The following is a 57,671-nucleotide window of genomic DNA, read 5'->3' as shown; positions in this document are numbered from 1 at the left end:
CCTTCCAAAAGTTCCAACCTGGTCCAAAGTCGAACCAAAGGCAACAACTCCATATCTTGATATTCTTCCATAAGTAGGTTTAAGTCCAACTACACCGCAGAAAGATGCTGGTTCTCTTACAGATCCTCCTGTTTCAGTTCCCAATGCTACTGGAGCTTCACAGCTTGCAACTGCAACTGCAGCTCCGCCAGAGGAACCTCCTGGAACTTTAGTTGTATCCCATGGATTTTTGGCAACCTTATAAGCACTGTTTTCATTAGAGGATCCCATAGCAAATTCATCCATGTTTGATTTTCCAATTATAATTCCATTATTTTGTTTAAGTCTTTCAACTACAGTAGCATCATAAGGTGATATATATTTTTCAAGTATTTTTGATGCACATGTATTTTGCATATTTTTTACACTTATATTATCCTTTACAGCAACAGGAATACCTGATAATCCTTGAAGCTTTTCCCCTTTTTCAATTTTTTGATCCATTAGTTTTGCGTCTTTAAGTGCTTCTTCCTTAGCTACATACAAAAAAGCCCCTAGTTTTTCATCAGCCTTATCAATTCTATTTAAAAAAGCATTTGTCACTTCCTCAACTTTAACTTCCTTATTATCTATCATATCTTTAAGCTCATGCGCTTTAAGCTTATGCAATTCCATAAAAATACCTCCTTATAGCTACTCAATTATTTTAGGAACAATTATGTATTCCTCTAAATTCTTAGGTGAATTTTTAATTACATCTTTTAAATCCATAGAAGGTTCAACAACATCTTCTCTAAATTTATTTTCTATGTAATAAGGGTTTACTATTATATCAACATTGTCAGTATCAAGTTCATTAAGCTTGTCAATATACCCCAACACACTATTTAAATCGTGAGCTAAACTTTCCTTTTCCTCTTCAGTAAAACTAAGTCTTGCTAGTTCAGCAACATATTCAACATCTTTTTTTGAAACAGCCATATTTTCTCGCTGCATAAATTTAGAATTATGCAGCTCCTCCCTTCTTTGTATTTTATAATGTATATTTTTCAATAAATGCAGCTTAATTTTAAGTACATATTTAACATTATAAATCATACCAAATTAAATTATACAATTATTATTAAATAATCTCAATTTTTTTGATTAATTTATTGCTTTCATCATTTAAGAAAGTAACAAATAAGCTTAAACTTGAATTACAGTATCATTTTCCGTAGGTACAGAGGAAAATATCCCTTAATCTCAACTTTATATGAAACAAGAGTGTTTTCAAACCATTTAAATAACGTTAATAAATCTTAGAGGAATATTCCTCTTAGATTTATTAACGTTATTTAATGTTGCAAAACACTCTTGTTTCACAATTTTTTTAAAATACTCCCATATACATGAAGAACATAGTACCAAGCGCTATAAATGCACATCCTCCAGAATAAAAAAGGTTTCTAGACTTGTCACTATTATCAAAAAAGTTAACTGCCCAAACAATCATAGTAAAAATCATAAATATATCAAACATTTTGTAGTTACTGAAGTATTGTATTGGAATAAGTTGATATGTAGTAAGCAAAGTAAATATAAGACACACTGTGGTAATAACTACTAAAGTCCAGCTTAAAAAACCTACTGTCTTTTTTAACATAATACTTCCTCCCTCAAAAATCCTACTAAATATAATATATTATTTTGCAACCTTTGTAAATAACACATTAGACTTTATCTTTGTAAATCTTTTACTATTTGTTCAAATTCGTCTTCGTTTATTATTCTTACACCTAATTTTAATGCCTTATCATATTTGGAGCCAGCATTTTCACCTGCAATAACGCAATCAGTTTTTTTGCTAACGCTTCCTGCAACATTTGCTCCTAATTTCTCAAGTTTTTTCTTTATATCAGTTCTCGAATAATTTTTAAGTGTTCCAGTTGCAACTACAGTTTTATTTGTAAAAGGATTATCCACAATTTCGCTTTCCTCATAAGTAGGGCATACTCCTAATTCAAAAAGCTCTTTTATACTTTTTATTATTTTGTCCTGCTTAAAAAATTCTGCTATACTTTTTGCAACAATATCACCTATATCTTGAACTGAAATTAAGTCTTCATACGATGCATTTCGTATACTATCAAAATTTTTAAATTTTTTAACAAGATCATTTGCAGTTTTTTTGCCTACATTAGGTATTCCAAGAGAATAAATAAAAGATGGCAAATCACAGTTTTTACTTTTTTCAATAGCCTCAATGAGATTTGCAGCCTTCTTTTCAGCGAACTTATCTAGTTTAAGTAGATCTTCCTTTTTTATTCTAAACAAATCAGAAATACTCTTAATGTCAAGCTTTTCAAATAATTGCTCAGCTGTTTTTTCACTAAAACCTTCAATATTCATAGCCTCTCTACTACCAAAATGAACTATGCTTTTTACCATTTGAGGCTTGCAAGATAACGTATTTTCGCAGAAAAAGTGAACACCTTCTCTTACCAATTCACTTCCACAAGAAGGGCATGTCATTGGCGGTTCTATTTCTATGCTTTTAACATTTTCATCATCCGAAACGCCCATTATTTCCGGTATAACATCATTAGATCTTCGTATAAAAACTCTGGATCCTATTTTAACTCCTTTTCTTTTTATGTCATCCATATTATTTAATGTAGCCCTTTTTACAACTACTCCAGCAATGTCAACTGGCTCCAATAAAGCAGTTGGAGTAACTCTCCCACTTCTTCCAACATTCCACTCTACATCTATAAGCCTTGTTGTAGCTTCCTCCGCTTCAAATTTATATGCGATTGCCCATTTGGGGAATTTTATTGTATATCCAAGGTAATCTCTTGTCTTAAAATCATTAATTACTATTACAACTCCATCAATATCATAATTCAACGTTTTTCTTATATTTCCTATATATTCTATCTCTCTTTTTATTTCATCAATGGTTGTACAATCTTTTATATATTCATCAACTGGAAAACCCTTTTCTCTTATAAAATTCATCATTTCAATATAAGTCTTAAATGGAGTTCCTTCATTGTATCCAACATCATAAAAAAATGCCGATAAATTTCTTTTTGCAGTTTCTTTAACATTTAAATTCCTAAGAGCTCCTGCTGCACCATTTCTAAGATTTTTAAGTGGAACCACTGACTTGCTATTGTAAGCTTCAAAAGCCTCTTTAGTCATTATTGCTTCACCATGTACTTCTATTAAAGCATCATTTTTTATTCTTAGTGGGATTGATTTTATTGTCTTTGCCTGAGCTGTTATATCCTCTCCTGTAACTCCAGTACCTCTAGTTGCTGCCTTTATAAGTATTCCGTTTTCATCATATGTACAGTTTATTGTAAGTCCATCAAACTTTTTTGTAAGCACATACTTAAGTGGAGGAAGTTTATCCTCATGGCTTGAATTGTACTCATTTACAGCCTTTTCATTTCTATTATGCCATTCAACAAGTTCTTCAAGACTTTGAGCTTTATCAAGGCTAAAAAGTTTTGCTCTATGTGTATACTTTTCAAATTGAGGAAGAACCACATCTCCAACCCTCATTGTTGGAGAATATGGATACACAATTCCTGTTTCCTTCTCTAATTTTCTAAGTTCATCATATTTTACATCATATTCCTTATCCGAAACCACAGGGTCATCAAGTACATAATAGCTGTAGGAATATTTATTTAGCTCCTCTATAAGCTTTTCCATTTTCACAATTTTATCTTCTTTTTCGTCCATAACTACACCTCATTTTATAAAAGTTCAAGTGGTGCCATATCCAGTCTTAAATTCTTAATCCCCATATTTTCAAAGGCAATTGTCAAATTAACATGACCATCTATTTTATTTATAGTTATTATAGTACCTTTTCCAAACTTAGAATGTTTTACTTTAGTTCCCTTTGATATATCTTTCTCAAGCAAAATTGCAGGTTCATTATCCTTTATATTCTCTAATCTGTTTTCACTTCTCAAGCTGCCAAATTGAATATTTTTAGGTGGAACTTCTTTTGGAACAGAATTTAAATTCCAGCTGGCGCTTTTAGTAAAACTTTGACTTGCACCTCTGCTAAAATCGGACTTTAAGTTAAAGGTTTCTTTTAAATCATCACCAATTTCATTTAAAAAGTCTGATTCTGTAAATGCCTCTGTTCTTCCAAATACTTTTCTTATTCTTGCAGAAGTCATATAAAGTTTTTCCTTCGCTCTCGTAACTCCAACGTAAGCAAGTCTTCTTGATTCCTCCATTTCGTAAGAATTAGTAAAAGCAACCCCTCCTGGAAATATTCCATTCTCCATTCCAACCATAAATACAACAGGGAATTCAAGTCCCTTTGCACTATGAACTGTCATTAAAACAACTGTATCGGCGTCCTCATCATAATTGTCTACATCTGCTACCAAAGAAGTCTTTTCAAGGAATGCTGAAAGAGTTTTATCATCTGATGTATTTTCAAAATCCACTGCCGCATTAACCAGCTCTTGAAGATTTTCTATTCTAGCTCGGTCTTGAACATCATCTGACTTTTTAAGTTCATCCATATATCCAGTTTGTTCAAGTATTTCCTTTATCAAAATTGATATTGAAATTTCATCTTTTCTCCTTACGAAGCTATTTAATATGCTTACAAATTTGTTTATTGAAGTGGCTGTTCTCGGGGACAATCCGGGAATATTGTTCACATCTAAAATAGCATTATATAAACATTCTTCAATCTCATTGGCAAAGTTCTCAATTTTTGATACTGTTGTTGCTCCTATACTTCTCTTTGGAACATTTATTATTCTCTTAAGGCTTACATTATCAAGAGGATTATTTATCAGCTTAAGATATGCCATTATATCTCTTATTTCTTTTCTATCATAAAATTTAAGTCCACCGATGATTCTATAAGGTATATTTCTTTTTATGAATACATCTTCAAATATACGCGATTGAGCATTTGTTCTATACAAAATTGCAAAATCTTTAAATTTCCTTTTTTCCTCATCTTTAGTTTTCATTATTTCACTAGCTACAAACTCTGCCTCAGCAACGTCTGAATCTGCTCTTAAAACCTTTATTTTTCCTCCATCATCACTTCTTGTCCTAAGCTTTTTCATATGTTCATGTGGATTATTTTTAATTATTTCATTTGCTGCCTTTAATATATTTCCTTTTGACCTATAATTTTCTTCAAGCTTTACAACTTTTGCATTTTTATACTCTCTTTCAAAATCCAGTATATTCCTTATGTCTGCTCCTCTCCATCCATATATGCACTGGTCATCATCGCCAACCACACATATATTTTTACTTTCAGAAGCAAGAAGTCTTGCAAATTCATACTGGCATTTATTCGTATCTTGATACTCATCTATCATTATATACTTGAATTTTCTTTGATAGAACTTAAGAACTTCTGGTTCCCTTTTAAATAGTTCTACAGTTTTAAAAATAAGATCATCAAAATCAAGCGCATTATTCTCTTTTAGCTTTTTCTGATACAAAAGGTATACATCAGCTATTTTATTAAGCTTATAATTGCTGCTATTTTCATTTTTATATTGCTGCGGAGTTACAAGTTTATCTTTAGCTGAACTTATTTTAGATATTACTTCTTTATCTGTTATATCTTTTTCATTTATACCAATTTCCTTTATACACTGTTTTATAAGCACCTTTTGATCATCACTATCATATATTGTAAAATTTCTACTGTACCCTATTTTATCTATTTCTCTTCTCAAAATTCTTACGCAGCATGAATGAAATGTTGCTATCCACATACTACTTACCTTTTCACTTCCAATTAAAGCTTTTACTCTCTCTTTCATTTCTGCTGCTGCCTTGTTAGTAAAAGTTATAGCAAGAATTTGTGAAGAATAAATACCAAGTTCATCAAGCATATAAGCTATCCTATATGTAAGTACTCTAGTTTTTCCACTTCCTGCTCCTGCAAGTATTAAAAGAGGTCCATCTATCGTAGTAGCTGCTTCATATTGTTCATTATTAAGCAATTTTTTTAAATCCATAAAATTTCACTCCTTGAGTTTTTAAGACTTAACAGCTCAGCTTAATATATAGAAACTGCATTAAACGCTTAAATTAATCAAAATATAGTAATATTAATTTAAAGTTTCCATATAATTTCATCATATAAACTATTAAATATTATAACATTTTATCAGTAATTTTAATCATTTGAAAATAAAAAATCAGCATAAGTTTTATTTCTTATACTGACATTTTTTACTTAAACTATTATAAACTATAAGAGATAATTTTACAAAACATTTAATTTGATAATTCACCCCTTATTAAGTCTATCTAAAATTATATTATATCCATCAGCTCCATAATTAATGCATCTGTTTACTCTACTTATAGTTGCAGTACTTGCCCCTGTAATTGCAGCAATGTCCGTATAAGTTTTTTTGTCTTTAAGCATTTTTGCAACTTGAAGCCTTTGTTCAATTGTCTTTATTTCATTTATTGTAAAAATATCTTCAAAAAACCTGTAACATTCATCTCTATTTTGAAGAATTAGTATTGCATCACATAAAAAATCCATAGATTCACTTTTCAACCTTGAATTATAATCAGACATCAAAAACCACCTCTTTCAACCTGTAATTTATATTTTACCATTTTATAAGGCATATTTCCACAAAATATTTATTCACAATCATGAAATAAATATTGCACTTTTATTTTATAATAATTTTTTATATTCATCACAAATTTCACGTTCATCTTATGTAAATCTTTTCATATTTTCATAAACAAAAAATAAAAACAGCCCTTGGGGCGGGGCTGTTCATAATAAATAAAAAGGGGGCTATTCATTCCTTGTTATTTATCTTTCGTCTAATATTATAATAAACATATAAACAAAAAGCAATAGGAACGTGAAAATTTTATTGTAAACATTTTATTAATATGAAGGTAATTCCTTCATAAACCATTAACATATTTTGCAAATTATTCTTAGTTTTTCAAGTTCAGAAACTGTAAGCTCCCTATATTCGCCCTCATCAAGCCTCTCATCTAAATTAAGTCCACCGAAGCTTAGCCTTTTAAGATAAATTACCTTTTTGTCAAGACTTTGAAACATTCTTTTAACCTGATGATATTTTCCCTCCTGCACAGTAACTTTAACTTCCGATTCATTTTCATCAGCTTTCAATATTTCTAATTTTGCAGGCATACATTTATAACCATCATCAAGGATAATTCCTTTTTTAAATTCTTCAATATCATTTTTATTTAATTCAGAATCTATCTTCGCATAATAAACCTTATCAACATGCCATTTAGGTGATATCAGCCTATGATTTAATTCTCCATCATTTGTAAGCAGGAGCAAACCTACAGTATCCTTATCAAGCCTTCCAACTGGAAATGGATCAAATACCTTGTGCTGCTCTTCAAGAAGATCTATAACGGTCCTATCATAATCATCAAAGGTTGCCGATATTACACCATCAGGCTTATTCATCATCAAATATATATTTTTTTTATATGTAACTTCTTCTCCATTAACTTTTATTGTACTTTTAATGGGGTCCAGCTGATAATTGTTATCCTTTATAACCTCTCCATCAATTTTAACTTCTCCACTTTTTATAATTTTCTTAACATCTTTTCTTGAGCCATATCCTAAATTAGCTAAAACTTTATCTAATCTTTCCATATTCTATTTCCTTTCAACATAAAAACATCCTGTAAAATACACATTATTTATATTTTACAGGATATTCAAAATTATTATACTTAAAACTAATATTTTATCATCTCAATCTTAACAATTTAAAGATAATGCGAAACAATTCAAGTGAAGGGTTTAACTTCCTTTCACTATATTATGTATTATAATAACCAAGAACCTTAGTCACATAATTTTGAGTTTCACCTGAAAGAGCACTTATGTTTCCTGCAGTATTTTTAACTGCATTTGGACCAGCATTATATGCTGCGACAGCAAGTTTGGCGTTACCAAACATATCAAGAAGTTCTTTTAAATACCTTGTACCTCCATCTACGTTTTGTTCAACATCATATGCATTAGTTACTCCAAGTTCGCTGGCAGTAGATGGCATAAGCTGCATAAGACCTTCTGCTCCGACGCTCGAAGTTGAATTTGGATTAAAATCTGATTCTTGCTTTATAACAGCCAGTATAAGTTTTTTATCAACGCCATATTTTTTTGATGCATCTTCTACTGCTTTATCTATAGAAGTGTTGCCAGATTTAATTTCATTTTGTATATAATCCAAAGTATTATTCATAAGTAGGCCTTTCCCATAACCAAGATTGCTTAAGTCGCCACTACCCAAAATACTGCTTAAATCGAAAGAACCATTGCCTTCCGCTGATGCATTAAGTAAACTTTCTAGAGCCATTTGAAATCCCTGTGATGAAGAATCATCATCAGACATTCCAGCTTTAAGCATTTGCTGCATCATATTAAGTTGAAGATAATTTTGCACGCTATTTACGCTAGAACTATCGCTTACAGCCACATTATTCACCTACCTCACATTATTCCAATAAATAAACTATAGCTTTATTTTCGTAAACAGTCAAACAAAACTTTATACATTCATCTCAAAAATTGAATAATCTTCATATTCTTTTTCACAATTAAATTGATTTTTACATAAAATAAGAATCCTATAGTTTCCCTTTTCTGTTGGTATAAATGAATAAAAACTTTTTTTGCTGTATCTTTGAACTATCTTCCATTCCCCATCTTTCATAATATAAAATTGATATACTATTTCCCTTCCATTTTTACAAGATACATTTAGTGTAACAGCCTCGTTTAATATAGGAAATTCTCTATCACATTTTATTGTAAGCTCACTCACTGGCTCTACATCCCTTACAATAAAATTAATAGCTTTATATGAGTCAAATTTCTTTGAGCTATTCTTATTTACAGCGTATATTTCAACTTTATAAGTACCTTCACACTTAGGAATTACTTCATATTTTTTAGAAAATTCAAAATTTGTTTCTTCTAATTGACTACTATTTTTGCTAATTATAAATTTAACTAAATTTTCTTTTGTATTTAAAGTTACTGCCTCCAATTGAATCTTTTCTCCAACAACATAATAGTCTTTAACAGGTGGAAGTACGCATTCTATTTTAGCTGGAATGTAATCCATGGCTTGTACCACTACTTCTGAACAGCACTGAAAATCCTTATCACAATATTTGTCTTTAACTTTAATTTCGATTGTATATTTTCCTGAATCTGAAGGTGTAAAATTGACCCAATTACATGCCCCATAATCTATTTTTTCTATTATTTGATTTTCTTTTTTAACGGTAAAACTATATCTTAAGTCTATTCCTCCTTTTGCTTCTACTTTAACATTTACAGTTTCCCCCTTCAGTATGGTACCTTCCTTACTTTTATATATCCTTACTATCTTAACCGGTTTATTCTTAATCTCTTCTATTGCAAATTTAAACTCTTTTAAAGCCTCAAAAGCCTCTTTACAGCTTTCATCTTTAACCATTAGCTTTACATTGTATATACCTGCTCTTTTAGGTCTCCACACATAGTTTTTATCCCTCTTGTATCCACTATCCTCACTTAAATTCCCATCAATCACATATCTGTATAGTATGTTTTTTCCCCCAGTAACTACTGATTTTAAATTAATAGTACTTCCTAGAAGCTGCGGCGAAGTTACATCAGCAGTAAAATCGATTATTTTTATATCTCTATATTTTTTCACCCTATATAAAATAACAGCTCTATCATCAAATTCTTTTTTAGAATACATATCTTTAACCATACATAAAAGCTTGAAGTCTCCATATCCTTTTTCTGTATAACTTACAATTCTTTTACCTGAATAATCCTGTATACACTCACTTTTTCCTAGGGCATATATTTTCACAAATTTATATAATGTCATCTTATTGTCACTATTAATTGCATCTACTTTAAAAATAATCTCATTACCTGTATAAAGTTCAGTAGTAAGACATCTAAAATTTTTGATTTCCACCTTATCACTTTCAGAATTTCTTATTATATAATCTGTTTTATTTACATAACTAAATGGTTTTGCATCATCTTTTTCCAAAGCCTGAATCATTATAGTATAAATTCCCTCTTTTTTTGGAGACCATACTGCAAATAGTTCATTGGAAAAATCCTTAAGTATATTCCACTTTCCATTATGCCCAACTAAGAACTTATATAACAAATTCTTATTTATACAATTTTTTATACTTATATTTATTTTTTCATTTTTTCGCTGCGGACTCTCCTTATCAAATGCTATTTGAAATTCTTCCATATTCTTTCATCTCCCAAAGAAATTGTTAACTTTATTATACTATATTACCATATTTTGTAACAAGAGTGATGTTTACATTTTTTTTGATTTTTTATATTATATAGATAAACTTACTCCTGTATAAAGATAAACCATCTTGAAACTTGAAATTTATTTGTACCAAAATGCCGTCTTCTAGGCATTATGGTGCACATGAATTTCAATAGTTAAAGCGTTTTATCTATATATAGTGAAACTACTGGGAAACTTAAACTATTCATGTACCAAAATGCCATTCTCTAAGAGATTATGGTAAACATATAGTTTGCAGTTAAGCTAGTTTCACTATATAACTAATTTATAAAAATTATAAATTCATTTAGCTTAGGAGGCAAACAATGAAAATCTTTAATGCATTAGTTACAAATTTCAATAGAATCGAATTCAAAATAGATAATCCAAGCGAATTAAATTTTTACATGTTGAATATAGTTAATGGCAGAAATTACATGAAAATAATTGAGCACTCAATATCAGATAATACAGTTTTTCTAAACTTAGAAAATGAAATAGACATAAAAATGGATTGTTTACTTATCTACGGCGACATAATAAACATAAAGTGTTGTTACTTTAAATTATTTTCATCTAAAGAATTTAATGATAGATACTATTATGATGGTAAACTTGGAGTTGAGTACACCCCCCAAAAATCAATTTTTAAATTGTGGGCTCCAAGTGCTTTAAATGTAAAGCTTCTTTTATATAAAAACGGAGATGCAGCCTTAAATGATAATCCAGTTCATTCTATATACCTAAATGAAGAAAATGGCTTATGGAGCACTCCTATAGAAGGTGATTTGAAGAATTATTATTACACTTATCAAGTTGTCTTATATAATGAAGTAAATGAAGTTACTGATCCATATGTAAAAGCAACAGGAATAAACGGAAATAGAGGCGCTATAATAGATATTTCTGAAACAAACCCTGAAAATTGGGATAAAGATGTTTCTCCAAGTACAATAAATAATTTTACAGATGCCGTAATTTATGAAATTAGCATAAGAGATATTTCTTCAAATCCAAACAGCAATATAAAAAATACTGGAAAGTATTTAGGATTAGCTGAAGAAAATACAAAAACAAAAAACAATCTTTCTACAGGACTTGATTACATAAAAGAGTTGGGAATAACTCATGTTCAGATAATGCCTATATTTGACTTTTCCTATAAAAGTATTGATGAAAAAATGCCTTCAGAATATAATTGGGGTTATGATCCTCAAAATTATAATGTTCCGGAAGGTACGTATTCTACAGATCCATATGACTCTAAATGCAGAATAAGGGAACTAAAGACATTAATTAGTGCTTTACACAAAAATAATATTTCAGTTAATGTGGATGTGGTTTTCAATCATCTCTGGAATGAAAAAGAAAATAGTTTTGAAAAGACATTCCCTGGGTATTATTTAAGAAGAAACCAGGATGGTACATTTTCAAACGGAACCGGATGCGGTAACGATACAGCTTCAGAAAATCTAATGATGAAAAAATTTATAATTGACTCTGTAGTTTATCTATCACAAGAATATCATATAGATGGTTTTAGATTTGATTTAATGGGAATTCATGATATAGATGCAATGAATCAAATACGTGAAGCTGTTGACAGGCTTGGAAGACCAATAATGCTTTACGGCGAAGGCTGGAACTTAAATACAAATTTGCTATATGAGAAGAAAGCCATTATTCAAAATTCCTTTAAAACTCCACGCATTGGATATTTTAATGAAATCATAAGAGATTCTATTAGAGGTTCACTTTTTGATGCAAATTCAAAAGGTTTTGCCTCTGGCGGTGAAAATTTTGAAAATTCCATAAAATTATCATCTATAGGATGTATAAATTATTCTGAATGGCTTAAAGGCCCATTTAATTCTCCAGAGCAATCTATAAATTATGTTTCTTGCCATGATAACGCAGCACTATATGACAAACTGAAAGCTTTAAATCCAGATGACAGTGATGGAACTTTAATGGAAAGAGTAAAATTATCCTTAGGCATAATATTAACTTCTCAAGGAACAGCATTTTTAGAGTGTGGTTCAGAATTTGGCAGAACAAAAAATGGCATAGACAACACTTATAAATCGCCAGACTATATAAATTGGATAGATTGGACATTAAGAGATAAACGTATAAACTGCGTTTATTATATTAAAAATCTTATTAATTTAAGAAAAAATCATTCTGCATTTAGATTTATAAACTCGGATGATTTAAAAAATCACCTTGAATTTATTAACAATTCACCAAAAAATTCTGTTGGCTTCATACTTAAAAATAAACCTAATGGTGATAGTTGGAACAACTTGCTTATAATATACAATGCAAATAATCATGCACTTAACTTTCCTATACCATGGGGAAACTGGAATGTGTACGTGAATAAGAATTCTGTTGGAGAATCTAATATAAGAGATGTAAAAAATAATTATATAGTCGAAGGATTAAGTGTAAATGTACTATATAATTAAATAGTTATATTTTAAAATAAAAAAACAGCAGGTAATTTATGTAAAGATAAATCACCTGCTATCTTTCACTTTTTTAGTCTTCTAATTTTTTCTTTAATTCTTCTGCCATATCTTCATATCCTGGTTTTCCAAGAAGTGCAAACATGTTTTTCTTGTAAGCTTCAACTCCTGGTTGATTAAATGGATTAACACCTAATAGATATCCACTTATAGCACATGCCTTTTCAAAGAAATATACCATATATCCAAAATGATAAGCAGTAAGTTCTGGAACATTTACAATCATAACAGGAACTCCTCCGTCGTTATGTGCAAGAACGGTTCCTCTAAATGCTTGCTTATTAACAAAATCAATAGTCTTTCCAGCTACAAAGTTAAGGCCATCAAGATTTTCTTTATCTTCACCTATAGTTAACTCTTTTCTAGGACTTTCAACATTTATAAATGTTTCTATAAGATCTCTTCTTCCTTGTTGTATGTATTGACCCATAGAATGTAAATCAGTAGAAAAATCTCCTGCTGCTGGGAATAGTCCTTTGTTATCTTTTCCTTCGCTTTCTCCAAATAATTGTTTCCACCATTCTCCAAAGTAATGAAGTGAAGGTTCAAAATTAGTTATCATTTCAATTGATTTTCCTTGCTTATATAGTGCATTTCTAGCTGCAGCATATTTATAAGCATCATTTTTATCAAGATCTTCATCTTTATATGCTTCTCTTGCATCTGCTGCACCTTTCATCATTTCATCTATATCTATTCCAGCTGCTGCTATAGGAAGTAATCCAACTGCTGTTAAAACAGAATATCTTCCTCCAACATCATCAGGAACTACAAAGGATTCATAGCCTTCAGCATCAGCTAAAGTTTTAAGTGCTCCTTTTTTAGCATCTGTTGTTGCATATATTCTCTTTCTAGCTTCTTCAACACCATATTTCTTTTCAAGAAGTTCTCTAAAAATTCTAAAAGCAATAGCAGGTTCTGTTGTAGTACCTGACTTTGATATTACATTAACAGACAAATCTTTTCCTTCTATAGCTTCAAGTAAGTCTGCAAGATAAGTAGAACTTATATTATTTCCACAGAAAAATATTTGAGGTGCTTTTCTAGTTTCTTTTGAAATATTCGCGCTAAATGTATGAGAAAGCATTTCTATAGCAGCTCTTGCTCCAAGATATGATCCTCCAATTCCTATAACTATAAGAACATCAGAGTCGTTTTTTATCTTTTCTGCTGCTTTTTTTATTCTTCCAAATTCTTCTTTACAATAATTAACGGGAAGATCCACCCATCCTAAAAAGTCGTTTCCTGCTCCTGTTTTATTATTAAGCACTTCATGAGCAGCTTTTACCATTGGCTTTAAATTTGTTAATTCTTCATCATTAAGATATGGTTTAGTATTTTTTAAATCAAGACTTAAGTTTTTAGCCATTACAAAGTCCCCTCCATATTTTTTATTTTTTTACCTATAGCAATTTTAGTCTATTATTTTAAATAAATCAAGATTTTAATTGTTAAAAGTTTGACAATTAAATTAAACTGTTATATAATAGTATCATAGAAAATATAATTTTTAGGGGGATTTTCATTATGGAGAAAACAATTAATATTAAAAGTCTTATAGGAAGTAAATTTCAGTGTCAGGATGCAATACTGCTAAAATCAGAACTCCTAGCCAATTTAAATGATAATGTGATTTTGGATTTTTCTGGAATAGATTATGTTCCTACGACCTTCTTTTATAATTTATTCTCCGAGCTGTTATATATCAATGATAGAAAAGACATATTAAATCATATTAAAGTAAAAAATTTATCAAATATTGATGATTACAATAAAGTAGTTTATGGAACAGCAAGTTTAGTTTCATAACCAAAATTAAAATAGCATCTAACCCACTTCAATTTAGATGCATTTCTATCAAACTCACCTTAACAACCTTAAAAACTGCCTTAATGAACCTTATTAAGGCAGTTTTTAGTTTTAATCTTTTTAATAAATGTTGCTTTTTACACTCATTAAAAAAGCTTCCTTTAGTACGTTTAACTATGTTTAAATGAAAATTTTACTACACATATTTTAACATTATAAAGCTAATTATATTACCGTAACAATTTTAAAATATAATTTTAGGAGGTAAGACTATGGTTGCTACTGGTAATATGCAAATAGAAGCAAATAATCTCAAAGTTATTAAGGATCAACTTGGATATGAATCTTTATTAAATAAAAAATTTAGCCAATACAGTCAAATGTGTACTGACGGTCAGCTTAAGAATCTTTGTAATGAAGCGTGCCAAATCCACAAAGAAAACTTTAATTCCTTAAAAACTTATCTTGATTCGCATCAATAATTAATTTTTAGGAGGGATTTTTATATGAATAATGTAATGACTATGTCTGAAAAAGACATGATGCAAGATTTACTTGCAACCGAAAAACAGGCAATTTCATCTTACAGTACAGGAATCACTGAAACTTCTTGTGAAAATTTAAGAAAAACACTTTTAAATAATTTTAGAACTTGTGAAGAAACTCAGTATAAAATTTTTGATTCAATGAAACAAAAAGGCTGGTATTCTACAAAAGACGCTCCCGATGCTGATGTACAGCAAGTAAAAGATTCTGCAACTACAATGTCACAGGAATTACGCTAAATTAATATTTATTAGAGTATCACAAGTCCTCCTAGATTTAGATACCTTCTAACAATATAAGAAAAGCGTCACAAAACATATTATAATAAATATTTTGTGGCGTTTTTCATTTCGCTATATTTTAATATCTTATAAATATTGATTATTATGTCCATTTTACAAGCTAAAGTTATATAATAGTCTTATAGGCAATATTTATTGGAGGTATGTACTATGAACTCTTGGATTAAAGAATCTATTTTTTATCATATTTATCCTCTAGGTTTTTGCGGTGCTCCGCAGAATAATGATTTAGCATCTAAACCAATACCTCGTCTAGATAAAATACAAAAGTGGATACCACATCTAAAAGCTCTTGGAATAAATGCGTTATACCTAGGACCTGTTTTTGAATCAACTTCTCACGGATATGATACTATAGATTATTTTAAAGTCGATAGAAGACTTGGTACTAATGATTTACTTAAGGATATTTCAGATACGCTTCACAAAAATGGAATAAAATTAATTTTGGACGGAGTATTTAACCATGTTGGAAGAGATTTTCCTAAATTTAATGATTTAGTTTTAAATAAACAAAATTCAAATTATTCATCCTGGTTTTCTGGAGTAAATTTTAATGGTAATACTGTATATAATGATGGCTTTTCATATGATTGCTGGAATGGATATTATAACCTTGTCAAATTAAATACCTATAATAGTGAGGTTAAAAATTATATATTTAAAATAATTAAATTTTGGATTGAGGAATTTGATATAGATGGTATAAGATTGGATGCAGCAGACTGCTTGGAACTAAATTTTTTAAAAGAACTTTCTCAATATTGTAAAAGACTAAAACCAGATATGCTTCTACTTGGAGAAATTATACACGGTGATTACAGTAGATGGGCAAACAGCGAGTGCCTAGATACAGTGACTAATTATGAATGTTATAAAGGTCTTTATTCAAGCCACAATACCATTAATTATTTTGAAATTGCCTATTCATTAAATAGGCAATTTGGAAATGATGGTATATATAAAAACATTCCATTGTATAATTTCGTTGATAATCATGATGTCAATAGAATTGCCAGTACTTTGACTGATTTAGACAATATCTATCCATTATATGCCTTGCTTTTCACCATGCCCGGAATTCCATCAATATACTATGGAAGTGAATTTGGAATAAAGGGCACAAAGAAAAATGGCTCCGATTCTGAACTGCGTCCTGAAATTAATTTAAATGATTTTGATAACTTAAAAGATAGCCAAAAGCTTTTAAAATTTATACAGCTTGTTTCTAGAATAAGGACAACTTCTAAGGCTTTAAAGAAAGGTTCCTACAATCAATTATTTATTTCAAATAAGCAGTATGCATTTTTAAGAAGCTTTGAAGATGAAAATATAATAACCGCTACCAATTGTTCTAAAGAAGATTCAAAAATAAAATTTAATATTAAAGGTAAATGTCTTTTAGATTTAATAACCAAAGAAACCTTTGATATAGAAAATCAAACTGTAATTTTACCTGTTTCTAAAAATAAAGCAAGAATATTAAAATTAGAAAAATAATAGTTTATTTATATGCATTTTTGATTATAATTAAATATGTAATTTTAATTTAAAGGAGCAATTTTATATGAACCCACAACCAATTGATATACTAAAAAAGTACTTTGGTTATTCTTCATTTAGAAAAGGTCAAGAAAAGATAATACAAAGTATAATAAATAAAAAAGATACTTTTGCCATAATGCCGACGGGCGGCGGAAAGTCCATATGCTATCAAATTCCTGCTCTTACAATGGAAGGAATAACTATTGTAATTTCTCCTCTAATCTCTCTTATGAAAGATCAGGTAGATACCCTCAGGGAAAATGGAGTAAACGCATCCTTTATAAACAGTTCTCTTTCCTCTAAAGAGGTGAACGAAGTTATTTTAGGCGCTATTTCCGGCCATTGCAAAATTTTATACGTTGCTCCCGAAAGATTAGAACAGGATTATTTCAAAAATACAGTGAAAAGTTTAAATATATCTATGGTAGCTGTCGATGAGGCGCACTGCGTATCTCAATGGGGCCATGATTTTAGAGTAAGTTACAAAAGAATAGCCCCTTTTATTGAAAGTCTCAGTAAAAGACCAGTCGTATCTGCCTTTACTGCAACTGCAACTCCTAAGGTAAAAAACGATATTATAGAACTCTTAAATCTTAAAAGTCCTGAATGTTTTACAACAGGCTTCGATAGAGAAAATTTATTTTTTTCCGTAATTAAAAATGAAAATAAACTTGACTTTATACTTAAATATATTGCTAAGAACAAAAATAACTCTGGAATTATTTATGCAGCTACAAGAAAAGAAGTAGACAATTTATATGAAAAATTGCTGAGAAAGGGATATTCTGTTGGAAGATACCATGCTGGATTATCTGATGATGAAAGGACTAAAAATCAAGAAGCTTTTGTCTACGATGATATAAAAATAATAATAGCTACCAATGCTTTCGGAATGGGAATAGATAAGTCAAATGTAAGGTTTGTTATTCATCACAATATGCCTAAAAATATGGAATCTTATTATCAAGAAGCTGGTCGTGCTGGTAGAGATGGTGAAAACAGCGAGTGCATATTACTTTTCGGAGGACAAGATATTCACATTCAAAAGTTTCTTATTCAGCAAAGTATTCCATCATTTGAAAGACAAAGAATTGAATTGCAAAAATTAAGTTCGATGGTTGATTACTGCAGAACCACTTCATGCCTTAGGAAATACATATTGAATTATTTTGGCGAAGAATACGAAACTGAAAATTGCGGCAATTGCAGCAACTGTACAAATGATTCTGAACTCGTAGACATAACCGTAGAATCCCAAAAAATATTATCCTGTGTATATAGGATGAATCAAAATTATGGAATAACTTTAATTTCTGAAGTTTTAAAAGGATCTAAAAATCAAAGAATATTAAGTTTTAGATTTAACAACTTATCTACTTATGGACTAATGAGTGAATATAAGCTTAAGGATATTGTTGATTTAATAAATGCTCTTATTGCAGACCAATATTTAACTCTTACTGAAACAGAATACCCTGTGGTAAAGCTAACCGAAAAAAGTTATCCTGTTTTAAAGGGAGAAAAGAAAGTAATGCGAAAAATAATTATTGTAAAAGAACAATCCATAACCGAAGACAAGACATTATTTGAGCAGCTAAAAGCACTCAGGAAAGAACTTGCTTACAATGAAAATGTTCCTCCATATATAATATTCTCTGACGCAGTACTTACTGAAATGTGCAAATACTATCCTACAAACAAAGAGGTTATGCTAAACTTAAAGGGTATAGGAGAAAAGAAATACGAAAAATATGGAGATAAATTTGAAACTTTAATAAAGGCTTATGTTAGAGAAAACAACATAGTTGCTAACACTATACCGCTTACAACCTCGCATGAAGCATCACCTAAATCAAAAACTCATATAGTTACTTTTGAGCTTTACAAGAATGGTCTATCTGTTAGTAAAATTGCAGAAAATCGAAATCTATCCCCTAAAACCATTCAAGATCATTTACTAAAATGTGCCGAAGAAGGTTTAGGTATAGACTTAGATTCATTTATCCCGCAAGAATATTCTGAGCTTATATATGAAAAAATCAAAACTTTAGGTACTGCTAAATTAAGGCCTATAAAAGAGGCTCTCCCTGAAGATGTTGACTATATGGCAATAAAAGCAGCAATTTGCAAGTACCAACGTAATAAACATGTAAGTTAAAAATATTGCGAAGTAACAGTATCTTGGAATATTAAATAAAATTTTATAAATCTTAGAGTCTAAATCGTAAAAGGCTTAGAACTTTCAATCTGTCTGAGCCAAAGGCGAGTTATTGAAAGTTCTTAGAATTTTAGGATTTAGACTCTTAGATTTATTAATTTTATTTAAACTATTCCTTCAATACTGTTACTTCGCTAAACCGGAAATGCAAGGTAAATTTTTCTACGGTTCCCTACGAAAAATACTCTATAATTACTGTTAGTCAATAAATGTGTGAACAAGTTCACACCCAAAATTCCGTAGGTACGGAGGAATTTTTTCCTTGAACTACCGTAAAAGCGAAGTAGCAGTGATGATGTAACAATTTAAAAAGAATCCAATAAATCTTGGTGAAAAAATCATAAAATACTTAGATATTTCAATCTGTCTGAGCGCCCAGCGAGTTATTGAAATATCTTAGGATTTTACGATTTTTCCACCTTAGATTTATGGATTCTTTTTAATGTTACAAGTCACTGTTACTTCGCAATCTTTTTATTTTGTAACTATTCCATGAATTAGTTTAGGAATTTCTGCTTTATCTGATATAGTAATACTGTTATAAATTTTTGAAGTAACTTCTTCTACATCTTTCTTATTAGAATAAAGGGTTGCAATGGGTTCCCCCTTTTCAACTTTGTCTCCAACCTTTTTACGAAGCATAATTCCAACTGCTAAATCAATGGTGTCTTCCTTTGTTGCACGTCCTGCACCAAGAAGCATAGCAGCTGTTCCTACTTCATCTGCAACAATTTCAGATACAAATCCATCTTTTTTAGCTGAAATATCTATTTTATAAGCAGCTTGTGGAAGCTTATCTGTATTATCAACTACAGATGCATCTCCTCCTTGATTTGTAATAAACAGCTTAAATTTCTCGATTGCCTTTCCATTTTTTATGACTTCAATGAGTTTTTTACGTGCTTCCTCTTCTGATTTTGCTTTTTTCGCAAGACAAACCATGTGACTTCCCAAAGTGAGAACAAGTTCCGTTAAATCTTTTGGTCCAACTCCTTTAAGCGTATCAATGGCTTCCTTTACTTCAATTGCATTTCCAACAGCAAAACCAAGAGGCTGACTCATGTCGGAAATAATTGCAACAGTCTTTCGTCCAACACTATTTCCTATACTAACCATTGTGTGTGCGAGCTTATATGCATCTTCTTCCGTTTTCATAAAAGCACCGGAGCCTGTTTTTACATCTAGAACAATAGCATCAGACCCTGCTGCTATCTTCTTGCTCATTATAGAACTAGCAATTAAAGGAATAGAATTTACTGTTCCTGTAACATCTCTTAAAGCATATAACTTTTTATCTGCTGGAGTTAAATTACCTGTCTGCCCAATAACAGCAATTTTATCTCGATTTACAAGATCAATAAACTCATCTTTTGTAACTTCTACATGAAACCCCTTTATAGACTCTAATTTATCTATTGTACCTCCTGTATGCCCAAGCCCTCTTCCTGACATCTTTGCCACAGGGATATCCAAAGCTGCAACTAATGGAGCTAATACAAGTGTAGTAGTATCACCAACTCCACCAGTTGAGTGTTTATCAACTTTTATTCCTTCGATAGCAGATAAATCAATAGTTTCTCCTGATTCAACCATAGCCATTGTCATATCAGCACGCTCACTAGCAGTCATATCCTTAAAAAACACTGCCATGGCAAATGCACTCATCTGATAATCTGGAATCGTTCCTTTTGTATAACCTTGAATTATAAAATCAATTTCCGGTTTCGATAACTCTCCGCCATCACGTTTTTTTTCAATCAAATCAACCATTCTCATTTTTCTAACCCTCACTGTGCATTATTTATTTCTCGTTTATGTAGTCCTCCATAATTTTAACGCCAGCGCTAGCACCAATCCTACTCGCACCTGCTTTAATCATGCTGTCCATATCAGTTTTAGAATGAATTCCTCCAGATGCTTTAACCCCAATGTTCTCACCTACAGTTTTGCGCATAAGTTCAACATCCTTTTCTGTTGCTCCTTCTGTTGAAAAACCTGTAGAAGTCTTAACAAAATCTGCACCAGCCTTTACTGCAAGCTTGCATGCGCGCACTTTTTCTTCATCACTAAGAAGACATGTTTCAATGATTACCTTTACCATTGCTTTGCCATTAGCCGCTTTTACCACTTCATTTATTTCCCTTTCTACAAAATCATCTTTTCGATCCTTTAAGGCTCCAATGTTGATAACCATGTCTATTTCATCTGCACCATTTTCAATTGCATCCCTTGCTTCAAAAACTTTTGCATTTGTGGTCCCTGCTCCTAAAGGAAAACCTATGACAGTACAAACCGCAACTTCTGAATCTTTTAATTTATCTGCTGCAAATTTAACCCAAGTTGGATTTATGCATACAGATGCGAACTCATATTTTAGAGCTTCTTCGATTATTTGATTTACTTGCTTCTCCCTTGCATCAGGCTTTAAAAGTGTATGATCTATCATTTTTGAATACTTCATAAATTTTCCCTCCATTTTCAATTACTATCTTATTCGTATTATAATTATATCATCATATCCAGTATTTATAAAATCATAATTAAAATATTATTCATAAACTAGCTGTATAAAAAATAGAAAGAGATTTTCCTCTTTCTACTTTCAAATAACAATTGCAAACTTTATTCTTCAGTGAATTTCATCAATTCTTCATTAAATTTATCTTTTTCATCATAAAATAGACCATGACCGCTATATTGAAACGGTACAAGTTTGGCATTTCTTATGCCTTTCTTTTGGGCTTCACCCAATTGAAAAAGGCAAACCTGATCATGTATACCATGAAGAATTAAAGTTGGAACAGTTATCCTTTTTAAATCAGAGAACAACTTTTCCTCATCCAGCCAAGTGTTTGCAACAGCTGCAGTTGCCCAGCTTGCTGCCCGCAATCCTAAGCTAAAAAACCAATCTGAAAAAGGCTCAGATATATGCTGAAAGAAAAACATATCACCAAATTGTCTTAGCATTTTAGGACGATCATTATAAGTGCCTTTAATAATATCTTCCACAGCTTCTCTTGTTATTCCATATGGAAAATATGAACGTTTAATTAAACTAGGAGCTGCTGCTGCAAAAAGAGCTAGTTTAGAAACTCCATATCCATTATGTCTTGCCATATATCTGATGGCTATTGCTCCACCTGTAGAGTGCCCTGCCAATGTGAAATTCTTCAATTTAAGTGCTTCAACCACACCAAAAACGTCATCAGATAATGTATCATAATCATATCCCAAAAATGGCTTGTCAGACTCACCAAATCCTCTTTGATCTACTCCAATACATCTGTAGCCTTCTTTAGGTAAGACATTAAATTGATATTCAAACAAATTATGATCTCCAGGCCAACCATGCAAAAACAAAATAGTTTTCTTTCCTTGTGGATTAATGTCCTCTACGTAAATTTTCACACCAGATTGTAATTTAACATAACATCCCATTTAAACCTCTCTACTTATAAAATTTCTTTACTAGTTATTATATTTTACCAAAATCAACTATATGAAAATTATCGTAAGACATAATATGGCTGTCGCACTAAAAAGGCATATTATTTTTCTTTTTTAAGTGAATTTTTCATCATTATTGATATCACAACACACATAAGCGATATAGCTATAAGTACTAAAAATAAGCTGTGAACACCAAAATTAATTGATGCTTCTACCTTATCTATATCAATACCAGTATTTACACTTTTAGAGCCATACAGGTTACTTACATTTACTCCTTTAATTCCAAGCTTAAATAAATATTTTGATATATTCAAATTAAATATGACTCCAAAAATGGCCACCCCAATAGTTTGCCCCATCGTTCTTAAAAGTGAATTTGCCCCTGTTGCTGCTCCCCTTTTATCATGAGAAACTGCTTCCTGAATTACTATTGTAAGTGTAGTTAATGTTCCGCCATAGCCAAATCCAATTATAAAAGCATATATAACAACTAAAATAAGTGGAGAATTAGTGTTTAAAGTATAAAATAATACAGTACTTATTAAAATAATAGATGTAGATGTAAATACTACAATTCTTTCTCCATATTTTTGCATGGTTTTGGAAAGTACAAAAGATGATAAAATCCACGATATAGACATAGATGCCAAAGAAAGCCCAGATATAGTTGCATTAAGACCTAAAACATTTTGTATATAGACAGGCAAGTAAACATCCGTTCCTATTAAAATACCAGACACAAGAAAACTTATTATGTTCACAATATTTATTTGTCTTGAAAATATATCAAAAGGTATTAACGGTTCCTTAACTTTATTTTCTATGAAGTAAAATAAAGCTGCTAAAATAACCGTAATTATTATAGGAATTAGTATCTTAAAGGAGTAAATTTTAGTATTTTCATTTATACCTAAAATAGTAAACAAGAATATAATTATAGTTATAGTAAGTATTATTACCCCTAAGTAATCCATAGGATTCTCTTTCTTTTGAACCTTTTCATCCAAATTTTTTTCAAGGAGTACAAGTGAAAATATACCAAAGGGAATGTTTATATAGAAAATCCAATGCCACGATAGCTTATCAATGAAAAACCCTCCTATAAATGGTCCAAGTAAGCTGGCTATTCCCCATACAGAGCTTATCCACCCCTGAACCTTTCCTCTTTCTTCTATAGAAAATACATCTCCAACTATAGTATATGCTACAGTAAAAATAGCTCCTGCACCAATACCTTGAAGTGCTCTAAATGAAATAAGTTCATACATATTTGTAGAAATACCGCATAAAGCACTTCCTATTAAAAATATTATAATTCCTGTAGATAAAGCCCTCTTTCTTCCATACAAATCAGCAAGCTTCCCATAGATGGGAGTAGAAATGGCTGATGTAAGTAGATATATGGAAAAAACCAAGCTAATTTTATCAAATCCATTTAAATCTTTAACAATAGTTGGCATTGCTGTAGTAACAACTGTTCCTTCGACAGCGCCTAAAAACATGGCAACCATTATTGAAATAATTATGCCCTTCTTTCTAGCATTCATATTACTCAACCTTCCTCTCAATAATTATTCTCTTTATATAGTAACATATTGAATGGCACTGGTATATAAAAAATAGCCAAAATAAAAACCACCTTAAAACATATAAAATTTAATATTATTTATTTAATTAATGCATAGTTAAAGAGTATTTTGTTAACAATAAATAAGTAAGGAGGCGATATTTATGTCAAATAATAACAACAACCAACAAAACAATAATAACAACAAAAACAACAATAATAACAAAAATAATAATAACAACAACAAAAACAACAATAATAACAATAAGAATAACAATAAATAGTTTGTTGCAAAAGTACCTTACAGCGGTAGAAAAAAACTTACTTCTATCAATAAAAAAAATAGCGGCAATATCAGTATCAAACTGGATTTGCCGCTATTTTTATATTAAAATAAAACATACTAATTAAAAAAGTAAAAAACAGGTTACTTACGCCTGTTTTAAAATATATAATGTTATATATCCTTTGCCTTATAAACTACTTTACCATCTATTATAGTATACATAGTTTTTGTAAATACCTCCATTGGATTACCGTTAAAAATTGCAATATCTGCATCTTTTCCTACTTCAATACTCCCAACTTTACTAGATACATTACATATTTCTGCTGCATTTATTGTAATTGCTTTTAATCCTTCTTCTATACCTAAGCCTTCTCTTGCCGCAAACCCTGCGCAAATAGGCAAATCTTGTATTCTTGTAACAGGATGATCTGTTGTGATAGCCACTTTTACCCCTGCCTTATGAAGTATTCCTGGTGTTTTAAAATCCGCATATTGTGTTTCTATTTTATTTCTTGAAGATAAAGTTGGTCCAATGATTGCAGGAAATCCAGATTCTTTTATTTCATCTGCAATAAAATGTCCCTCGGTACAGTGATCCAGTGTTAATTTCAAGTTGAATTCTTTAGCTATACGAATTGCGGTTAATATATCATCTGCTCTATGTACATGAGCTTTTAAAGGAATCTCTCTATTAATTACTGGCAACCAACATTCCTTTCTAAAATCTTTTTCAAAGCTGTCACCAGACTTTTCGGCACTTTTCTTTTTTTCATTATACTGCTGTGCCGCAAATAACTGTTCACGTAAAAATGCTGCAATTGACATACGGGTTGATGGCACCATGTTTTTCTGATTATAATTTGTCTTTATGTTTTCTCCAAAAGCAACCTTCATTGCAGCTGGCTCAAGAACCACCATTTTATCTATTACTCTTCCGTAAGGTTTAATAAAAGCAAATTGACCTCCAACTACATTTGAACTTCCTGGGCCAACCATTACCCCGGTAATACCAGCACTTAATGCATTATGAAAGGCTGAATCCATAGGATTAATCCCGTCTAAAGCTCTAAGATAAGGTGTTACCGGATCATTTAGTTCATTGCAATCATCACCTTCAAATCCCTTTCTTTCCTCTTTAATTCCAATATGACAATGTGCTTCTATAATCCCTGGCATAACCAAACAGTTAGCTGCATCAATGACCTCAGAAACATCACTATCGCTTATGTTAATATTTTCCCCTACCTTTACTATTTTATTGCCTTCTATTAAAATGCTTCCATTATCATACTTTGCTCCAGACATAGTTAGTATTTTCCCATTTTTAATTAATAGCATGTTCTTCTTTCTCCCTTCAACAAACTTCAGTACAAGCTAAATATAAAAAAATAGCAGCTATACTCTATATATGCTACTCTATGAGAATATAAAAATGGCTCCACGAAGAGGATTTGAACCTCCAATCTATCGGTTAACAGCCGAGTGCTTAACCGTTAAGCTATCGCGGAACATCTTACGTAGTCTATTATGTGCAGCTTTAAGTTTTATATGCACATATTTTTATATCAGGCTATATTTTAAGTATAAATGTGAATTGATTTCTTATAAGACATATTAAAATAAAAAAAGATCCTTAGGCCTATTTTAAGTTAATTAATTTTTTATACACCTCTAATAAATTGTAAGGCCTCCCCTCCCTATACAAATAATAGGTAAGCACATCATCAAACCATATTACAAGTGGAGTAACTATCAAATACCATAGAACACAGTTTTTTAATTCAATTTGTCCCATAAAATTAAATGCATCTTTACTATAATTCCATATATTTAAATGTAATATTAGATTCAGTGCTATTCCTGAAAACAGTTCAGACAAGGTTATAACTGTGCCTCCTATAAGAAGCTGCTGCCATACTTTTTTATCATAAAAACGTGGGTGATCATTTAAATTTCCTATTAAAACTCCACACATACCACCAACTAAAAACATCCATAAACTTGTGTAACCCATGAGCGATAAAAATTTCATACCCTTATACCCTACAAGCTCACCTCCTGTAGCTCTCATAATAATTTCTACATTCATATAAAGACTGCCAAAAACTAAGAAATGAATTATTTTATTTTTACCATACTTCAAAATTTATTCCCCCTTACTTAATATTTAGGTATTACATCTATATAATTAGTCTATTCGCTCATAAACAATAAATTCCTTTAGTTTATTGGCAGTAAAAAAGAGCCCTTATTTAGACTCCTTCTTATTTTGAACTTTCTTTTTAATTTTATCTTTTACTTCTGGATTACTGTAAAGCTCTGCTCCTGCTTCCATCATATGATTTGCTATAGCAGCCATTTTCAATTTAGTTATACTTAGCTTTTTACTCATTCTAATACTCTCCTTTTTATATTATATTCTTCAGTAGAAAGTATTTTATACATATTTCTTTATTTTATATAAAAGCAGCATTAATTATATATGTTAAAAAAAGCACCTAGTTTTACCTAAATGCTTTTCCTTCTACTATATTATTCACTTTCATTAACGTACAAATGTCCTGGATATTTTTCTTTTTTAATTTCCTTTTCAGTACCCAATTTACACGCTAACTTATAATAATCAACCTTATAATTAATATGCTCCATATATTTATTTAGTTTGTTTATTTGCTTTTGAACATTTTCCCTATGCTTTAAAATCATTTCTAATCTTTGATGTAATGTCTTATCTCCTTCACTATGTAGATTAACAAATATTTTTATCTGATCAATCGGCATATTAGTACTTTTTAAGCAGTTAATTACTGCAATCCATTCTAAATTAGATTCATCATAGTACCGATGACCATTTTTAGCTCTCTGAATATTCGGCAGCAAACCTTCAGACTCATAATATCTTAAAGTAGATTCTGTTAATCCTGTTATTTCTGCCACCTGCTTTATGGAATATTTCATAGTTCATTTCCTCTCTTTTATCAGTAATTCCTAATATCCATTATACTTAAAAATCAATAATTTTAAATATAGAAAAAAGTATTAATGTTGGAAATCCATTTTTTATCCAAGACTTATCTCATCAATGGTTTTCAATTCTTCTTCTGAGAATTCAACTTTATGAATTATTCCTACATTTTCAATAATTTGTGTTGCTTTTGATGCTCCAATCAATACACTTGTCACATCCCCATCTTTTAATACCCAGCTAAGTGCCATTTGTGCAAGAGTCTGTCCTCTATTTATTGCAATATCATTTAACTTTCGAATCTGCTTAAGCTTCTTTTCTGTTAAAACATCCGCTTTTAAGAATCTTCCATCTAATTTAATACGACTATCTTCAGGAATACCCTTTAAATATCTATCTGTTAATATACCTTGTGCCAACGGACTAAATGCAATAATTCCTTTTCCGTTTTCTTTTGCTGCTTTTTTAAGTCCATTATTTTCTATAGTTCTATCAAAAATAGAATATCTATTTTGGTTTATTATAAATGGACATTTTAATTCTTTCAAAATTGCTGCTGCTTTTTTCATAGTTTCTCCATCATAATTGGAAATACCAGCATAAAGTGCCTTTCCGCTTTTTACAGCAGTATCCAGCGCCATCATAGTTTCTTCTAATGGAGTATTAGGATCCATTCGATGATGATAAAATATATCGACATATTCAAGTCTCATACGTTTTAAACTCTGATCTAAGCTTGATAATAAATACTTGCGGCTTCCCCAATCTCCATAAGGTCCATCCCACATTTTGTAACCCGCTTTTGTGCTAACCAGCAATTCATCACGATATACTCCTAAATCATCCTTCAAGATACGTCCAAAATTTTCTTCTGCACTTCCTTCCACTGGTCCATAGTTATTTGCTAAGTCAAAATGTGTTATTCCATTGTCAAAGGCAGTAAAGCATAATTCTTTCATATTATCATAACTTGCATTACTTCCAAAGTTATGCCAAAGTCCTAATGATACCCTTGGAAGCTTTAAACCACTTTCACCACATTTACTATACTTCATTTCTTTATATCTATTTTTTGCTGCTTGATATCCCATAATTTCAACTCCTTTGCTTTTTATGAATTTACTATATCACTTAAAGCTAACTTTAAGTCAAGAATATTATAAATTTTATATTATTCTATATAGTAGCATTACTTACTACATCCTGTACAATTATTAGTTTCTTTTGTAATATTAGTTACACCTTTACTAATTTTAAATATATACTTATTAATTTCAAATGATGCTTCATCAGAATCATTAAACCTTACTTTTCCATCATAAAATTCAATATTAAAAGGTACAATATCCATCACATTTTCATTAAATATGCTGGGTTTTAACTTAGGCTGAAAAGCAGCAACACAACCACTTTCATTATATACTTCTATCATATCGGTAGAGGTGTATAATGATTTTACTCTCCCATTTTCATAAAAGTTCAAAGAATTTTTATCGCCGTTAATCCCAAGTGCATTAATATCATATGCCGTAATACTTCCAATAGGAGTATCCACATTTACTTGACTAGCAGGTTCACAGGTCTTAAGTTTCCCATCCTCATACGTAGATATCCCTATCCTCACCTGCATTTTTCCGTTAGGTGTATCAATTGTAACTGTGTCTTTAGACCAAAAAGTTAAGCTTTTCACTTGTCCTGAATCATAAAAATTTATACAAATAACTTTATTTTTTAAACGACCAAATTGAAAATTAAATTTTAATTCCTCTGCTAACTCATATTCATTTTTTTCAGTCCAATAAGCTGTAATTTTCCCGTTCAAAGGAAAAAGCCTTTTAAGGTTTCCATTCTCATAAAATGTTATCAATTCAGCTTTTATTTCACCAATTGGTGTAGGCACAATAGTTCTCTCGTTCAAAGAAATACTTCTTATATTGCCACTTTTATAAAAAGATATAGACTTTGTGTTCTTACTTCTAATACCGTCCTCTTTATACCTTGGAATTAAAACGCCTAAATTAGTTTTCAATTCACAATATTTATTAACAGTACATTCATTTATCTCACCTGTTGGATAATAGTAAGCAGTACTCACTCCTCTTACTTTTCCATACTTTGTACTGAAATCTTTCATAAATTATCATCCCCCAATTTGTATAATATAGGCTATTTACTGATTATCAGCTCATGTTTTTTATATCCGTTTTCATCTAAAAAAGTTGTCTCTAATTCAAATTCTTACTTAGTAAAAGGATATTCTTATTTGTATTGTTGTTCTGTATAAAATTATTAATATCCTTTTACATAATCTACCTTGTTTATCAATTCTTCACCATTCTTATATCTTATCAGATTTTCAAACACAATTTCAAATACCCGTTGATTACCAATATCAGACCTATAGGAAACATGTGGTGTGATAATTAGATTATTTAATAACCATAGAGGATCATTGGGAGGTAATGGCTCCAATTCAAATACATCTAATGCAGCACCTAATAAATGACCTGATTTTAAATATTTTATTAGAGCCTTTTCATCTAATATTTTACCTCTTGAAACATTCACAAAAATACTTTTAGCTTTCATATTAGCGAAGAAAGCATCATTTATTAAATTTATTGTTTTTACTGTTAAAGGGAGTGTATTTATCACTATATCACTTACATTTAGAACATTATTTATATTTTGCATCGCAAAGCATTTTTTAAAAAATTTTATTTTCATACCTGTACTATTAATTCCCGTTATTTCAACTCCAAAAGATTTAAGTCTTTTGGCAATTTCAACCCCTATACTTCCTGTTCCAAGAATAGAAGCTTTTTTATTGTTCAGTTCATACATATATTCATACTTTTCCCATTTCCTATTATCTTGTAACTTATAAAATTTTTTACTGCTTTTATAAATCTCTAATATCTTTGTAATAACCCATTCTGCAATTGGTATACTATAAGCCCCTTTACAATTTGTTAAAATAACGCCAGCACGCTTTAGACGTTGTATTGGAACTGCATCAACACCAGAACTTACTAATTGAACCCACTTTAAATTACCAAATTTAGAAATATCAAAATACTTAAAAAAGTTATTACAAACAATAACCTCAAAATCATTGCAGTTACAAATTTCACCTATTTTTTTCCCATCTATCAAAGTGACCTCAATACCTAACCTTTTGATACAATCCATTTTCTCTTTACCAAAGTCAAAAGTAGACAATAAATTCAAAATGAAACACCTCTTCTTAAATTCATTTAACGAGAAGTTTAAATTAAAGACTTATAGTCTGTTTTATTGCTTTGTTCTATTTTCCATTAAACGAATCTGTTTCAAAAGCTCAACATGCTTAGAATTTAAAAAATCTCTTGAAACATTAGCATACTTTCTAGCAAACTCTCTTAATAATAAGGTTTCTCTTTTAAGAGACAGCTCTACATTTTCTTTATCTAATGCATCTCTAAAACTTCTTCCTAACCATCCTATAGAAGTCCTTAACATTATTTGCTCATATAATATTAACTTAGGATCTATTGGGAGATTTGTATCCGATAACTTACCTATTCCACCAAACCCCCATGGAATTTTTTTCTTATTAACAATATTAGCATACTCTTCCAACGTTCCATTCAATACAGGTTCAAAAATAGTCTTATACCCACAGCTAATTCTGAGATCATTCAATCCAAAATGAATTTCGTTTACTCCTATTAAATCAACTATTTTAGGAAGAAGTTCTGCTGCTTCCCTTGTCTCAACTAGCAAGCTAGTCCTAACGGAGCCATTTGTTAATTTTAGAAAAGTTTTAACTTCATTCATAGTATGAAAATAAGGAAGCATTATTATATCGGCTCCCATTTTAATTACAGTATCTATTTCTTGTTTTGAATCGTTATCAATTGGATTTATCCTAACAAAAATAGCATTTTTCTTGCAAACTTTTCTTATAACTAAAATATCATTAATTGTATGATTAGATATAAAAAGACCTTTACCTTGTTGACGAGAGCTTTTACCTTTCACTTCTAAATCAATCATGATTCGATCTATTCCTGCTGATTGTGCATACATAGCCATAATTGGGCAATTTGTAATTAATGATAAAATCATATCTTATTACACTCCTTTTCATAAACTATAGTCGTCTATGACAATAATATCTATTTACCCTACACAACTTTTGCAGCTTCATTTTTTAGTTTTAGAAATTTCTCTCGTCTAGCTTGTTCACTCATAAAATATTGATATCCATATCCATGAGCAAAATCTGTTTCTCTTATCCTAGTTTTTAGTTCCAAATGACGTTTGTTCACATAATCAAGTCCCAAATACTTATAGTGTAAAAGTAAAACTTCTCTACTTTCAGGCATTCTAACATTACCTATCGGATAAGCATAATGTCTGCCAGGTATAAAATTTATCTCTTGAATCTCGGTTGGATTAAATATCTCTGGTTTATCCATTTTTTTTTCTCTTGCACCATGCCTTATAGTTTCGCATAAAAGTTTATCATTGCTTGGAAAGACTTCCGAAATCATTTCATATGCAATAGGCATTATTAAGGTAATATCATTGGCAGTACATTCTTCAAGATAATTTCTAAAGTCAGGATGATAAAAGTGTTCATCCACATTACAAACTATAACCCAGTCAGCTATTCCTCTACTTTGTTTCCATATCAAATTATATTGATCTTTGGCAGCTTCTACCATTGAATCTCCTCTCAAATCAATTTTATTTGTGATAACATTAGGATGTGATTTTAGAATTGTATAAGAATTATCCGTCGAATTATTATCAAAAATATAATATTTATCAACTATTTTATCATAGTGCTTAAAAAAATACGGCAACATTCTTTCTTCATTCCAACATAACGCATAAAGATGAATTATCATGTTAACTCCCCTTTTCAAATAATTTATCATTAGTTATATTTGAATTTTTAACTCTTAACAATAATTTAAAATATCAATTATTGTTTGTGTAATATAGTATATGAAGTCACCAGTTATAAAGTTCATATGACTAAAATTTATGAGATTCATTTATTGATACTCCCACAGCTAAAGAAGACACTTAAAAAATTTCAGAAGTGTATTAGTGGTATAAGTAATCTTTCTTATTTCCGGAGAGAACGTGAAAAAAGTTGATAGTTGGCTTCATAATAAATATTTCTTCTAAATTTTTATAACATATTATTCTAAAACCACCAACCTATTATGCAAAAAAACAGTAGATAGTTTTGTTTTTACACAAAACTATCTACTATCCCAACTATTTTCCTTACAATAACATCCAGTAGTGCATTTCTGCTAACTGTAGTCTTCCAAAGGTCAGGGTATGCCATACCCTTCCTAAGACAGTACATATAGTATTTTAGACTGATAGACTTTTACCATATACCACAGTTGCTTTTATTATGTTTATAGCTCTTATTCCCACTCAATTGTAGCTGGTGGTTTTGAAGTTATATCATAAACAATTCTATTTACGCCTTTAACTTCATTAACTATTCTTCTAGATACTTTATCTAAAACTTCATATGGTATTCTTGCCCAATCAGAAGTCATAGCATCTGAGGATGTAACGGCTCTTAAAGCTATGGTTTCACAGTAGGTTCTTCCATCACCCATAACTCCAACGGAATGGATGTTTGGAAGGCAAGCAAAGTACTGCCAAATTTTTTCTTCAAGACCTGCATTTGCAATTTCTTCTCTGAAAATTGCATCTGCTTCTCTAACTATTTCAAGTTTTTCTTCTGTAACTTCTCCAAGCACTCTTATTCCAAGTCCTGGTCCCGGAAACGGCTGTCTCCACACAAGTTTATGAGGAATTCCAAGTTCTTCTCCAACAGCTCTTACTTCGTCCTTAAATAGTTCTCTTAATGGTTCTATAAGTTCAAATTGCATATCTTCTGGAAGTCCACCAACATTGTGATGACTCTTTATAGTTGCTGAAGTAGTTGTTCCACTTTCAACAACATCTGGATAAATTGTTCCTTGAACTAGAAAACCTATTTCTCCAAGTTTATTTGCTTCTTCTTCAAATACTCTTATGAATTCTTCTCCTATTATCTTTCTTTTTCTTTCAGGATCAGAAACCCCTTTTAGTTTTCCAAGAAATCTATCTTTAGCATTAACTCTTATGAGGTTCATATCAAATTGTTTTCTAAAAATACTTTCAACTTGATCTCCTTCATCTTTTCTAAGAAGTCCGTGATCAACAAATACACAAGTTAACTGTTTGCCTACAGCTTTGTGTACAAGAACTGCTGCAACAGATGAATCAACTCCACCTGAAAGTGCACATAAAACTTTTTTATCTCCAACAATATCTTTTATAAGTTTAACTTTTTCTTCTACGAAAGAAGACATTGACCAGTCAGCTTTAAGTTTGCATACTTTAAATAAGAAGTTTGAGAAAAACTCTTTTCCAAAAGGTGTATGTAAAACTTCTGGGTGAAATTGAACTCCGTATATATTTTTTTCTTCATTAATCATAGCTGCGACAGGACATACCTTTGTGTGTGCCACAATTTTAAAACCTTCTGGAACCTTTGCAACTGTATCCGTATGACTCATCCAGCAAGTGTTATCTACATCTATTCCTTCAAAAAGCTTACAAGTATTATCAAGTGTTACACCAGCTTTTCCGTATTCTCTAATCTCAGAGCTTTTAACTTCTCCCCCAAGGGTATAAGTTACGAGCTGATGTCCATAGCAGATTCCAAGTACTGGGACTCCTAGATTAAATATTTCCTTGTCAACTCCAGGTGCATCTTCACCATAAACACTGTTTTGTCCGCCTGTAAAAATTATTGCACTTGGATTCTTTGCTTTTATTTTATCAATAGTATAAGTAAATGGAACTATCTCACAGTAAACATTGTGTTCTCTAACTCTTCTTGCTATAAGCTGATTATATTGACCTCCAAAATCAATAACCAGTACCATCTGTCTTTCCACAGTCTTACCTCCTACATTTTAAATAATTTATTATTGGTTAACGCTGTAATTTGGTGCTTCTTTAGTTATAGAAATATCATGTGGATGACTTTCTCTAAGTCCTGCTGATGTTTGAACTACGAAAGTAGCTTTCTCAGCTAATTCTGGTAATGTTTTTGATCCAAGATATCCCATTCCAGATCTTATTCCTCCTAAGAGCTGGAATACTGTATCAATTACTGATCCTTTGAATGGAATTCTTCCCTCTACGCCTTCTGGAACAAGCTTTTTATTTCCTTCTTGGAAGTATCTGTCCTTGCTTCCACATTTCATAGCTGCAAGGGAACCCATTCCTCTATATACTTTGTAGCTTCTTCCTTGATATATTTCAATTTCTCCTGGAGCTTCTTCGCAGCCTGCAAACATTGAACCCATCATTGTAACCTTTGCACCTGCTGCAAGAGCCTTTACAATATCTCCAGAGTATTTTAATCCACCATCTGCAATTATAGGAACTCCATACTTATCAGCTACTTCAACACAATCCATAACTGCTGTAAGCTGAGGTACACCAACTCCTGCTACAATTCTAGTAGTACATATCGATCCAGGTCCAATTCCAACCTTAACGCAATCTGCACCTGCTTCTATAAGATCTTTTGTAGCTTCTCCTGTTGCAACATTTCCTGCAATAACCTGCAAATCAGGATATACAGACTTTATTTTCTTAACAGCTTCTAAAACACCTTGTGAATGACCATGCGCTGTATCAAGTACTATAACATCAACACTTACATCAACTAAAGCTTTAACTCTATCCATCATGTCTTTTGTTACTCCAACACCTGCACCACATAAAAGTCTACCATGTTCATCTTTTCCTGCATTAGGGAATATTCTAACTTTTTCAATATCTTTTATTGTTATAAGTCCTTTTAATTTAAATTCATCATCTACTAAAGGAAGTTTTTCTATTTTATGTTCTTTTAAAAGATTTTTTGCTTCTTCAAGTGTTGTTCCTTCTTTAGCTGTAATTAAATTTTCGCTTGTCATAAGCTCACTTATTTTTCTAGTAAAATCTTCTTCAAATACTATATCTCTGTTTGTTATTATTCCAACAAGTTTTCCTGTCTTATCAGTTATAGGAACACCTGATATTCTATATTTACTCATTACATCAAGTGCATCTTGAATGGAATTATCTGCTGCTAATGAAAAAGGATTCGTTATAACTCCATTTTCTTGTCTTTTTACTCTATCAACTTCACTTGCCTGTTCTTCAATGGACATATTTTTATGGATTATTCCTATTCCACCTTCTCTTGCCATTGCTATAGCCATTTTAGATTCTGTAACAGTATCCATTCCAGCACTCATTAGGGGGATATTAAGTTTTATCTTTTTAGTTAAATTAGTTCTTAAATCAACTTCCCTAGGTAAAACTTCAGACTTGTTTGGCACGAGTAACACATCATCAAAAGTATAAGCTTGTTTTAAAATTCTTCCCATTTATATATAACTTCCTTTCAAAAATAAATTTTTTAAGTTAAACTAGTTTGTCTTTATCCATATAGAATATAAGCATACTAATTTTCTTTGAGAGTGAAAATTAGCATGCTTTAATATACATCAAACACGCCTCAATCACTCATAGTCAGAAATTAACGGTTTCTGGTAGATACTTCCTGCCATATTCAGGATATATATGAGTTTTATCAATTATTTTTATAACATATTTTATTCTCTATTTTATTCATAAATTTGCATTTTGTCAATCATTATCGACACAATATTGATTAAAAAATTTCTTTTCACAAATATTCTTCCTCTAAACTTTATATCAAAAAATAAATTTTCTCTGCTTCTATATAAATATACTTGGTTATATTGACCAAAAGTATACATATTTTAATCTACAAAAAAATAAAAAATTCAAGAGAACTTTTTATTCTCTTGAATTTTTTTATTTCTTTTATTTTAGTACATTCCGTCCATTCCCATTCCTGGTGCTCCTGGAACTCCTGGTGCTGCTTTTTCCTTTTCAGGTATATCAGCTACTGCACATTCAGTTGTAAGGAATGTAGAAGCAACTGAAGCCGCATTTTGAAGTGCTGATCTTGTAACCTTTGTAGGATCAACAATTCCAACATTTATCATATCAACATATTTTTCATGTAAAGCATCGAACCCAATGCCTTTTTCGCTGTTTACAATCTTTTCGATTATAACGGAACCTTCAAGACCTGCATTTTCAGCTATTTGTCTTACTGGTTCTTCAAGAGCTCTAACTACTATGTTTATACCAACTTGAGCATCTTGTTCTTCATCAGTTAACTTGCTTACTTCTGGAAGTACATCTATATAAGCAGTACCACCACCTGCAACTATACCTTCTTCAACGGCTGCCTTTGTAGCTGCAAGAGCATCTTCTATTCTAAGTTTTCTTTCTTTAAGTTCAGTTTCTGAAGCTGCTCCAACTTTGATAACTGCAACTCCACCAGCAAGCTTTGCTAATCTTTCTTGAAGCTTTTCTCTATCAAAATCTGAAGTTGTTTCTTCTATTTGAGCTCTTATTTGAGCAACTCTATCATGGATTTCAGTCTTGTCACCTTTTCCATTTACAACTGTAGTGTTTTCTTTTGATATCTTAACACTTTCAGCTCTACCAAGCATATCAACAGTAACGTCTTTCAAGTCTTTTCCAAGCTCTTCTGATATTACTTCTCCACCTGTAAGTATAGCTATGTCTCTCAACATTTCTTTTCTTCTATCACCGAATCCTGGTGCTTTTACAGCAACGCATGTAAAGGTTCCCTTTAATTTATTGATAACTAATGTTGCTAAAGCTTCTCCTTCAACATCATCAGCAATTATTAAAAGTTTCTTTCCTTGTTGAACTATTTGTTCAAGTACTGGAAGAATTTCTTGTATATTTGATATTTTCTTATCTGTTATAAGTATATATGGATCATCAAGTGATGCTTCCATCTTTTCACTATCTGTTACCATATATGGGCTTAAATATCCTCTGTCAAACTGCATTCCTTCAACAACATCAAGTTCAGTTCCCATTGTTTTTGATTCTTCAACAGTTATAACGCCTTCATTGCCTACTTTTTCCATTGCATCTGCAATTAATTTTCCTATTTCAGGGTCAGCAGCTGATATTGAAGCAACTCTTGCTATATCTTCTTTACCATCTATAGGTTTTGATATTTTCTTCAATTCTGCAACTGTTAAGTCAACAGCTTTTCTAATTCCGTTTCTTATAAGCATTGGATTAGCTCCAGCTGTAACATTCTTTAATCCTTCTCTTATTATTGCCTGTGCAAGAAGTGTTGCTGTAGTAGTACCATCTCCTGCTACATCATTTGTTTTAGTAGCAACTTCTTTTACAAGTTGTGCTCCCATATTTTCATATGGATCTTCAAGTTCTATCTCTCTTGCAATACTTACACCATCATTTGTTATAAGTGGTGCTCCAAATTTTTTATCTAAAACAACATTTCTTCCTTTTGGTCCAAGAGTAACTTTTACTGTGTTAGCAAGTTTATCTACACCTTTTTGCATAGATCTTCTTGCATCTTCTCCGTATAATATTTGCTTTGCCATTTTAAAATCCCTCCCGAATTTATAAATAGTTTAAATACAGTTAAATCGATGCGAAACTTAATTTATATACGTTTCAAAATGACAACTTTCAAAACATTATGAGACATATATAAGTTTAGTTGAGCTGATTTCACTAAATTAGTCTTCTACTACTCCTAAAATATCATCTTGTTTTACAATTAATAGTTCTTCACCATCAATTTTAACTTCAGTTCCGCTGTATTTTGAGAAAAATACTTTATCTCCTGCTTTTACATCCATTTTTACTTCTTTTCCATCAACTATTCCACCAGGACCTACTGCTATTACCTCTGCAAGCTGTGGTTTTTCCTTAGCTGCACCAGGTAATACTATTCCGCTTTTAGTAGTCTCCTCTGCTTCTAACCTTTTAATTACAACTCTGTCTCCAAGTGGTCTAACTTTCATTTTTAAACCCCTCCTTAAAAATTATATTAAAAATTTTATTAACTTTATAATTTTTATTAGCACTCGCTAATATTGAGTGCTAACACAATTATTATAATAATTAATAGTTGATATATTGGCAAACTTAATATACGTTACTATTTGGTTAATATTACTGATTATAGTAAATTGATATGCATTAAATTGTTTTTTTGCTAAATTACTCTTTTTATCTATAAATATCAATTTGAATAAAATTCCTACACTTGTCAATAATGTTTAACACAAAATTTTTATGAAGGCAGTGAATAATTTGAAGATAGTATCAAATTTAACTAAGATATTTTTTTCTTTCCTTTTGACATTGACAACTATTTTATTTTTCACAAAAATAACAATGAACTTAAAGCCAATTTACTATTACGATGCATTAAATTTAGACATAATAGAAGAGTATAACCTTTATATTGAAAAATATAACTTAAATACTCAATATTTAAATTCTATTTCTCTCAAAAAAAATTACAATTATGTAATTGATTATATACAAAACCATAAAAAAGAGGCCTTTAAACTTCCAACTATACCTTTTTCTTCAAAAGCCAAAACACATTTTGAAGATGTAAAAAAAATAATAAAATATGGAGAATACACTTTTATAGCTTCTATAATATTATTTATAGCATTCTCTTTTATAACAAAAAAAAATTATGTTATTTTCTGCCTAAAAGCCAGCGGAAAAGAACTGATTGCTATAACTGTTTTTTCATCTTTTCTTTCACTTTTTAATTTTGATGAATTTTTTGATTCATTTCATAAGCTTATATTTCATAATCAGTACTGGATTTTTGATCCACAATATGACCCCGTTATATTAATATTTCCAGAAAATTATTTTATGCATTGTGCTGCTATAATCTTATTTTTTTCATTAATAACAGGCATATTTTTTTATATAAAAGGAAAATAAACTTCTAGCTATTTTTATCCGATTTTTTCTTAATAATGTTCTTTAATATTTTTTCTCCCTTTAAAGTTCCTATTATAAATAAAATAATCATAACAACAGCTATAATGGCAAGATGCAAAACATTGCCTTCAGTCAGCTTATTTCCAAAATACGCAGATACAAATATGCCTGGAAGTCTTCCCATAGTTGAGTAAATAATAAACTTTTTTCCGCTTACTCCAGAAGCTCCACATAGATACGCTAATATATCTTTTGGCAATCCTGGTATAAGATAAATAAGAAATATTGCAGCAGCAGCATTTTCACTTTTTAAAAATTTTCTAAATTTAGATGCATTATTCTTCGCCGTAATCTTTTCTATAAAAGGTTTTCCTAAAAAGTTAGAAAGAAAAAACGCACCGACACTCCCTATAGTTATTCCTATAACAGATATTAGACTTCCATAGAATGTGCCAAAAACATATCCACCTGCAATTTGAACTATTTCCCCTGGTATAAAAAATACAATTACTTGGGCTATTTGCATAACTAAAAAAGCAAGCGTACTGTACCTTCCATAGGATAATATAAATTTTTTTACCTTTTCAGTATCCTTCATCATATAAAAATACTTTGAGTAGTATATATATGTACAGTATGCTAAAAAAACAATAAGCAAGATTCCACCAATTTGTGCTTTATATTTTAAAATTCTATTGTACATAATTTTCATTTTACTAGATACGTTATTGAAAAAGTTTTTTAAGCCCATAAATTCACTTCCAAAATTAAAGTTTGTTAACAAATATTATTATACCAAAGGTTTGTCAAAGGCGTAAATGCTGCTGGCAATTGTTAACATAAATTTATCATACCTGTATTTTATTCTCTCTAGCATAATAAAATAGATATTGTTGTGCAAAACCAGATAAATTTCCAAACTTGTTTCTACCAAAGTCTCTTATTTTTTTAAGTGATACATCTGGAGCCACATAAAATTTCATCATAGCCTTCTTAACCCAAACATCTACAGGAAAAGCAGAATACTTATTCATAGAAAATAGCATTATACAATCTGCAACCTTAGGTCCTACTCCCATTAACTTTTGAAGTTCCTTATGACAATCATCATCATTAAGAGAAGCTATAAAATCAAGATTAACTTCTCCACTATATATTCTATCAATAGTATCCTTTAAATATTTTGCCCTAAATCCAGTACTGCATTCTTCAAAATCCTTCTCGCTGCCAGTGTGGAGTTTGTCAATTGTAGGGAATGAATAAAAAATATCATTGTTATATGTAATTTTTTCTCCCCACTTTTTACTTATATTTTCTATAGCTTTTTTAATCATTGGAATTCTATTATTAGCAGAAATTATAAAAGATATTAGCATTTCAAGTTTCTCTTGTTTTAAAAGTCTTATTCCATATCCAAAATCAACAGACTTTTTTAATAAAATATCCTTGCTAAGTTCCCCTTTTATTTTTGTGTAATTCCTGCTTAAATCAAAGTACTCACACCATGTATTTTTAAATTCCTCTTCATTGATATTATATATTAACACATCATTTCCCTTTTTCTCTACCTCTATAACCTTTCCCAAAGCCACACCTATATAACTGCCATTTTCCCGTCTATTCCATCTAAAACACTGTCCACAATCAAATATATGGCTAAGTTCAAAGTTCTTTACATCCTTCACTAAAACTCCATTATTAAAGCTTTCAATTGTATTAAAATCCATTTATAAGCACCTCCTACTTTATATTTTATCATATAAAAAAATCCCCATACTTAAATGAGGATCTTTTTTTGCTATTATTTTGAATAGTCGTAAAAACCTTTTCCAGTTTTTCTTCCAAGCCATCCAGCTCTTACATATTTCTTAAGTAATGTATGTGGTCTGTATTTAGAATCTCCTGTTTCTGAATAAAGAACATTCATTATAGCAAGGCATATGTCAAGACCTATAAAATCTCCTAATTCTAATGGTCCCATTGGATGATTTGCTCCAAGTTTCATAGCTTTATCTATATCTTCTACAGAAGCTATTCCTTCTGCATATATTCCAACTGCTTCGTTGATCATTGGAATTAATATTCTATTTACAACAAATCCTGGTGCTTCTGCAACTTCTACAGGATCTTTTCCTATAGCAACAGCACATTCTTTTACAGCATCAAAAGTTTCCTGTGAAGTAGCAATTCCTCTTATTACTTCAACAAGCTTCATAACAGGAGCTGGATTAAAGAAATGCATACCTATAACCTTATCAGGTCTTTTAGTTGCTGATGCTACTTCTGTTATAGAAAGTGATGATGTATTTGACGCAAGTATAGTTTCTGGCTTGCATATATTGTCTAAGTCAGCAAATATTTGTCTCTTTATATCCATTCTTTCAACTGCTGCTTCAACTACAAGATCACAATCAGCTGCCAAATTAAGGTCAACTGTTCCTGTAACTCTCTTTAATATTTCAGCTTTACCAGCTTCATCTAATTTTCCTTTTTTAACTAATCTTGAAAGATTTTTATCTATAGTAGCTAATCCTCTTTCAACGAACTCGTCTTTAATATCTCTTATAACTACTTCTAATCCTTTAGCTGCAAATGCTTGAGCAATTCCTGCTCCCATTGTACCTGCACCTATAACACATACTTTTTTCATTACACTAGCCTCCTATTTAACTTCCATATAAATAATTTATACATTATGAAAATTACTAAGCATAGTTTTTTCATAATGCATAAATTTAATTCTATTTTATTTGCCAGATAATAATTATTAGTTGTTAGCTGCTTTAATTTGAGCAATTAATTCAGGGACAACTTTATTTAAGTCTCCTACAATTGCTAAATCTGCAACTTTCATTATTGGTGCTTCTGCATCTTTATTTATAGCAATTATGTAATCTGAATCCTGCATTCCTGCTAAATGCTGAATTGCTCCTGATATACCGCATGCAATATAAAGTTGTGGTCTTACTGTCTTTCCTGTTTGACCAACTTGAAGATCTTTATCTGCCCATTCTTTTTCAATTGCTGCTCTTGAAGCTGCTACAGTTCCACCAAGTACATCAGCAAGTTCTTGAAGTTTTGCAAAGTTTTCTTTGCTTCCAACTCCTCTTCCACCAGCTACTAATACTTTAGCTTCTCCTATATCAACAGTATCTTTTGCAACCTTAACAACATTTAGAACTTTTGTCCTAATATCGTCTTCTGTTAAGCTAAAAGCAACTTTTTCAATTTTGTCTGAAGAAACATTTGACTGATCCTCAGCTAATTTTGAGAAAACTCCTGGTCTTACAGTTGCCATTTGTGGTCTATGGTCTGCACATACGATTGTAGCCATAAGGTTACCACCAAAAGCAGGTCTTGTTGCAAGTAAATTGTTGTTTTCAGGATCTATATCAAGTGCAGTACAGTCAGCAGTTAATCCTGTTGAAAGTCTTGCTGCCATTCTAGGTCCTAAGTCTCTTCCTATGAAAGTTGCACCTATAAATAGTATTTCAGGCTTTCTTTCATTGACTAAGTCACATATAACCTTTGCATATGCATCTGTGGTAAAATGCTCTAAAAGCTTGCTATCAGCAGCTAAAACTTTATCTGCTCCATGAGCTAAAAGTTCTTTTGACATTTCATCTGTATTATATCCTAATAATACTGCTGTCAATTCAACACCAAGTTTTCCAGCTATTTCTTTACCTTTTCCAAGTAATTCTAAAGATACTTTCTGTAATTTTCCGTCTCTTTGTTCAGCAAAGACCCATACGCCTTTGTAATCTGCTATATTCATAAAGCTTCCCTCCTACACATTAAATATAGTGCTTCTCTTTTAATTTTGAAACTACATATGATGCTGCTTCTTTAACAGGTTTATCAACAAGTTCTCCCTGTCCTTTTGCTTCTTTAGTTACAGATTTTTTAACCTTTGTTGGTGAACCTTTAAGTCCTAAAAGACTTAAGTCGATATCTATATCATTTTCGCTCCAGATCTTTATTTCCTTGTCAAATACTCCAAATATATTTCTTACATCCATATATCTTGGCACATTTAATTCTTTTATTGCAGTTAAAAGAACTGGTGTCTTAACTTCTACATCTTCATATCCATCTTCCCAAGCTTTTCTTACCTTTAAAGCATCTCCGCTAACTTCAACTTTTTCTACATAAGTTACTTGAGGTATTCCAAGATGTTCTGCAATTTCTGGTCCAACCTGTGCAGTATCACCATCTATTGCCTGTCTTCCAGCAAATACTACATCATAATCTAATTTTTTAATAGCAGCTGCAAGAGTATGTGATGTTGCAAGAGTGTCAGCTCCTCCAAAAGCTCTGCTTGATACAAGTATTGCTTCATCTGCACCCATAGCTAAAGCTTCTACTAAAGCATTTTTAGCTTGTGGTGGTCCCATTGATACTATAGTTACATGCGCACCAACGCTTTCTTTTAATACTAATGCTTCTTCTAATGCATTTTTGTCATCTGGATTTATGATTGATGGAACTCCTTCTCTTATAAGTGTTCCTTTTACTGGATCTATTTTAACTTCAGTTGTATCTGGAACTTGTTTTAAACAAACAACTATATTCATTTAGAATTTCCTCCTTTTATCTAAAAATATGATTTGAAATAACTAATTTTTGAACCTGAGTTGTTCCCTCATATATTTCTGTTATCTTAGCATCTCTCATCATTCTTTCAACTGGGTAATCTTTAGTGTATCCATATCCACCGAAGAGTTGAACACATTTTGTAGTTGCTTCCATAGCAACATCAGCAGCATAAAGTTTTGCCATAGCTGCTTCTTCATTATATGGTAGTCCCTGATCTTTGCACCAAGCTGCTCTATACACTAAGAATTTAGTTGCTTCAATTTTTGTCTTAATATCAGCCATAGCCCAAGCTAATCCTTGGAATCTATCAAGGCTTCTTCCAAATTGTTTTCTTTCTTTCATGTAATCTCTTGTTACTTCAAATGCTCCTTCAGCAATTCCAAGAGCCTGTGCTGCTATACCAATTCTTCCTCCATCAAGAGTCTTCATGGCAATTCCAAATCCTTTTCCTTCTTTTCCAATAAGGTTTTCTTTTGGAACTATGCAGTCTTCAAAAATAAGTTCTGTAGTTGAAGATGCTCTAATACCCATCTTGTTTTCTACTTTTCCTATTGAGAAACCTTTGAATCCTTTTTCTACTATAAACCCAGATATTCCTTTAGTTCCTTTGCTTCTATCTGTCATACCAAAAACGCAGAATACATCAGCAACTCCACCGTTTGTTATGAATATTTTTGAACCATTTAATACATAATGATCTCCATCAAGAACTGCTGTAGTCTGCTGACCAGCTGCATCTGTTCCTGCGTTAGGTTCAGTTAATCCATAAGCTCCTATTTTTTCACCTTTTGCAAGTGGAACTAAGTATTTTTGTTTTTGTTCTTCAGTACCAAATTCATTGATTAATGAAGCACAAAGTGATGTATGTGCTGAAAGAATAACTCCTGTTGTACCACAAACCTTTGATAATTCTTCAACAGCGATTATGTATGAAAGTACATCTCCACCTGCGCCACCATATTCTTTTTTAAATGGAATTCCCATCATTCCATATTTAGCCATTTTTTTAACATTTTCCATTGGGAATCTTTCTGTTTCGTCAATTTCTGCTGCTATTGGTTCAACATCATTTTTAGCAAATTCTCTAACCATCTGTTTTACTAATTCTTGTTCTTTTGTCAATGCAAAATTCATATAAACTTACCTCCTATCTATTTTTGAAACCTTCTGGTTTTCTCTTTTCAACAAAAGCAGTCATTGCATCTTTTTGATCTTCTGTTGAAAAACATTCTCCAAATGCTTCTGATTCAAATGACAAAGCAGTGTCAATGTCACATTGAATTCCTCTATTAATAGCCTGCTTGCTTAATTTAACAGCTATTGGAGCGTTATTTACAATTGTATTTGCAAGCTCTTTTGCTGTATTCATTAATTCACCAGGTTCTACTACTTTATTTACAAGTCCAATTCTTAAAGCTTCATCTGCTTTTATATTCTTTGCAGTAAAAATAAGTTCTTTAGCCATTCCCATTCCTACAAGTCTTGCAAGTCTTTGAGTTCCACCAAATCCAGGTGTTATTCCAAGACCAACCTCTGGCTGACCAAATCTTGCATTGCTTGAAGCAATTCTTATATCACAAGCCATCGAAATCTCACAGCCGCCGCCTAATGCAAAACCATTAACAGCTGCTATTACGGGTTTTTCTAGAAGTTCTAATCTTCTAAATACTTTATTTCCTAGTATTCCAAATTTTCTTCCTTCTATTACATTCTTGTCTTTCATTTCAGAAATATCTGCTCCAGCTACAAAAGACTTTTCACCTGCACCTGTTAAAATAATTGCAAGCACTTCATTGTCATTTTCAATTTCATCTAAAACGTAATCAAGTTCAGTTAAAGTTTCACTGTTAAGTGCATTTAATGCCTTAGGTCTGCTTATAGTAACTATAGCAATTTTGCCTTCCTTTTCAAGGATGATATTTTTTAATTCCATGACTTATCCTCCTAAATCTTTTTATTCTTTGTTAATATTCTAACAAAGAAAACTAAAATTTTAGAAGCCTTAAGCTTCATTTCTAATTATATAATTAATTATTTCATATTTCAATAATATTTACATTGAAATATGAAATAATTAAAAAAATATCATATTTTATCTTTTAGCAAACAACTTAAAGTAAGTAAACTATCACTTAAATGAACATTTTCCACAATTACATCATCAGGTGTAACTAAATCCACAGGTGCAAAGTTCCATATTCCCTTAACATTATTTTTTATAATTATTTCAGCCACCTTTTGTGCACTTTTTCTTGGCACACAAATAATTGCAATGTTAATGTTGTTGTTTTTCAAGAAAGCATCTACATTGTCTATATCTTGTATTTCAATATCATGTATTTTTAATCCCAAAAGCTTAGGATTTATATCAAATATTCCTTTTAAAGAAAAACCTAGTTTTTCAAAATTTATATAATTAGCAATTGCTTGACCAATATTACCCGCACCTACAATAATAGTATTATACTCCTTTGTAAGACCCAAAATTGCATCTATTTCTTTGCAAAGTTCTTTTACGTTGTAACCGTACCCCTGTTGTCCAAAATCTCCAAAACAATTAAGGTCTTGGCGTATCTGCGAAGCTGTAAATCCTATTTTTTCACTTAATTCTTTCGATGAAATCCTATCCACATCATTTTTCACAAGTTCATTTAAGTACCTATGATATTTAGGAAGACGCCTTATTACAGCCATCGATATATTCTTTTTCTTTTCCACGCAATGCACCCCTCACCTAGACATACCACTCCAAAGCCTTATTTCATCTATCAAATAATTAAGGTATAAGCAATACATCACTATTATAAATGATATACTCATAATATATTTTACCACATAATTTTAATTTTACACTATTTATTTTTTCCATTTATTTTATCTATTGTTGCAGCTATAGGGAAATCACTGCGAATCTTAACTATAGATAAGCAGCATTGAACTTTAAAATTTATTTGACAACACATATTTCTATGCTTTAATATTTACTGGTAAAGGATTAAAGATAAAGCGCGGTGATAATTTATGATAGTATTAAGCTGTAAAGATATTCATAAAAGCTATGGAATAGATGTTATTTTAGAAAATGTGACCTTCTCTATTAATGAAGGTGAAAGAATTGGAATAATCGGTCCTAACGGTGCTGGAAAATCAACTTTATTTAAAATACTTACAAACAGTTTAGAATACGATTCAGGAGATTTATTTATCGATAAAAACAAACAGTTAGGTTATTTATCTCAGCATCTAGATCTAGAAACTTCTAATACAATTTTTGAGGAACTATCCTCTGTTTTTAGTGAACTTATTTCTATAGAAAATAAACTTAAAGATTTAGAGCAAAAAATGAGTGAACCATATGATCCTCTAAAAGAAGCTTACCATGCTAAAATTATAAAAGATTACACAAATTACACAGAAGCTTATAATACTAAGGGAGGATACTCCTATAAAGGTGAAATATCCAAAGTATTAAAAGGTCTTGGTTTTTCAGATGAAGATTCAAAAAAACCTATTTCAATATTAAGTGGTGGACAAAAAACAAGAGTGGCTCTATGCAAACTTCTTCTTATGAAGCCAGAAATACTTCTTCTTGATGAACCAACTAACCACCTTGACCTTGATGCAATAGAGTGGCTTGAAGACTATCTTCATACATATAAAGGGACTATACTTATAATATCCCATGATAGATATTTTCTAGATGCCATAACAGACAAAACTTTTGAACTTATTAATGGGCATGTAAATTGTTACAACGGGAACTACACAAAAGCTCTTGAACTTAAAAAGAAGGATTATGAAATCAAATTGAAAGCTTTTGAGGTACAGCAAGCTGAAATCAAAAGGCAAGAAGGGATAATAGAACGCTACCGTTCATTTAATAGAGAAAAAAGCATAAAAGCTGCAGAAAGCCGTCAGAAAGCACTTGATAAAATTGAAAGAATAAAGCCACCAGACAAAGAAACTGGTGTTACAAGAATAAGCTTTGAAACTCTAATAAAAAGTGGCAAAGATGTTTTACATGTTGAAAATCTATCTAAAAGCTTTGGAGATCACACTTTATTTAACAATCTTGATATAGATGTAAAAAGCGGTGAAAAAACAGCACTGATAGGCGAAAATGGAAGAGGTAAAACTACATTTTTTAAAATTTTAATGGATAAAGTCAAAAGTGATTCTGGTATTAAAATTTTAGGAAAGAATGTGTTTATAGGCTACTACGATCAGGAACAATCTAATTTGCATGATGATAAAACTATAATCGACGAAGTATGGGATGACTTCCCTGAGCTTACCACCACAGAAGTAAGAAATGCCCTTGCTGCATTTTTGTTTATTGGAGATGATGTTTTTAAACTTATATCTAAATTAAGCGGTGGAGAAAAGTGTAGAATAAACCTTCTTAAATTAATGCTTTCTAAAAATAACTTTTTACTTTTAGATGAGCCCACAAACCATCTCGATATAGTATCACGTGAAGCACTTGAAGATGCTCTATTAAGCTACGATGGAACAATTCTTGTAATCTCACATGACAGATATTTCTTAAACAAGGTTGTTTCTAAAATGTATGAGTTAAAAGAAGATGGCGTAAAAGAATACCTAGGGAACTATACTTATTACGTAGAAAAAAAGAAAAATCCAACAAGATTTCAATATGAAGAGGAAATTTCGGATGGAAAAACTAAAACTCAAATACATGCTGAAAAGAAGAAAAAGAGAGAAGAAGAAAAGCTTGAGAAACAAAAAAAGTTAAAAATAAAAAATATAGAAGAAAAAATCGCTTCTCTTGAAGATGAACTTGAAAAACTTCAAGGAGCGCTGTGCCTCGAAGAAGTTTATTCAAACCCTGAAAAAAGCATTGAAGTAAATAATAAAATTTCTGAAACTCAAAGTAATATTGATAAACTATACGAGGAGTGGGAAGAACTTAATAGTTAGCGAAATAACATTGATGAAAAGACAGTTTAAATAAAGCTTTATAAATCTTAGATAATAAATTAAAAAAGTCTTAGAACTTTCAATCTGTCTGAGCCAAAGGCGAGTTATTGAAAGTTCTAAGACTTTTATGATTTATCATCTTAGATTTATTGGCTTTATTTAATGTCTCAAATCAATGTTATTTTGCTAGTTCATAGATAGTATGAGCATAAATTTTAGCATTTAAAATGAGATGCTCTACTTTTATATATTCATCCACCTTATGATCAACATCTGGTTCTCCTTCAAATATAGGTCCAAAGGCTACTATATTTGGCATTTCCTTTGCATATGTTCCTCCGCCTATTGCAAGAAGCTTAGGTTCTTTTCCAGTTTGCTCCTTATAAACCTTCTGAAGATTTTTCACAAGGAAATGATCTTCAGGAAAATAAAGAGGATTTGCATTAGTCATATTTTCTAACTTAATACCTGCAGCTTCAATTCTCTCATTTATAGGAGTTATTACTTCTTCAAACTTACATGTTACAGGGTATCTTATATCAATAGTTACACTGGCCTTATTTACATCTAAATTTATCATTCCAAGATTAAAGGAAAGTTTTTTAGAAACCTCATCTTCTAGCCCTACACCAAATGACTCTCCATCAGTTTCCATACCAACATGCCTATTTAAGAAATCTATGTAATCTACTGCATCACACTGTTCAAGATTTAACTCTCCTATAAAAGCTAAAAGCTGCATAATAGCGTTTTTACCCATATGAGGCAAGCTTCCATGAGCTGCAACACCATAGGATTTTATTATAACTAGATCACCCTGTTCTTCTGCTTTAATATCATATCCTGTTCTATTTGAGAAATCCTCACACTTATCAATTACATTGCTTTTAAGTGAAGTTTTAAGCCCTGCTTCACAATAATTCGGAACTATATTATGAGCGTTTCCTCCTTTAACATAGGCTATAGTTGTGTCACCATATGATTTTTCCTCAAACTCTTTTAATAAGTCAAAAACCAATACACCCTTTTCTCCATTTATAATTGGATATTCTGCATCAGGAGTAAAACCAGCCACAGGCGGCTTTTCTTTTTTTAGATAGTATGCAATCTCATTACTGCCAGTTTCTTCATTTGTTCCAAATATTATTCTTACCTTTTTCGACAATGTAAGTCCAGAATCTACAATTGCTTTTAATCCATATAAACATGCCATTATAGGTCCCTTATCGTCAGTAGCACCTCTAGCAAATATCTTATCATCATGTATTTCTGCTGCATATGGAGGATACTTCCATCCATCATTTTCTGGTACTACGTCTAAATGTCCAAGCACTCCAATGTACTCTTCTCCATCACCATATTCTGCATATCCAACTTGATTATCAACATTTACTGTTTTAAATCCTAAAGATTTTGCTATTTCAAGTGCACATGCTAAGGCTTTTGCTGGTCCTTCACCATAAGGCATTCCAGGTTTTGCTGTTTCTTGAACACTCTTGATTTGCAAAACTTTTTGAGTTGATTTTACTAATTCATCCTTTAATAAATCTACATGTTTATTTATTTCCATATGTAAGCCTCCATTTAATTTATTTATATATTTAATACATTATATATACAATATTAATTTTATAAAATACATTATAATAACTTATATATAATAGGCTGCACAAGTTTACATCTAAAATTCCGTAGGAACGGAGGAATTTTTTCCTTGCACCACTGTTGGAGCGAAGTAACAGTGTTGAAGAGATGATTTATAGTTTTCATTTAACATCTCAAGATACTGTTACTTCGCATTTTATTTATAATAGAAAAGATTCTTTTTTCTATTATCTTCAACTTCATCAAACCTTTTAATCTCAGTATGTTTGTAATTATTTACTTTACATATAACATCATTAAGAAAATCTTCTTTAAACTTAAATTGTGAATCTAAATAAACCTCTGATATTACCGAATATTCTATATGCCCTGGTTCATTGCCCACAACATACAATGGAAAAAGTCCCTCGAAATTTTTATTAAGAAGCGCATGACTATATATAGTTGCATCTATAACTTGCCCCTTATACATATTAAAACAATGTGCATAATTTCTTTTATGATTTTTAATTTCAACATATAAAATTCCTTCTATAACAGGTACATCAATACCTCTTACCCTTGAAATTTGACTAATAAGCGCACTTACAAGGTTAGCACTATTTAGTATCTGATAATTAGAAATACATAATTTACACAAACTTTTAAAAAAGACTTTTTCCTCGCTATCCATTCTTAACCTCTTTAATACATTTCTACTGGCTTACTTTCATCAGTTTTATCATCTATTATCTTATTTCTCATAAGAAATTCTCTTACCTTTGCCTTATACTCATCCTTATTCTTTAAATAAGATTGGGCATGCCCTGCATTAGGAGCAATATATAAATATTTTGGACCCTTTTTCTCTATATACAGCTCCAAAGACATGTATGGTGGAATAAAATCATCATCTGCACCATGAATAAACATTATAGGCACTTCAACTCCATCTAATGCTTTCTTCGGCGATATTGAGTACAATGAAAATCCAGCCTTATACCAAGCATAAACGCTAGAATAAAATACTATGGCATTTGCTATTATTTTACCATGATTTTTCATTTCCTCTGTAAGTTTATCACTAAACAACTCTGGCAAATCAGAAAAAGGACAATCCACTATATAAAAAGATACATATTTTTCTTTTATATTCATATTAGAATGCAGAAGTGCTGTAGCTGCTCCCATAGATTCTCCGTGAATTCCTATTATTCCATTTGGATTTTGCTTTCTAACCCACCTTACACAATTATCCAAGTCGTACTTTTCAAAATATCCAAGGGAAATATTATTTCCACCACTAGTACCATGATATCTGGAATCATAAATAAGCACATTATACCCTAAGTCTATGTACATGTCTGCATACTTCATTGATTCCCATCTGCTTCCTGTTATACCATGTACAATTATAATAGTGTTTTTGGTTCTTACAAAATTTCTTATATAAGTTCCAGAAAGCTTATAACCAAAATTAGACTGTATAGTCACATCACTTTTATCAAGTAAATTAAATCTTTCATAATCAAAAGTAGATTTAAAATTATTATATGAAACACTATTGCTTTTATTAAATTTTATTTCACATACCTGGTTATAAACCATACTCCCAATATAAATGCCTATACAGCTAATCGTAATAAATACTAAAAGCATTAATATCAAAATTATTCTTCTTATATATTTTTTTACTTTCATTTTATATCGCCACCATCTTGGCTAATCAAAATGTAACTATTAAAATAATAAACTCAAGACTTCTTACATATATTCAGGTTTTCTATTTTTATAGTACACTGTCCTTAAGTTACATTCCTCTGCTATTGAAAAGGCCTCTTTAATATTCATTCCTATATTTTTATCATAATGAGCATCTGAGCCTATTGTAACAAAATTTCCACCCATCTCTCTATATCTTTTATAAATTGGTATTAAGTTTTTAATTATATAAGCTTTATCAAGCCTTCTGGAATTTATCTCAAGAGCAATTCCTTTATCTATGATAAATTTCAAAACCTCATCGATTAACTCCGCATATTCATTATAATATATTTCACTATCTTCATATGTTGCGTATCTGCAAATATAATCTATATGTGCCAGTGAATCTACATATTCATGTGTTTTAATGCAATTTATCATAGCTTGAAAATATCTTCTATATGTGCTGCTTTTTTCCTTACCCTTATAATATATTTTTTCATAAATATCAATTCCATCAACAAAGTGTATAGATCCTATAACATAATCAAAATCATAGTTTTCATTTATTTTCCTATTTTCATCACTATACTCCTCTGTCATTCCAATTTCAACTCCAATTAGATAATTATCACCCCTATATTTATAATATTTATTAAAATAATTATCTATGTCAAAAATAAACTTACCTTTTTCAGGATAATTTAAATCAATATGATCTGTAGAAATAATTCCTAGTTTTAGTTTTTTAGCAGCTTCTAATGCACTTTCAATTTTAAGTTGTGAATCCGTAGAAAACTCAGTGTGGACATGGCTATCAAATATCATAATATCACCTCACAAAATTCAATGTTTAAATTAATTATAACAGAAAACTTGGTTATGATAAAACTACACATAAATTTACCATAATTTTTTTGTTTCACTATGTATTTAGTAACATCTAATTGATTTTTTACATAATTTATTATGGTGGGGATGAAATTTATCCATAAATAATTTGCAAGGAGAAAATAATGTATTATAACTACAATGACAATGATAACTTCGATCCTATGAGATTCGAAAATGATGAATGTGAATGCAATGAAAAGGCTCCTTTTGTTTGCCCTGTTTTAGCTAACTGCCCTTTTTATTCTGGTATGAGGCAAGAAAATGATGATGAAACTAGGCAGCCTAATATGCCACCTGGACCTCCTCCAACCTATACTCCTAATAAAAGTATGCAAGCACCTTCGGGTCCTAGCTTAAAAGCAGTTGATCCTGGAGCTATAAGAATATGCAGATATAAATATACTTATATCTGGGAAACTAATGGAAGAGCTTACTGGGCATATATTACTTATGTAGGTCGAAGATCAATCGCTGGCTATAGATGGATGCGTAGAAGATGGGTTTATTTTGGACTTGATTTAAGAAGAATTGAATCATTTACCTGTAGGTAAGGCTTAATTTTCATAACTTAAAAATATTGCGAACTAATTCGAGTTAAGGGTTTTAACTTGCCTTTGCTCGTTAAAAGACTAACTTTTTCACTTATGTGAAAAGTGAAGGGTTTGACGATGCTTTGCACGTCAAAGATGAACTTTTCGTCTAAAACCAAAAGTTAAGGTGATTTTTCCTCCTCTTCGCTACGGAAAAATAAATAAATTAAAGATTTTCTGTAGTAAAACGGAAGAAAATCATCATTAACTTTTTACTGAAGGTAAAAAAGTTCACCTTTTAGCGAGCAGAGCAAGTTAAAACCCTTCACCCTTAGCTTTTTCGCCTTCTTTTTAGACGAAAAAAATTAGTTATTACTTTGCAATATTTATTTATGTGTAAAAATACTGCTACCACCTAATTAAATTCTACTGCCAATTGCTGTCTTTAAAATTTTTCCTACTGGAACCGCTGCAACTATTCCTATAATGGTTGTAATTAATGAACTTGGAACATGTTGAAATGCAATAATAAGGCTTCCATAAAACAGCACATCAGCCAAATAATATCCCACTATATTAAAAATGCCTCCAAGCACAAATGCAAATATATTGTTTAGAATACTATCTCCATTATATTCACCTCTATATGCCACTAATCCTACAACGTATGCCATACCGCCCTTTATAAGAAATGTAAAAGGTGCCCATATTGGAGTTGCTGAAAATAAATCAAATTATGTAAAATGTATGGGTACATTTTATTTCATATAAATCCTTAATTTTACATACTATCCTTTAACCATATATTGCGACTATCCTTTTTCTCCTAGTATAATTTTATTTATCATCTCAATATTTTAAAAATCAAAGGAGAACATTATATGAAAAAACTAAATACAATTATTGCAACTATAATCTCCTCCGTTTTTGTTTTTGCACCTCTACAAAAAACGTTTGCAGCAACTCAGACTTCACTCACTAGATCTGCTGCTGAGCAAAGAGCATTGAGTATAATAAATCTTAATTGGACATACTCAATCAACAAAAACTCTATTCTACCATCTACTAACGGAGACAGTGTAACACAGCCTACTCAATTTAAAAATGTAACTACTGCAACAATGACAGGTATTCCATATAATTGGGGCGGCTTGGATAGTTTGGATTCCTCTTCATCTGGAGCTCCATGGACAAATTTTTTAAATGCAATAGATAATGGCGCTTTTGCTGGGAATGTTAACACTTCTGCTCCTTATGGTTATATTCAAGGAACTGCTGGAATCGATTGTTCGGGTTTTGTACAAGCTGTTTTTAACATTAAGGATTATAAGCTTTCAACTTCTACACTATTTAACAGTTATTTTACTAAAATTAGTTTAAGCAATCTAAAACACATGGATATTTTAGACAAGCCAGGTGATCATGTTGTTATATTTGACAAATGGGGAACACAAAATGGAGTGCAAGGTGCCTTTACTTATGAAGCTACACCAGATCAAACTTATGGTGGAATACAAGGTACAAAAAAATACTTTATAACTATGAATGAAATTAATTTAGGATATATTCCTGGAAGATATGTAAACATAATTGAAGATAGCTCTACCCCAGATCCTATGCCAACTTCTGATTTATATGGTATAGTTTCCAATGTAGTTTATGCTGCTAACTTTAGGGTAAATCCTTCTACTAGTGCTGCAATTATAGGAACAATACCTAAAAACACAATTTTAAAACTTTTAGCTTCAAACTCTGGCTGGTATAATGTAACTTACAATGGACAGACAGGTTGGATATATAGTAGTTTAACAGCATCTGTTCCCTATAATACGTATGTAACCGTAAATAATGTTTATCAATTAAACATCAGATCAAATCCTTCCTCAACTACTTCAATCCTTGGAGTGTTAACCGAAGGGCAATATGCAAAAGTAACTGGAATATCAGCTGATGGATATTGGTACAAGATAAGCATAAATGGGGTAGAAGGATACTCTGCAGTAAAATATTTAAAATATATAAATTAGAATCTATAAGGATAAACTAATAATATTTTTTAGATAATCCATTATAAATTTTACTGCTTCTATAAAGATTCACGCCAAAATTCCGTAGGCACGGAGGATTTTTTTAACGCGACGAAGTATTGTTCCTTAGCATTTTTATTTCAATAAGCCAGGTAAAATTTTTTAACTGCTCATAATAAAAAGTACATCCTAAAAATTCAGTATATGATTTAAAATTTTCTATTATTCTTAAAGTTTTAGAAGATATATCTAACCTTTCACATACTTCCTTAGTTATTCATTTAAATCACCTCAGATTAAATATAAACCCTGCATAAAGGACTAAGTCAATACTTTCTAAAAATCAAAGCTCACTCATCGGAATACTTTTTTAGCAATATATGTGCTTATATCTTACCATTATTGCAGTATTTGATCTTAAATGATATAATATTTATAATTTTTTTTACTTAGGAGATGTACCAATGAAAAAAGATAATATTTTACTTCTAATAGCTGTTTTTCTACTTATTTTTGGAACCTATATAACAGGTGCAATACTTACACCTTATGCAAAATCTCTTGGCGCATCGGGAATATCCATTGGATTAATCTCTGCTGCTCTTTATATTGTAAGATTATTTGTAGGAACGCCAATTGGGAAACTGTCAGACAAAAAAGGGATTTTATCAGTTCTTAAATACAGTATTATTATGTACCCTTTTACAGCACTTATTTATTGTTTTGCGGTTACTATACCAGTTCTAATCTTTGCACGTTTTACACATGGACTAGCTTCTGCAATGATGCTTCCAATGGTTATGGCTTATATAGGTCAAATTAGTCCTCTTGGTAAAGAAGGCTTTTACATGGGAATCTACAATACTGCAAATCTAATTGCAAGTGGAATAGGACCTCAAACTGCAACTATACTTGCTTCTGCCTACAGCAAAAAATCTTGTTTTGTAGTTTCTCTTGCTCTATCAGTAATTTCTCTTTTAATTGTAATTGCACTTCACAAAAGCAAAACACTAAATTCTGAGAACAAAAATAGTATTACAATTGACAGTAATTCAAATACAAAGATTTCCTCAAGCAAATTACTTACAAATCACAGATTGTTAGCATTAAGCAGTATCAATATTGCTTCAGCTTTTATAATTACACTAATTAGCTTTTTCTTTATATTGTTCACTCCACAAAAAAGTATAAGTCTTGTATTTACAGGATTTCTTATTTCTATCTACAATGTTGTTGGTGGGTTTGCACAAATTCCAATGGGAAAATTCAGCGATAAATTTAATAAATGCAATTTAGTTTTATTTTCAGGCATTATAGTATCTTTACTTTTAATTTTATTTCCATACATAAACAATTTATCACTAATGATCTCGTTAATGCTTCTTCTCGCTGTAGTTTCAGCTGCTTTCGTTTCAGCTTCATCGGCATTATCTACTATACTTGGACGAACTGTAGGAATGGGAAGCACGATGGGTTTCCTTGGAACAGCTAATAGCGTTGGAATGGTCCTTGCAAGTGTATTTTTAAGTGTCGCTTCAGATTTGTTTGGTTTAAATTCGTTATTTTATTTATCAAGTGCCGTTATATTAATATGTACTTTATTATTCGCCTTCTTTTGGAAGAATAAAAAAGATGAAGCTACCTCCAAACTAAAAAATGCAAGTACCAAGATTATACAATAATATTTATTTAGTTCACAGTACACTGTGAATTGTACCCTGACCTTACAAAAGTCAAATGCTGGCAAAAGTATATTTATTAATTTAAAACTTGGAGATAGTTTCGCTATATAGATAAACAAGCTGAAATATTTAAATTACCAATACCAAATTTATCCTTACAAACTGGAATTTGTTGAGCACTATAGTGAAGGGTTTTAACTCACTTCGTTTGTTAAAAGAC

At 30.8% G+C, this 57,671-nt stretch carries 50 protein-coding genes, 1 tRNA gene, 1 pseudogene and 1 riboswitch (1 of these 53 running past the window's edge); of the genes and pseudogenes, 11 read left to right on the top strand and 41 right to left on the bottom strand.

Annotated features, from left to right (window positions below):
- The 9 genes from gatA to LQK79_RS13745 form a co-directional block, all read right to left on the bottom strand.
- Positions 1-654, bottom strand: the 5' portion of a protein-coding gene (gatA, locus tag LQK79_RS13785; RefSeq protein ID WP_053240779.1) for an Asp-tRNA(Asn)/Glu-tRNA(Gln) amidotransferase subunit GatA. It extends 810 nt beyond the left edge of the window; only the first 654 of its 1,464 coding nucleotides appear in the window; it begins with the start codon at positions 652-654; its stop codon lies beyond the left edge, outside the window.
- A gap of 18 nt (positions 655-672) precedes the next feature.
- On the bottom strand, positions 673-960 hold the full coding sequence (gatC, locus tag LQK79_RS13780) for an Asp-tRNA(Asn)/Glu-tRNA(Gln) amidotransferase subunit GatC (RefSeq protein WP_053240845.1): 288 nt from the start codon (positions 958-960) through the stop codon (positions 673-675).
- 391 nt (positions 961-1,351) lie between these two features.
- A complete protein-coding gene (locus tag LQK79_RS13775) occupies positions 1,352-1,624 on the bottom strand; it encodes a hypothetical protein (RefSeq protein ID WP_053240778.1) in 273 nt (90 codons plus the stop codon).
- A 74-nt stretch (positions 1,625-1,698) separates the two neighbouring features.
- On the bottom strand, positions 1,699-3,714 hold the full coding sequence (gene ligA / locus LQK79_RS13770; protein ID WP_053240777.1) for an NAD-dependent DNA ligase LigA: 2,016 nt from the start codon (positions 3,712-3,714) through the stop codon (positions 1,699-1,701).
- Between the two features lie 14 nt (positions 3,715-3,728).
- A complete protein-coding gene (gene pcrA, locus LQK79_RS13765) occupies positions 3,729-5,990 on the bottom strand; it encodes a DNA helicase PcrA (protein WP_231016910.1) in 2,262 nt (753 codons plus the stop codon).
- A 275-nt stretch (positions 5,991-6,265) separates the two neighbouring features.
- Positions 6,266-6,565: a YerC/YecD family TrpR-related protein gene (locus tag LQK79_RS13760; RefSeq protein WP_053240776.1), complete on the bottom strand. Its 300-nt coding sequence runs from the start codon at positions 6,563-6,565 to the stop codon at positions 6,266-6,268.
- Between the two features lie 357 nt (positions 6,566-6,922).
- Positions 6,923-7,651, bottom strand: coding sequence for a pseudouridine synthase (locus tag LQK79_RS13755; protein ID WP_231016909.1), 729 nt, complete (start codon positions 7,649-7,651; stop codon positions 6,923-6,925).
- Positions 7,652-7,820: 169 nt separating this feature from the next.
- Entirely contained in the window at positions 7,821-8,480 is a 660-nt protein-coding gene (locus LQK79_RS13750; RefSeq protein ID WP_053240774.1) for a lytic transglycosylase domain-containing protein, read from the bottom strand.
- Positions 8,481-8,552: 72 nt separating this feature from the next.
- Positions 8,553-10,280: a triple tyrosine motif-containing protein gene (locus tag LQK79_RS13745; RefSeq protein ID WP_053240773.1), complete on the bottom strand. Its 1,728-nt coding sequence runs from the start codon at positions 10,278-10,280 to the stop codon at positions 8,553-8,555.
- 377 nt (positions 10,281-10,657) lie between these two features.
- On the opposite strand from LQK79_RS13745, the gene pulA reads away from it, so the two are divergent.
- Positions 10,658-12,802: a type I pullulanase gene (gene pulA, locus LQK79_RS13740; protein ID WP_231016908.1), complete on the top strand. Its 2,145-nt coding sequence runs from the start codon at positions 10,658-10,660 to the stop codon at positions 12,800-12,802.
- Positions 12,803-12,875: 73 nt separating this feature from the next.
- On the opposite strand, the gene LQK79_RS13735 is transcribed toward pulA, so the two are convergent.
- A complete protein-coding gene (locus LQK79_RS13735; protein WP_053240772.1) occupies positions 12,876-14,231 on the bottom strand; it encodes a glucose-6-phosphate isomerase in 1,356 nt (451 codons plus the stop codon).
- A gap of 158 nt (positions 14,232-14,389) precedes the next feature.
- Here LQK79_RS13735 and LQK79_RS13730 point away from each other — a divergent pair, with 158 nt between their 5' ends.
- The 5 genes from LQK79_RS13730 (at position 14,390) to recQ (ending at position 19,222) form a co-directional block, all read left to right on the top strand.
- A complete protein-coding gene (locus LQK79_RS13730) occupies positions 14,390-14,671 on the top strand; it encodes an STAS-like domain-containing protein (RefSeq protein ID WP_053240771.1) in 282 nt (93 codons plus the stop codon).
- Between the two features lie 272 nt (positions 14,672-14,943).
- Positions 14,944-15,153, top strand: coding sequence for a hypothetical protein (locus LQK79_RS13725; protein WP_053240770.1), 210 nt, complete (start codon positions 14,944-14,946; stop codon positions 15,151-15,153).
- Positions 15,154-15,177: 24 nt separating this feature from the next.
- The gene (locus tag LQK79_RS13720; RefSeq protein ID WP_231016907.1) at positions 15,178-15,456 is read left to right on the top strand and encodes a spore coat protein; all 279 of its coding nucleotides are present in this window, start codon (positions 15,178-15,180) and stop codon (positions 15,454-15,456) included.
- 213 nt (positions 15,457-15,669) lie between these two features.
- Positions 15,670-17,019 (top strand): alpha-amylase family glycosyl hydrolase, encoded by a 1,350-nt coding sequence (locus LQK79_RS13715; protein WP_231016906.1) that lies wholly within the window; start codon positions 15,670-15,672, stop codon positions 17,017-17,019.
- 67 nt (positions 17,020-17,086) lie between these two features.
- The gene (gene recQ / locus LQK79_RS13710) at positions 17,087-19,222 is read left to right on the top strand and encodes a DNA helicase RecQ (RefSeq protein WP_231016905.1); all 2,136 of its coding nucleotides are present in this window, start codon (positions 17,087-17,089) and stop codon (positions 19,220-19,222) included.
- A 534-nt stretch (positions 19,223-19,756) separates the two neighbouring features.
- Here the strand turns inward: recQ and LQK79_RS13705 are convergent.
- From LQK79_RS13705 to LQK79_RS13620, 18 genes are all read right to left on the bottom strand, one after another.
- Positions 19,757-21,058, bottom strand: coding sequence for a pyrimidine-nucleoside phosphorylase (locus LQK79_RS13705; protein ID WP_231016904.1), 1,302 nt, complete (start codon positions 21,056-21,058; stop codon positions 19,757-19,759).
- A gap of 25 nt (positions 21,059-21,083) precedes the next feature.
- Positions 21,084-21,743, bottom strand: a complete 660-nt coding sequence (deoC, locus tag LQK79_RS13700; RefSeq protein ID WP_053240766.1) for a deoxyribose-phosphate aldolase — start codon at positions 21,741-21,743, stop codon at positions 21,084-21,086.
- A 161-nt stretch (positions 21,744-21,904) separates the two neighbouring features.
- Entirely contained in the window at positions 21,905-22,720 is an 816-nt protein-coding gene (locus LQK79_RS13695) for an alpha/beta fold hydrolase (RefSeq protein ID WP_053240765.1), read from the bottom strand.
- Between the two features lie 110 nt (positions 22,721-22,830).
- Positions 22,831-24,282: an MDR family MFS transporter gene (locus LQK79_RS13690; protein ID WP_231016903.1), complete on the bottom strand. Its 1,452-nt coding sequence runs from the start codon at positions 24,280-24,282 to the stop codon at positions 22,831-22,833.
- 477 nt (positions 24,283-24,759) lie between these two features.
- Positions 24,760-25,929, bottom strand: a complete 1,170-nt coding sequence (locus LQK79_RS13685) for an amidohydrolase (protein ID WP_231016902.1) — start codon at positions 25,927-25,929, stop codon at positions 24,760-24,762.
- Between the two features lie 95 nt (positions 25,930-26,024).
- Positions 26,025-26,099: transfer RNA gene (locus tag LQK79_RS13680), tRNA-Asn, on the bottom strand.
- A 131-nt stretch (positions 26,100-26,230) separates the two neighbouring features.
- The gene (locus LQK79_RS13675) at positions 26,231-26,734 is read right to left on the bottom strand and encodes a putative ABC transporter permease (RefSeq protein ID WP_231016901.1); all 504 of its coding nucleotides are present in this window, start codon (positions 26,732-26,734) and stop codon (positions 26,231-26,233) included.
- Positions 26,735-26,839: 105 nt separating this feature from the next.
- Positions 26,840-26,983 (bottom strand): hypothetical protein, encoded by a 144-nt coding sequence (locus tag LQK79_RS13670; protein ID WP_231016900.1) that lies wholly within the window; start codon positions 26,981-26,983, stop codon positions 26,840-26,842.
- Between the two features lie 140 nt (positions 26,984-27,123).
- Positions 27,124-27,549, bottom strand: a complete 426-nt coding sequence (locus LQK79_RS13665) for a MerR family transcriptional regulator (RefSeq protein ID WP_231016899.1) — start codon at positions 27,547-27,549, stop codon at positions 27,124-27,126.
- Positions 27,550-27,651: 102 nt separating this feature from the next.
- Complete coding sequence (mgrA, locus tag LQK79_RS13660) at positions 27,652-28,647, bottom strand: L-glyceraldehyde 3-phosphate reductase (RefSeq protein WP_231016898.1); 996 nt, start codon at positions 28,645-28,647, stop codon at positions 27,652-27,654.
- Positions 28,648-28,745: 98 nt separating this feature from the next.
- Positions 28,746-29,690, bottom strand: coding sequence for a serpin family protein (locus tag LQK79_RS13655; protein ID WP_231016897.1), 945 nt, complete (start codon positions 29,688-29,690; stop codon positions 28,746-28,748).
- Between the two features lie 155 nt (positions 29,691-29,845).
- Complete coding sequence (locus LQK79_RS13650) at positions 29,846-30,787, bottom strand: NAD(P)-dependent oxidoreductase (RefSeq protein WP_231016896.1); 942 nt, start codon at positions 30,785-30,787, stop codon at positions 29,846-29,848.
- A 63-nt stretch (positions 30,788-30,850) separates the two neighbouring features.
- Complete coding sequence (locus tag LQK79_RS13645; RefSeq protein ID WP_231016895.1) at positions 30,851-31,666, bottom strand: aldolase/citrate lyase family protein; 816 nt, start codon at positions 31,664-31,666, stop codon at positions 30,851-30,853.
- Between the two features lie 59 nt (positions 31,667-31,725).
- Positions 31,726-32,454 carry a glycosyltransferase family 2 protein gene (locus LQK79_RS13640; protein ID WP_231016894.1) on the bottom strand — a complete coding sequence of 243 codons (729 nt, stop codon included), beginning with the start codon at positions 32,452-32,454 and terminating at the stop codon, positions 31,726-31,728.
- A gap of 537 nt (positions 32,455-32,991) precedes the next feature.
- Positions 32,992-34,524 carry a glutamine-hydrolyzing GMP synthase gene (guaA, locus tag LQK79_RS13635; protein WP_053242708.1) on the bottom strand — a complete coding sequence of 511 codons (1,533 nt, stop codon included), beginning with the start codon at positions 34,522-34,524 and terminating at the stop codon, positions 32,992-32,994.
- A gap of 30 nt (positions 34,525-34,554) precedes the next feature.
- Positions 34,555-36,012, bottom strand: coding sequence for an IMP dehydrogenase (guaB, locus tag LQK79_RS13630; protein WP_053242709.1), 1,458 nt, complete (start codon positions 36,010-36,012; stop codon positions 34,555-34,557).
- A gap of 122 nt (positions 36,013-36,134) precedes the next feature.
- Positions 36,135-36,232: riboswitch (purine riboswitch) on the bottom strand.
- A gap of 248 nt (positions 36,233-36,480) precedes the next feature.
- The gene (groL, locus tag LQK79_RS13625; protein WP_231016893.1) at positions 36,481-38,115 is read right to left on the bottom strand and encodes a chaperonin GroEL; all 1,635 of its coding nucleotides are present in this window, start codon (positions 38,113-38,115) and stop codon (positions 36,481-36,483) included.
- Between the two features lie 138 nt (positions 38,116-38,253).
- On the bottom strand, positions 38,254-38,541 hold the full coding sequence (locus LQK79_RS13620; protein WP_053242711.1) for a co-chaperone GroES: 288 nt from the start codon (positions 38,539-38,541) through the stop codon (positions 38,254-38,256).
- A gap of 274 nt (positions 38,542-38,815) precedes the next feature.
- On the opposite strand from LQK79_RS13620, the gene LQK79_RS13615 reads away from it, so the two are divergent.
- Positions 38,816-39,490 carry a TIGR01906 family membrane protein gene (locus LQK79_RS13615; RefSeq protein WP_269144157.1) on the top strand — a complete coding sequence of 225 codons (675 nt, stop codon included), beginning with the start codon at positions 38,816-38,818 and terminating at the stop codon, positions 39,488-39,490.
- A gap of 4 nt (positions 39,491-39,494) precedes the next feature.
- Here LQK79_RS13615 and LQK79_RS13610 read toward each other — a convergent pair whose 3' ends face one another.
- The 8 genes from LQK79_RS13610 to LQK79_RS13575 form a co-directional block, all read right to left on the bottom strand.
- Positions 39,495-40,241 (bottom strand): TVP38/TMEM64 family protein, encoded by a 747-nt coding sequence (locus tag LQK79_RS13610; protein ID WP_231016891.1) that lies wholly within the window; start codon positions 40,239-40,241, stop codon positions 39,495-39,497.
- A gap of 97 nt (positions 40,242-40,338) precedes the next feature.
- Positions 40,339-41,217: a DNA-3-methyladenine glycosylase family protein gene (locus LQK79_RS13605; RefSeq protein WP_053242714.1), complete on the bottom strand. Its 879-nt coding sequence runs from the start codon at positions 41,215-41,217 to the stop codon at positions 40,339-40,341.
- 74 nt (positions 41,218-41,291) lie between these two features.
- Positions 41,292-42,140: a 3-hydroxybutyryl-CoA dehydrogenase gene (locus LQK79_RS13600; protein ID WP_053242715.1), complete on the bottom strand. Its 849-nt coding sequence runs from the start codon at positions 42,138-42,140 to the stop codon at positions 41,292-41,294.
- A gap of 117 nt (positions 42,141-42,257) precedes the next feature.
- Positions 42,258-43,268: an electron transfer flavoprotein subunit alpha/FixB family protein gene (locus LQK79_RS13595; RefSeq protein WP_231016890.1), complete on the bottom strand. Its 1,011-nt coding sequence runs from the start codon at positions 43,266-43,268 to the stop codon at positions 42,258-42,260.
- 19 nt (positions 43,269-43,287) lie between these two features.
- Positions 43,288-44,067, bottom strand: a complete 780-nt coding sequence (locus tag LQK79_RS13590; protein ID WP_053242717.1) for an electron transfer flavoprotein subunit beta/FixA family protein — start codon at positions 44,065-44,067, stop codon at positions 43,288-43,290.
- Between the two features lie 16 nt (positions 44,068-44,083).
- Positions 44,084-45,223, bottom strand: a complete 1,140-nt coding sequence (locus LQK79_RS13585) for an acyl-CoA dehydrogenase (RefSeq protein ID WP_231016889.1) — start codon at positions 45,221-45,223, stop codon at positions 44,084-44,086.
- 13 nt (positions 45,224-45,236) lie between these two features.
- The gene (locus LQK79_RS13580) at positions 45,237-46,022 is read right to left on the bottom strand and encodes a short-chain-enoyl-CoA hydratase (protein ID WP_053242719.1); all 786 of its coding nucleotides are present in this window, start codon (positions 46,020-46,022) and stop codon (positions 45,237-45,239) included.
- 152 nt (positions 46,023-46,174) lie between these two features.
- Positions 46,175-46,807, bottom strand: a complete 633-nt coding sequence (locus tag LQK79_RS13575; protein WP_053242720.1) for a redox-sensing transcriptional repressor Rex — start codon at positions 46,805-46,807, stop codon at positions 46,175-46,177.
- A gap of 303 nt (positions 46,808-47,110) precedes the next feature.
- Here LQK79_RS13575 and abc-f point away from each other — a divergent pair, with 303 nt between their 5' ends.
- On the top strand, positions 47,111-49,030 hold the full coding sequence (gene abc-f / locus LQK79_RS13570; RefSeq protein WP_231016888.1) for a ribosomal protection-like ABC-F family protein: 1,920 nt from the start codon (positions 47,111-47,113) through the stop codon (positions 49,028-49,030).
- Between the two features lie 178 nt (positions 49,031-49,208).
- Here abc-f and pepV read toward each other — a convergent pair whose 3' ends face one another.
- The 4 genes from pepV to LQK79_RS13550 form a co-directional block, all read right to left on the bottom strand.
- Positions 49,209-50,600: a dipeptidase PepV gene (gene pepV, locus LQK79_RS13565; RefSeq protein WP_231016887.1), complete on the bottom strand. Its 1,392-nt coding sequence runs from the start codon at positions 50,598-50,600 to the stop codon at positions 49,209-49,211.
- 231 nt (positions 50,601-50,831) lie between these two features.
- Complete coding sequence (locus LQK79_RS13560) at positions 50,832-51,308, bottom strand: hypothetical protein (RefSeq protein ID WP_231016886.1); 477 nt, start codon at positions 51,306-51,308, stop codon at positions 50,832-50,834.
- 11 nt (positions 51,309-51,319) lie between these two features.
- On the bottom strand, positions 51,320-52,315 hold the full coding sequence (locus LQK79_RS13555) for an alpha/beta hydrolase (RefSeq protein WP_231016885.1): 996 nt from the start codon (positions 52,313-52,315) through the stop codon (positions 51,320-51,322).
- Positions 52,316-52,378: 63 nt separating this feature from the next.
- Positions 52,379-53,146: a histidinol phosphate phosphatase gene (locus LQK79_RS13550; protein ID WP_231016884.1), complete on the bottom strand. Its 768-nt coding sequence runs from the start codon at positions 53,144-53,146 to the stop codon at positions 52,379-52,381.
- Between the two features lie 188 nt (positions 53,147-53,334).
- Here LQK79_RS13550 and LQK79_RS13545 point away from each other — a divergent pair, with 188 nt between their 5' ends.
- Complete coding sequence (locus LQK79_RS13545; RefSeq protein ID WP_231016883.1) at positions 53,335-53,763, top strand: hypothetical protein; 429 nt, start codon at positions 53,335-53,337, stop codon at positions 53,761-53,763.
- A gap of 398 nt (positions 53,764-54,161) precedes the next feature.
- On the opposite strand, the pseudogene LQK79_RS13540 reads toward LQK79_RS13545, so the two are convergent.
- Positions 54,162-54,464 (bottom strand): annotated as a pseudogene (locus LQK79_RS13540) (ECF transporter S component); the annotation flags it as partial.
- A 159-nt stretch (positions 54,465-54,623) separates the two neighbouring features.
- Here LQK79_RS13540 and LQK79_RS13535 point away from each other — a divergent pair.
- Both LQK79_RS13535 and LQK79_RS13530 read left to right on the top strand, forming a co-directional pair.
- Complete coding sequence (locus LQK79_RS13535; RefSeq protein WP_231016881.1) at positions 54,624-55,769, top strand: SH3 domain-containing protein; 1,146 nt, start codon at positions 54,624-54,626, stop codon at positions 55,767-55,769.
- 464 nt (positions 55,770-56,233) lie between these two features.
- On the top strand, positions 56,234-57,451 hold the full coding sequence (locus tag LQK79_RS13530) for an MFS transporter (protein WP_231016880.1): 1,218 nt from the start codon (positions 56,234-56,236) through the stop codon (positions 57,449-57,451).
- Positions 57,452-57,671: the final 220 nt, after the last annotated feature.

Source organism: Clostridium guangxiense, from assembly GCF_021043395.1.
Taxonomy (GTDB): Bacteria; Bacillota; Clostridia; order Clostridiales; family Clostridiaceae; genus Clostridium_S; species Clostridium_S guangxiense.
Note: the sequence above shows the minus strand (reverse complement) of the source record. Positions and strands in the feature narration are given on the sequence as shown.

Coding starts and splice junctions, on each gene's coding strand:
- gatC (WP_053240845.1), bottom strand. CDS start 960: ATGGCTGTTTCAAAAAAAGATGTTGAATATGTTGCTGAACTAGCAAGA.
- LQK79_RS13775 (WP_053240778.1), bottom strand. CDS start 1,624: ATGTTAAAAAAGACAGTAGGTTTTTTAAGCTGGACTTTAGTAGTTATT.
- ligA (WP_053240777.1), bottom strand. CDS start 3,714: ATGGACGAAAAAGAAGATAAAATTGTGAAAATGGAAAAGCTTATAGAG.
- pcrA (WP_231016910.1), bottom strand. CDS start 5,990: ATGGATTTAAAAAAATTGCTTAATAATGAACAATATGAAGCAGCTACT.
- LQK79_RS13760 (WP_053240776.1), bottom strand. CDS start 6,565: ATGTCTGATTATAATTCAAGGTTGAAAAGTGAATCTATGGATTTTTTA.
- LQK79_RS13755 (WP_231016909.1), bottom strand. CDS start 7,651: ATGGAAAGATTAGATAAAGTTTTAGCTAATTTAGGATATGGCTCAAGA.
- LQK79_RS13745 (WP_053240773.1), bottom strand. CDS start 10,280: ATGGAAGAATTTCAAATAGCATTTGATAAGGAGAGTCCGCAGCGAAAA.
- pulA (WP_231016908.1), top strand. CDS start 10,658: ATGAAAATCTTTAATGCATTAGTTACAAATTTCAATAGAATCGAATTC.
- LQK79_RS13735 (WP_053240772.1), bottom strand. CDS start 14,231: ATGGCTAAAAACTTAAGTCTTGATTTAAAAAATACTAAACCATATCTT.
- LQK79_RS13730 (WP_053240771.1), top strand. CDS start 14,390: ATGGAGAAAACAATTAATATTAAAAGTCTTATAGGAAGTAAATTTCAG.
- LQK79_RS13725 (WP_053240770.1), top strand. CDS start 14,944: ATGGTTGCTACTGGTAATATGCAAATAGAAGCAAATAATCTCAAAGTT.
- LQK79_RS13720 (WP_231016907.1), top strand. CDS start 15,178: ATGAATAATGTAATGACTATGTCTGAAAAAGACATGATGCAAGATTTA.
- LQK79_RS13715 (WP_231016906.1), top strand. CDS start 15,670: ATGAACTCTTGGATTAAAGAATCTATTTTTTATCATATTTATCCTCTA.
- recQ (WP_231016905.1), top strand. CDS start 17,087: ATGAACCCACAACCAATTGATATACTAAAAAAGTACTTTGGTTATTCT.
- LQK79_RS13705 (WP_231016904.1), bottom strand. CDS start 21,058: ATGAGAATGGTTGATTTGATTGAAAAAAAACGTGATGGCGGAGAGTTA.
- deoC (WP_053240766.1), bottom strand. CDS start 21,743: ATGAAGTATTCAAAAATGATAGATCATACACTTTTAAAGCCTGATGCA.
- LQK79_RS13695 (WP_053240765.1), bottom strand. CDS start 22,720: ATGGGATGTTATGTTAAATTACAATCTGGTGTGAAAATTTACGTAGAG.
- LQK79_RS13690 (WP_231016903.1), bottom strand. CDS start 24,282: ATGAATGCTAGAAAGAAGGGCATAATTATTTCAATAATGGTTGCCATG.
- LQK79_RS13685 (WP_231016902.1), bottom strand. CDS start 25,929: ATGCTATTAATTAAAAATGGGAAAATACTAACTATGTCTGGAGCAAAG.
- LQK79_RS13670 (WP_231016900.1), bottom strand. CDS start 26,983: ATGAGTAAAAAGCTAAGTATAACTAAATTGAAAATGGCTGCTATAGCA.
- LQK79_RS13665 (WP_231016899.1), bottom strand. CDS start 27,549: ATGAAATATTCCATAAAGCAGGTGGCAGAAATAACAGGATTAACAGAA.
- mgrA (WP_231016898.1), bottom strand. CDS start 28,647: ATGGGATATCAAGCAGCAAAAAATAGATATAAAGAAATGAAGTATAGT.
- LQK79_RS13655 (WP_231016897.1), bottom strand. CDS start 29,690: ATGAAAGATTTCAGTACAAAGTATGGAAAAGTAAGAGGAGTGAGTACT.
- LQK79_RS13645 (WP_231016895.1), bottom strand. CDS start 31,666: ATGATTTTATCATTAATTACAAATTGCCCAATTATGGCTATGTATGCA.
- LQK79_RS13640 (WP_231016894.1), bottom strand. CDS start 32,454: ATGATAATTCATCTTTATGCGTTATGTTGGAATGAAGAAAGAATGTTG.
- guaB (WP_053242709.1), bottom strand. CDS start 36,012: ATGGGAAGAATTTTAAAACAAGCTTATACTTTTGATGATGTGTTACTC.
- groL (WP_231016893.1), bottom strand. CDS start 38,115: ATGGCAAAGCAAATATTATACGGAGAAGATGCAAGAAGATCTATGCAA.
- LQK79_RS13620 (WP_053242711.1), bottom strand. CDS start 38,541: ATGAAAGTTAGACCACTTGGAGACAGAGTTGTAATTAAAAGGTTAGAA.
- LQK79_RS13615 (WP_269144157.1), top strand. CDS start 38,816: ATGAAGGCAGTGAATAATTTGAAGATAGTATCAAATTTAACTAAGATA.
- LQK79_RS13610 (WP_231016891.1), bottom strand. CDS start 40,241: ATGGGCTTAAAAAACTTTTTCAATAACGTATCTAGTAAAATGAAAATT.
- LQK79_RS13605 (WP_053242714.1), bottom strand. CDS start 41,217: ATGGATTTTAATACAATTGAAAGCTTTAATAATGGAGTTTTAGTGAAG.
- LQK79_RS13600 (WP_053242715.1), bottom strand. CDS start 42,140: ATGAAAAAAGTATGTGTTATAGGTGCAGGTACAATGGGAGCAGGAATT.
- LQK79_RS13595 (WP_231016890.1), bottom strand. CDS start 43,268: ATGAATATAGCAGATTACAAAGGCGTATGGGTCTTTGCTGAACAAAGA.
- LQK79_RS13590 (WP_053242717.1), bottom strand. CDS start 44,067: ATGAATATAGTTGTTTGTTTAAAACAAGTTCCAGATACAACTGAAGTT.
- LQK79_RS13585 (WP_231016889.1), bottom strand. CDS start 45,223: ATGAATTTTGCATTGACAAAAGAACAAGAATTAGTAAAACAGATGGTT.
- LQK79_RS13580 (WP_053242719.1), bottom strand. CDS start 46,022: ATGGAATTAAAAAATATCATCCTTGAAAAGGAAGGCAAAATTGCTATA.
- abc-f (WP_231016888.1), top strand. CDS start 47,111: ATGATAGTATTAAGCTGTAAAGATATTCATAAAAGCTATGGAATAGAT.
- pepV (WP_231016887.1), bottom strand. CDS start 50,600: ATGGAAATAAATAAACATGTAGATTTATTAAAGGATGAATTAGTAAAA.
- LQK79_RS13560 (WP_231016886.1), bottom strand. CDS start 51,308: ATGGATAGCGAGGAAAAAGTCTTTTTTAAAAGTTTGTGTAAATTATGT.
- LQK79_RS13555 (WP_231016885.1), bottom strand. CDS start 52,315: ATGAAAGTAAAAAAATATATAAGAAGAATAATTTTGATATTAATGCTT.
- LQK79_RS13550 (WP_231016884.1), bottom strand. CDS start 53,146: ATGATATTTGATAGCCATGTCCACACTGAGTTTTCTACGGATTCACAA.
- LQK79_RS13545 (WP_231016883.1), top strand. CDS start 53,335: ATGTATTATAACTACAATGACAATGATAACTTCGATCCTATGAGATTC.
- LQK79_RS13535 (WP_231016881.1), top strand. CDS start 54,624: ATGAAAAAACTAAATACAATTATTGCAACTATAATCTCCTCCGTTTTT.
- LQK79_RS13530 (WP_231016880.1), top strand. CDS start 56,234: ATGAAAAAAGATAATATTTTACTTCTAATAGCTGTTTTTCTACTTATT.